Raw genomic sequence first — 48,568 nt, 5'->3', positions numbered from 1 at the left:
CAAGTGTCACAATTGGTGGTTGGTGCGTGACGCTATAAGTCTGATTCTTACGTTCAGGTATTTTTACAGCGTCACACACCCTACAGGAAAAATATGCCAGTTGCGTAAGTCCTAATTTAAAAGAAGTGTGTCAGGATGATAACCATAACACACTCAAATATATTATTTAATATTGAAGAAACTTTAAACTTAACTCAAATCAAATAAAAGGCAATAAACTTAAAAAAATAAATTTTCAACTAGACTAAAATACAATAGTAAGAGAAGAAATATAAGTCCCATAAGTAACGCCCATTTCTCTTCCCAATATTCTTAACTTGCCAAGTACCATTCGTTGTTTTAAATTCTATAACAGGATTACCTTTCTTTATTTCCCGACGTAGATTTTTTCCTTCCAGAATGTGAATATCTGATTCATTTAAAAATGGAGTAAGTCGATTCTTGATCCCTGCTGTCGAGCATTCTGAATCTATAAGCACACGACATTTATGAATTATAAAAGGAGGTTTTCTAACTTTGCTTTTTTTAAACATAAATTTTATTAACAATATTTATATTATTTGTTGCATATAAATAATCTAATTCAAAATATAATTAATACAGATTCTTCTAAAAACTGTAATTCTTAACACTAATATTACAAGCATAGTTTTGATTTGTTATGAACGGTTTACAAAAAACATAAAAAATAGTATTATACTCATACAAATTGAAATTAGTTTTACATTAAAAATAGTTATATTATCCAGGTTAATAAATGCTTATTCATCTAATCTTATTACTAAAAAATGAATAATCAAGTTTAGTCTTATACTTACAATATTTTTCACGAACATAATATCGTAAGCATTGTCTTATTTGTCACAAAAATATTTGATTATTTATACTAATAAAGCTCTTATATTGTTATATGAATAGCTGTCACACCTTATGTGTTGATTTGTAAAATCAAACAAATTGCTACATATTTTATGTCATTACTGGATTCTAGCTCTCTACACTACAGAGGAACACAAAAATCATACCAATGTATCCACATGGATATCTGCAGCTGTTTTACTGATTGCGTAAGCCGAAATTTACTGATTATGTAAGCCGAAGTAGGGATGGTATCTTTTATACTTTTGGTCTCACAATCATTATAAACTAAAAAAAATAAACTTGCAGCCTTGAATTAATATTTTCTGCGAACCATATAGTATCAACATCGCCAAGAGTAAGAAAAAGCCAAAGTCTATGGGTTCAGAAATCTGTAATTCCGTAAGCTTATAGGTTTTAAGCTTATAGATTGATAAGCCTAGAAATTTATGAGTTGTTTCTTTGGAAATTAGATTAATTCATATGTATATATTTAATAGCTAAATTTTTGAGTTAAATCTAATAAAGAGAAAATTAATTTGATGAACATCAAAAAATCTATTCTTCCCCTATACTTGTAATCTTAAATTCATGTGGTAAAAAGCTAATCTTAAAATACATACAATAGAAAAACCTGGAACAAATCATCGCTCCAGGTTTTTATTATTTAATCTACAGTTGAGAACTCATATTCATCGGAATACTGTCTCTAAGTTCAAAATTCTCATTAAACGCTAAAGCTATCAATTGTGATCGTGATATCGTTAAAGTCTTGATCGCCACCGTTGGGTAAATCTTCAAAACCAAAGGTGCGATTGCTCAGTTTTGTAATGTGGTCGAAACCATCACCACCGACTGCTCCAGGGAAAGCGAAGTAAACGCTTGCATTTCCTTCTTTTGCTACTTCTAGAGTGTTATCAGCAATAATTAGAGGTGCGATAAAGGAACCAGCTTCAAGTTCAACACTTCCAATTTCTACACCATCGTCACTAGTGGAAAATGCTGGAGAAATAATGTTGTCTAACGCATTTTGCAGATATCCTGCATTACCAACACCAACACCACCAACACTACCAGTAATATCATCAATTTTGTAGAAATAAACTTCGTTATCGAAGTCTGCTTCTCTACTGATGATGTAATTAACTTTCACCTTACCGGTTAAACCACTGAGGTTAATTAGTTCAACTTCGGTATCACCATTATTTTGAGTTGCAATTGGTGTTTGGTTTAAATTGTTGATAATTTCGTTGGTGCTAGGTATCACATTATCTTCACGGAAATCAAGATTTTGAATCCGCACGTCTTCTACTGGTGACACATCAGCAACATCAAAAGGTTCAGTTGAGAAGTTCTCAAGTAAGTATTCAGCCAAAGCGTCTTGTTCGGAACCATCATCAGCAGCAGTTGCAAGACCAGTACGTTCCGCACCATCTACCACTAAGTCTACACGGTTTGCACTTTCTCCATCAGGAAAAGGATAACCATCACCACCATCAGCTAAGAAGTTTAAGGTAACAATACGGAAGGTGCGGTTAGCATCACCTACTAATTCACCATTTTCAGCAATGACGTCGAGTAAATTACCATTTTCATCCTTAACAGCTAAGGATTGTACGCGATCGCCAGCAGGTAAGTCATCATCAAAACTGAATGCTAAACCACTGACTTGGGGGAAACGTCCGGGGGTTTGTCCGTCTCCACTATCTGCTACACCGTGCTCAATAATATCAAGGAGTTGTTGAGCACTTACGGTTAATAGGGTTAAACCGTTGTTGAAGCGGAGAGAATTTTCCAGATCTAATTGAGAAATATCTCCTGCGTTCTTACCAGCTTTCAGATTTGCTAGAGTTGTTCCTAAGTCACCGGTGGTACCATCTACACTACCAATTTCAGATCTGATACCGCCACCATTTTTAATGGATATTACTACTGAATTATCAGCTTTCTTTGCTGCAGCTAAATTTGCATCAGCAGTCAAGTTACCCAAGTTAGTTTCTTGGGTGCGAACTTCCGAGCGTCTTCCCTCTAAGAAAACATCGGTTTTACCGAAAATAATGCCATCATTTGCAGTAACTACAGCTTCAACCGCCTCGGTCAAGGCTTTAACTTGTGCACCTTTGGAGCCTTCAGCGAATGCATTTGCAGCATCTTCACCATAGACATCAGCAACACCTTGGTCATCGGTAGCATAAGCACCACTGACATTTTCATCAATGCTGTCAAGAATAACTTTACCTTGAAGGTCAAAGTCAACTACCAAACGACCGACGTAGGAATATTCTCCATCGGTACTGACGATAACTGCAGGTTCGCCATCTTTATTAGTGGTTTTGACAGGATAACCTTCTGCTGCGGTATCTCCTTCCCGTAAGCTATCAGTACTATCTGCTTGGAGTGTATCCGAACCTCCAGCAATAATTACGTCTACTCCAGAAAGTAAACCAATTAATTCTTTTTCCAGAGCAATCTGTTGTAAGTGGCTGACTACAATAACCTTGTTAATACCATCAGCAATCAGCTTATCAATAGTAGGCTGAAGAATTTTTGCTAATTCAGCCATATCATTCGATTCTGGGTCAATGACATCAACACCACCAGTAGAAGAAATAGTTTCTACTAATTGGGTTGTCGCACCAACAACACCAATTTTTTCGCCATTTTCTTCAATGATTGTTGCAGGAGCAATTTTAGGTGCTTTTGCTGCAGCATCTAGATCGGTGGGGAGAGATTGGAAATCTGTGTTGGGTAATATTTCTTCAGTGTATAAATTAGCAAGATTGCTATCACCAGAGAAGTCTAAGTTAGCGCTGAGGTAAGGGAACTGAGCACCCAACCAACGAGCATCATCTAAAGTAGTTCCGCGAATATCAGTACCGATGATATCGCCAAAAGCATTAGTTCCTGCGTCAAATTCGTGGTTTCCAACTGCTGAAGCGTCAAAGCCAATTGCGTTCATAATTGACATATCAACGCGACCGACACCTTCACGAATATTGGTTAAACCATTTATATCAAAGAACTCTTTGTAAAACTCTTGTAAGGGAGTACGCAAAGAGCGATCGCCAGCAGCACCGAAGAATGGTCCGGGAATATAATTATCACCAGCAGAAAGGGTAATGCTGTTTTCAACTTCGTCTTCGAATTTATCAACTATCGCAGCGAAGTTTGCAGCACTGTCAATTGCATCTACACCACCCTCTAAATCAGAAGCGTGGAGAATTTGCAAAGTGTAGTTAGGAACTTCAATATCGTAAAGTGTAGTGGTTTTGCTTTCTTCATTAGCAACCGCTAACACAGGATTTCCATTTGGACTTTCAGAAGCGGGGATAAATTTCAATCCTTCGGGAGCAATATCGCCTTCGGTACGAACATACTGGACAAATTTAGGTGCAGTAGGATTGCTTAGGTCGTAAACTAGTACTCCACCACCAGCACGCTCTAAACCAACGAAACCATAAGGTTTACCGTTAATTTTACCGACAGTTACAGATTCGGGTTCAGCACCTTTATCATCAGAACGTTCGTCAAACTCTTCTGCAATTCCATCGTTAGCATTGAATAACTCTGGAGTTTGTTCCGCAGTAATTTTAGCGATTTGGTCGCCGCTATCAAATACTAAGTTACCAACTTCATCCCAGATAGAGAAGGAACGACCACCATAGCTGAATAATTTATCAAAGTCACCATCACTGTCTAGATCACCTAACCTATTGGTAATTTTCAGACGACCGAGATTTTCATTTTTTTTCAGTTCCTCAGCATTGGGGAAAACATCTGGATCGAGAGTTACTTCATCATCACCAATTCGTGCTTCTTCGTTGAAAATGTTTCCTTCTTTGTCATTCGGAGGAGGTAGAATATCATCTCCATCAGGACGGATACGAGCATCACCTTCGTTTGCAGTGATGTAGTAAGTCTTACCACCAACTTCAAAACTATCAATCGCATCGGGTTGATATAAACCGAAAACTGGGTGATTCTGGATGTTTATCTTACCACCAGCATCTTTACTACCATCTACATCCCGGTTACTAGCATCGAGTTTATTACCTTCAGGAAATTCAATTAATCCCAATATTGTTTTGGTGGGATTAGGATTGATTGCAACTGTTCCAGAACCATCTTCAGGAATAGTTTCATCAAGAAGTCCAAAGTCGTTATCGTTAATAACAGCTAAGCGACCATCTGGTAGTAATGCTAAACCTTCTGGCTTATCACCTGCTTGATAACCAATTGAAGGTAGGTTAGTTACCTTGGTTTTATGGACGGGATTAATACCTTGAGCAACTAATTCATCTGCTGTGTGTTGTTCCAGAGTCTTATCAGCTATTAAGCTGGGAGCATCATCAGCTAATAAATTAGTAGCACCTTTGAGGTCAATCTCAAAAATAAACTTCTTAGCATTTTCACCAACTGCTGAATCACGTTCGATAACTTGGAATTTACCATCACCGACGTAAACAGCATCACCCATCTTATCAACTCGTCCACCAGAACGAACTGCTGAGTCTTCGAGTAAGCAAATATACTCAGCAACAGGTTCGCCGGTTACAGGATTAATTCCCAAAACGCGAATCACATCGGAAGCATCAGAAGCTGCACGATCTGGATTTGCTAAAGGAGTTTGGATAAATGAGTAGAGAATTTCTTCATCAGTATCCAGAGCTATAGCTTCAAAACCACGGTTGCGGCGACGATTAGCATATTCTGCAGGTAGGGTTTCTGTACCGAATGCACCTTCTGCTTGACCTGCTAATGCTGCTGTACCTTCAGGAATAAAGCGATTTAAAAGAACCCCATCAGAATCAAACTGGTAAATTGCAGGACGATATTCGTCAACCATCCAGTAGTTACCATCTCCATCGATGACAATACCTTCCAAGTCTCCACCAAAAGGATCCAGCTCAACAGGATTACCAGCAGCATCTACTGGAAACTCGTCAACTTGGTTACCATCAACATCAAAAACAAAGTTAGGAGCACCTGTAATAGGTTTGCTTACACCGTCTTCGTTACGAGTGAGAAAAATCTGATTGCTAACACTAGCAACACCAGTTGTGGTATCTAACTCGATTTCGACAATTCGAGCTTGGTAATCAGGTAATGCTAGGGGACGAACGGTATCCTCTGTACCATCACCATTCTTATCTTCCTTAAATGTATCTGGGTTAGGACCGCGATCGGGAACAGATACGAATTTGATTTTATCGTCCTCTTGACCTGCATAATATAGACCAGAAATACCACCCAAGTCGATTGTTTGACCAGCAGGAGTCTCTAAGGGTAGACCGTCAGCATTAGCGATTGGTCCCAAACCTTGAACTTCATAGTTAGTTACTGTGGGTTGACCTTTGCTGTGGTCTTTAACACCCAAAGGTAAAACATCAACTACATTAGCAGTTGCAATATCTACTACTGCAACGGCGTTGTTTTCTTGAAGAGTAACAAGCGCTGTTGAACCATCGGGAGAAATTGCAATGTATTCTGGCTCTAAATCTTCGGCTACTTTAGAAGGAGTTTTATCTGCTCTTTGACCAAAAATTTTGACGCCTTTATTGATTAACTCTTGCTTGCGATCGTTAAAGGCTGTGAAATCAGCGGTCTTTACATTTCCATCAGTTAAACTACCAACTTCACCAGAAATATCAATAATGCTGATGGAACCTTCTGGGTCGTTATCATATGTATCGTTCGGTTCGCCCTCATTAGCTACAATTACCTTCATCCCATCAGGAGTAAAGGTAAGCATATCGGGAAGAGGACCAACTGTAACGGAACTTTGAAGTTCACCATTTGTATTGTAAAAAACAACTTTACCGTTATCTTGTTTGGTATTTCCTTCAACAGCTACAGCAACGATACCGTTTTTAACCGCAACACTATTAGCACCACCACCAATAGAAGTGACATCAATATCGCTTACTTTTTTTGGTTTCGCAGGATCTGTGATATCTATGACTTCAATGGTATCCCCAGTGGTAACAAATAAACGCTGGGTTTCCGGATCGTGGGCGACGATTTCTGCACCCTCTTTGCTGGTAAATGTACCAATTTGACTTAATTTAATTTGATTAGAATCCATATTTTCTGGTGGAATTGATAAACGTGTAACTAAAGGATCGCGATCGCTTGCTCTTTGATTCGTGTTTGCAAACTCAGAATTGACATGTAAAATCTCAAACTATTTTTTCATTGCTAAATGATTGCGAACTAAAATACGAAGCAAGGGCTGTGAATTACCTTGGAAGATAAAAATATAATGTTCATCCCCTGGTATGCTTTCTTTCAACCTCAGAGTTATAGAAGCCCAAAACATTAATAATGTTTTCAGGGTAGCTTTCCCATTCCAAATATATGGAAATGACAAAATCTGGCATCAAATTCATACTGTTTGGAAGAGCAAAAACCTGCTAATCAAAGGCTGCAATAACTAATTCAAGGATTTACAAGTAGAATTTTGCAATCCATTTGCTGATATTTTTGGGCAAATTTTTGGATTTTAACTATGCCTATTAATCCCAAAAAGTTATGATTAACCCTCTGAGAATAATAATTATTGAACGGATTTCACTAAAAGCTTACGGTTCGTTGTAAACTTTTTAACTTGCATCCAAATAGTAGAAAATAATGATTAATAAATGTTTGATTTCTAATTAAACTTAGTTTAATTTTAATAATTAGTATAAGTATAAAATATTTGCAAAATCCTGATTTATTCGATCAAAAATCTATCATAACCCAATTTCAATGGATACTTTCGCTATACTTTTTGACGATTTTGTGTTTCATAAGCAACATTTAGCAAATCTTAATAAATGTATATGAAACCTAAATCATTTATAAAAATAATACAATGAATCAGGTTGATTGTTATAAACTGTGTACCATTTAACATATAATTGTAACTAACTCTTACTTAGGACATAGGTAATTCCCGTGTTAGAAGCATGTGTATTTGCAATTACAAATATTGTGCGAATTTTTTGGCGTTATCCTGAAAAAGAGCCCGTTCATGACGATTACTTCTATGAATTTTGTAAGTCAAAAGCTGCTTAGCTGATACCTATTGATTGCATTACCATAGGGTTTGTTCGCGCTACTCATTTTAGGTGATGAAAAGTCAGATGTTCAAAATCCCAGTAATGCTGATTTAATTCTTCAGGTAGTCATTTATTATCCTTATGATGGTAGCGAACTCGACTCCCTTGGCTTTTATAGCGAAGCTCTGAGTTTTGTTGATGCTATGAAGTTATTCAACTATGAAGCAATAGCACCACACAATCATCATTTGATGAAATCAACAGGTAATGAATCGTTCGCACAATAAAATTGTCATGTCATGAAATTGACACGGGATAATCCAAGATTGGAAACTAAGGAACTCGAAAATAACAATACCCCATGAATAATATTACAATTACATGGATTGCCCTACCTTTGTTTGTGGGGTTTGTCATTTATCTGATCCCGAAAATCGACAGATTTTTAGCGTTAGGAATGACACTTGTCTCTGGCGCATATGCTTTGCAGATACTCATCAACCAAGAATCACTGAGATTACAACTGCTCGATAATTTTGGCGTCACCTTAGCTGTCGACCGATTAAGTGGTTACTTTATATTGACAAATGCTCTGGTAACTGCGGCGGTTATTATTTACTGTTGGAACACGGGTAGATCGGCTTTCTTTTACATGCAGGCTATATTTCTCCATGGTAGCCTTAACTCCGCCTTTATATGTGCGGATTTTCTCAGTTTATACGTGGCTCTAGAAGTTATAGGTATTGCTGCATTTCTATTGATAACCTACCCTCGTTCGGATAGATCCATTTGGGTTGGCTTGCGCTATCTATTTATTAGCAACACAGCCATGCTGTTTTATCTCGTAGGTGCTTTACTTGTATATCAAGCAAATAATTCATTTGTTTTTGAAGGTTTAGGTAACGCGCCAATCGAAGCCCAGGCTTTGATCTTAATGGGACTGTTAACAAAAGGAGGAATCTTCGTTTCGGGATTATGGTTACCACTGACCCATTCTGAATCAGAATCGCCTGTATCAGCTTTACTATCAGGAGTTGTAGTCAAAGCAGGCGTTTACCCTCTGCTGCGTTGCGCACTCCTTGTAGAAGAGATAGACCCCATCATTAGAATATTTGGAGTCGGAACAGCATTATTAGGAGCATTATATGCAATCTTTGAAAAAGATACTAAACGCACCCTAGCCCTAAGCACTATTTCCCAATTGGGTTTTATCCTATCTGCACCTGCTGTAGGTGGTTTGTATGCATTAGCCCACGGATTGGTAAAAGCGACGATTTTCTTAATTGCTGGTATTTTGCCCAGTCGAAGCTTCACAGAACTCCAGGAAAAGCCAACAAATAGATGGCTTTGGATTACTTTAGTTATTGCTAGCCTTTCTGTATCTGGTTTTCCCTTCCTAGTCGGCTTTGGAGCCAAGATGCTGACCATGAAGAATCTACAGTACTGGCAAGAAATTGTAATGAATATTGCAGCAGTGGGAACAGCAGTTGTGTATGCCAAATTTATCTTTTTGCCCAGTAATGGGGAAGATAAGGTTAGACCCAGTTTTTGGTTTGCCGCGGCTCTATTGATTAGTGGAATGTTGGCTGCAAATATCGGAACCTTTCAGGCGTATACAGTCACTAATATAGCTAAAGCCCTTGCTACTATTGGTGGAGGCTGGCTGACATACTTTTTCATTTTTCGGCGCATTGAATTCAAGGTACCCTCTGTGGTCGAACAGTTTGAGCATCTTGTAGGTGGTATGAGTTTGATGTTAGTTCTACTCTTCTGGATGATATTGGCATGATCGAAAAACTAAATTTAGGATTTCGACCCAATAAAATACTGTAGTACTCTATCGGATTAACTCGACTTGGTTTATAGTTAAGTATTAACCATTAAACACCAAAGAAAAAAGATAATACTTTTCTCAAAACCAGCACATCCTTTAAGAGGTCGTACTACCACAAACCTTATCTTATGTCATTCTTTATCTTTGAGTTGATAGATTAGTACTACTAGTAAGTCTGAATTTAAGCTGGTATCTAGAGACGTTACACGTAACGTCTCTACAAATATTTTGAGAGAAAATAAATGTAAATCATTAGATTTGATACATTAGCCCCATACCCACAGGTCAAAAACCTATATCTCCAAACACATTATTGTTCGAGTCTAATATTACATGCTTGGAGGATTCATGATTGGTATTTCACTGTTTATTTGCTGGCAATTATTGCACGAGATTGTTCGTGTAAGTCGTCTATAAAGCTTGAAAAAACTATAATTAATTTTATGGCAATCTAACACTTAATTAGAATTAGACAAGGTATTTTGGATTATTCGTAAAATTTCTGACAGAATTTCAATTAGTAAAAAATAATTGCAAATAAACAAGCATGTTTTTCATCAAAACTAATTTAATAATAACACCAATAAAAATCATTTTTTCAGTTAAAAATATGTTTTCATTTTTCGTGTTCTCATTGTTATCTAAGTTAATGGATGATTTCGATAGACATTTTCATTAATTTTTGTTTTATAAGCGACATTTGAAAAAAAGTCATAAATATATATAAATCCCAAATAATTTGTAAAAACTCACACAATAAATCAAGTAACTTGTCGGAAATTGTGTACTATTTCACGTATAATTGTAACTAACTCTTACTTAGCCAATAGGTAATTCCCGTGTTGGAAGCATGTGTATTTGCAACTATATTGTGCGGTTTTTTTGGCATCATCCTGAAAAAAAATCTGGTGATGAAAATCATCTCTATGGATGTCATGAGTACAGGAGTGATTAGCTATTACGTGATGGTCGCATCACGAGAAGGTTTATTCACGCCCGTACTGTCATCAAGTAAAGATGTCCCTTATGCGGACCCAGTTCCCCAAGCAGTGATATTGACAGCGATTGTGATTGGCTTTTCTATTCAAGCCTTAATCCTAGTTGGTGTCATGAAGCTAGCACGGGATAATCCAACATTGGAAAGCAAGGAGATCGAAAAGAACAATACCCCATGACTACTATTACAATTACGTGGATCGCCTTACCATTCTGTCTGGGGTTTGTCATTTATCTACTCCCCAAACTAGACCGATATCTTGCATTATTCACTGCTCTTGCTTCAGGAGCATATGCATTGCAATTATTTGTCAATGGTTCTCTAAGATTTGGTTATAACCAATCGTTAATGACGCTAAATTTACTAGATAATTTCGGTGTCACATTAGCGATCGATCAATTGAGTGGTTATTTCATTTTGACCAATGCTCTGGTGAGCGCGGCAGTCATTATATATTGCTGGAACACAGGTAGAACGTCCTTTTTTTATATGCAGAGTACCATTCTGCATGGCAGCGTTAATTCTGCGTTTATCTGTGCTGATTTCATGAGTTTGTATGTAGCACTAGAGGTAATCGGTGTTGCTGCGTTTCTCTTGATTGCCTATCCCAGAACCGGACGCTCAATTTGGGTTGGTTTGCGCTATCTCTTTGTCAGTAACACAGCTATGCTGTTTTATCTGGTAGGTGCAGTGTTGGTCTATCAAGCAAATAATTCCTTTGCTTTTGATGGTCTGAGCAGATCGCCAATTGAGGCCCAGGCTCTAATATTTATGGGGCTACTAACAAAGGGGGGAATCTTTGTTTCCGGGTTGTGGTTACCCTTGACTCACTCTGAATCAGAGTCGCCAGTGTCAGCCTTACTATCGGGAGTTGTGGTCAAAGCAGGTGTATATCCCTTGGTACGTTGTGCTTTGATGCTCGAGCAGGTAGACCCCATTGTCCGCATATTCGGAGTTGGTACAGCAGTTCTTGGGGTTTGCTATGCTGTTTTTGAAAAAGACACCAAACGGATGTTGGCGTTCCATACTGTTTCCCAGTTGGGCTTTGTTCTTGCAGCACCACAGGTTGGTGGTTTTTATGCCCTAACCCATGGTCTGGTGAAATCAGCCCTTTTCCTCACAGCAGGTTCTTTACCTAGCAGAAACCTGAAAGAACTTAGAAGTTTGCCAATTCTTACACCAGTCTGGATTGCTTTAGTAATAGCCAGTTTCTCCATATCGGGTTTTCCTTTACTATCTGGTTTTGGAGCAAAGGTATTAACAATGAAGAATTTAGTACCTTGGCAAGTTATTGGTATGAATATTGCAGCCCTTGGAACAGCGATATCATTTGCCAAATTTATATTTTTGCCCCATGCTCGGGGAGAGAATAGTACGGGAGAAATGCCAAAACTTGGTTATTGGGTAGCAATGGTCATCTTGCTTGGCGGTCTCTTTGTGGCTAATGTGGCATATTACGACGCATACACCGTGAAGAATATCATCAAGCCCTTGGTAACAATTGCCCTTGGCTGGTTAGCATATTTCTTGATTTTCCGACGTTCAGCGATCAAACTTCCCCGCATACAGGAAGAATTCGATCACCTCATTGGTGGCATGAGTTTGATGTTACTCCTAGTCTTTTGGATGGTATTTGCATGATTGGATATTTAAATCTGATATTGCGACTAGTTATTTGGTTTCTGCTCACCGCCAATCTGAGTGTAGCAAATATTATCATTGGTGTTAGTGTCGCCCTTTTATTACCGGGACGTCTTAAAAGCCCGGGACCATTGAAAGATTGGTTCAGAGCTCTTTATGAGGCTCTAGTAGCAGTTCCCCAAGCATATCTTGAGGCACTACAGATCATGTTCTTTCCCCATCAACATGAGGATGTAACTCTAGAGCGAGTTCGACCAGGAAGGACACCAGGTTTAATCTTCTTAGATGTATTTATAATCACATTTACACCTAAGACTATCGTTTTGAAATATCACGAAAAAGGTTGGTATGAAGTACATTGGGTAAAACGGAGGAAAGCTTCATGAACCTACATATAGTACTAATGGTGATGATTCTGGCTCTTCTCATCCCCATGTACGAAGCTTGGAAAGATGATGATATTTGGCAAACAACCTTGGCGTTTTCAAGTATTGCCAGTAAAACATCAATTATGATTTTGGTTGTATCTGTCTTACGAGATGATTGGATGATCGGTCTTGGTGGCGTCATCATCTTGAGTGTAGGAAATGCAGCTCTAATGTTGTTAGCACATGTCATAAGAAGATTAAACTGATGATTTTGGACATTCTAAGTTATACCTGCATCGGCATTGGAATAGTTTTCTGGTTCTGGGGAACATTTCCGCTGCTTGGTAAGCGTTCTGTACTATTCAAATTGCATAGTCTTTCGGTCGCAGATACGCTTGGCTCTATGAGTATCACAGTCGGATTGCTAATCAAAATACCTAATGAATGGCCACTACTTGTTCTTGCCATAATTTCTCTGGCAATATGGAATACAGTATTGGGGTATGTATTGGCATATTGTTCTACTACTGGGGGTAAATAATGAATAACAGTATCGACCTTTACATTTATGTCATTATTGCCCTGCTACCATTGTCTGCATGTATGCTTGTGTTTCAAGTTAACCCATACCATGCTTTGCTTTTGAGAGGGGTATTAGGAGCAATAGCAGCTTTAGTTTATGCAGTGTTGGGAGCGCCAGATGTAGCTTTAACCGAAGCGTTAGTAGGTACCTTGTTGGCAATTACTCTCTATGCGGTGGCTGTGCGTTCATCCTTAGTAATGCGTCTGGGAGTGCTCGAAGGTGATTCAATTGATGCAGGGGGTGATTCAGAGCACTTGGGAGAACTAGTAGCTGACTTGAGAAATATTTTTGGTAAACACCATATGCGGGTGGAAGTAGTCCACTATAACAATCCAAAGGCTTTGCAGCGAGCGCTGATGGATAAAGATGTCCATACAACCTTTGCTCCCCAGTGTTTGCCAGAATACAGTGGTCAAGACCATGGAGCGCTGATTACCGCAACGCAATATTGCACCGCAACAAGGGTTCAACGTCTATATGAAATCATGAAAGCAGAGCTTTCATCATCAGAAATAAACCTTACCTATGTCAGCCCGACTGAGGAGAAGCACTAATGAAATGGATCTACATTTTAGCGGGTATAGCGCTATTCATCAAAATGTTAGTGATGCCAGATCCGACAACTGAGCCATTGCAAACATCAATTGCTCAATTAGTTGTACAAGACAGTGGGGTTCCGAATGCTGTATCAGGTATTATTTTCCGCAATAGACTATACGATACAATTTTCGAAGTAGTAGTTTTTACGATCGCAATTTTGGGTGCAAAGTACTTGCTCGCCAATGAAAAGCCATCTTGTACTATCTATCAATTCACTGATGAACCTTCCATAGTTCTGGCTCGTTTGGGAGCTATCATTGCTGCATTAGTGGGTATTGAATTGGCAATTAGGGGACATTTGAGTCCCGGTGGTGGGTTTTCTGCTGGGGTAGCAGGTGGAACAGCAATTGGACTAGTTGCAATCACTTCTAGTTCCGAGTGGATGCAGAATATCTACCAGCGCTGGCGTGCTGCAACCTGGGAAAAACTTTCGGTATTGCTTTTCATTGTTCTATCAGTCGTTACTTTGTGTGGGATAGAATTACCACATGGAGAGTTAGGTGCACTTATCAGTGGCGGTCTTCTTCCCCTTTTCAACATCTTGGTTGCAATTAAGGTGGCTTTGGGAAGCTGGGCAGTGATTTTGGTCTTTATTCGCTATCGTGGCTTACTCTGAGACAAATACAACGGTTTATTTTTTGGTTTTTGAATTAGGGGACAACTAAGTCGTAGATATATCATAGATTTCAAGTAAGTTAAGTACACTTAAAACGCTGTGAAGCGCTTGCAAAGCGTATTCCACTTCTGCCTCCTATCTTCTAACTCCTGTTATTGCAAGGAAATATGACAGAGCATAATGAATGATGCTATGAAGTGTGATTCCTTAAGTAATGATTTAGGAGTGTTTTAGCCGCTATCGCTCTTCCATCATCGGGCGGGAAATAAGAAATTATAGGTATTCAGTTCCGTATTCATGTGGAATCATGTTGACCTTGACCATTCTATGTCGGGGATTTTACAGTTTGAAAGTTTCATCTCATGTGAATAATGGAAGAGCGATATTTGATTTACTTTGTCTTGGTGGATTTGATTTAGTGAGTTTTAATTTATAAAGGTCTCCTGACAACAAAGCGCCTAAGAAGGGCTGAAAATCTTGAAAAACTCCCAATAATTCATATTTTACTAAATTCCCCCAGGTTTTAGGTTCACCCTTTCGGTTGATAATTGAACAATTTAATCAAATAATATATATGTGACGCCAATGGTTACTACATGATATATCTATCATACTTTTAATTGAGTATTAAATTGTGTATTTTTTAAGTCTTGTATGACTTAAGATTCTATATTCATTAGGCTCAAACAATTCAAGTTAAATAATTCAAATTAAATAATTCAAATAATAAATCACTAGAGGAGCTACACCCTGATATAAGACATAGAATTTTCACTTTGCTCCTAATTAACCGAAGCGTCCTTCAACATAGTCACGGGTACGTTTATCAAGAGGATTGTTGAAAATTTGCTCTGTAGAACCGAATTCGATCATTTGACCGATACGACTTTCATCGGTGCTAAAGAAAGCAGTGAAATCAGAGACACGTCTTGCTTGCTGCATATTGTGGGTAACAATAACAATTGTGAAATCGTCACGCAAGCTGTGAATGAGTTCTTCTACTTTCATTGTTGAGAGAGGATCGAGAGCAGAACAAGGTTCATCCATTAAGAGAACTCTGGGTTTAACCGCTAAAGCTCTGGCGATACAGAGACGCTGTTGTTGTCCTCCAGACAGACCTAAAGCTGATTGGTGTAGTTTATCCTTGACTTCATTCCATAAAGCTGCACCTCTAATGGCAGACTCTACGATCTCATCTAACTCAGATTTGGGACGCCATGATTCTATTCTTAAACCATAAGCAACATTGTCATAAATGCTCATAGGAAAAAGATTCGGCTTTTGGAATACCATCCCGATTTGGCGACGAAGCCGATTTAAGTTAACGCGCCGACTGTAGATATTTTGACCAAAAAATTCTACACTTCCTTCGATTGTGACATCAGCTTCTAATTCGCTAATTCGATTCAAAGATTTGATAAAAGTGGATTTACCGCAACCGCTAGAACCGATTAATGCCGTAACTTTATTTCGGTAAATATCCATTGAAACACCTTCAAGCGCTTTGAAAGTGCCGTAGAAAAAGCTGAGGTTTTTGACTCTGATAGCTGGAACTAAGTTATTCATGCTTGGGGAATATGTAGGAAAATCAACTATCTGGCTTAATATTCGGGTTTTATTTGCGGCGCGTAACGATACGAGAAAGGAGGTTAAAGAATAAGACTAATCCAACAAGAACGATAGAAGCTGTCCAGACTAGTTCAACAATTTTTGGATCGTCATCGGTAAAGAAGTTAAAAATCAATACCGGTAATGATGCTGTTTCTTTGAATATTCCTTCTGACCAATAAAAGCTAAATAGAGCTGTAAAAATTAGTGGTGCTGTTTCACCTGCTGCACGGGCGACCGCGAGTAAAATACCGGTAGTAATTCCAGGTATTCCTGCAGGAAGTAAAACTCGAGATGTGGTTTGAAAAGTAGTTCCACCTAAAGCTGCAGATGCTAGGCGTAGAGGTTTAGGAATTAGTTTCAATACTTCCTCTGTTGTCAGAGTAATAACCGGTAGCATAATTACCCCTAGAGCAAAACCACCGGCAAAGGCGCTAAAACTATATTGTCCGTTTGTCCATTGAGTTGTGGTTAAAACAACTGCACCGTAAGCAAAAACACCGACAACGATTGAAGGAACGCCAGTCAAAATAGTTGCAATAAAGCGAACTAAGCGAGCAGCAGAACTTTGTTGACCGAATTCAGCTAAGAATATTCCTGTCATAACTCCACAAGGAACACTCAATACTGACGCGATCGCAACCATTGTGATGGTACCAATAATGGCGTTAGCAAATCCACCATCAATAAATGATGAGTAGAATAACTCTAGCTTGAGATTGGGTAAGCCCCTGAGTAAAATTTCCCACACTAGTGAGATGAGAGGAAGTAATGCTAGGAGGGAAAAAATCAAAGCTACGGAGTTCATCCCATTACTGAACAACTGACGCCGATGGGGTAGTGGGGTACATAACTCTGCAGCTACGGACTCATTTTCATTTGATTTTTGGTAAGAACTCATTTGTTCTTCATCCTTGTTTTTTGTCATTTATCATTTGTTTGATGACCAGTACTAATGTTTAGCGATTCATGACCAATTATTTCTTGTTTCGGTCAAGTACCTGCACTAATATCACAGCACCAATATTTACAGCTAGGGTCAAAGCAAACAAAATCAAAGCTAAATATGTTAAAGCGCCAACATGTAACCTATTTTCTGCTTCAGCAAATTCATTAGCAAGGACAGCAGGAATTGTATAGGCTGCTTCAAGTAACGAAGGTTTGATCTGATTAAAGTTACCTATTACCATCGTCACAGCCATAGTTTCCCCTAAAGCCCTTCCCAAAGCAAGCATGGTTGCACCAACGATACCGGAGAAGCCAGCAGGTAACAGTACTCGAAAAATAGTTTCCCAACGGGTAGAGCCCAAAGCCATTGCACCAGTACGTAGCTGTTTGGGAATTACTAGAAGTACATCACGACTAATAGCTGCCATTGTTGGCAAAATCATAATTGCCAGAACAATTGCTGCTGTCATCATGTTATTACCAGATGTATCCTCTGTATCAAACAGTGGGATCCAACTCAGATTGTTGTATAACCACTCCTGTACAGGTATTAAAAAGGGAATTAAGACATAAATTGCCCACAAACCGATAATTACACTGGGTATTGCAGCAATTAACTCTACAATAAAAGCGATTGGTGACTTTACCCAGTCTGGCAAAAAGTCTTCACTGGTAACCAGTGCTACTGCTAAGCCTACAGGGATAGCGATTAAAATAGCAAGTCCACTACTTACTAAGGTTCCATAAATATATGGTAATGCTCCATACAAACCTTGAAGAGTATCCCAGTCTTGACTCCAAATAAAATCCAGACCAAATTTATTGATCGCAGGTTTTGCTTCTCTGTAGACAACTGCAATCATCCAAAGCAGTATATTAACTGTAATTAGGGCAAAACAATGAACCAGTACATTAAAACTTCGATCTATCCAAAAACTGCGTCCTGTGCTACTTGTTATATTCAAGGAATCGTCAACCTGTTGCACTGATGAATTTTCCATTGCTCATCAATAAATAAATTTTTGGTACAAGAATAGGGCGGGTATTACCCACCCTACAAGAATCAAGCCATTAAGCGGTCACGCTATTAATTAGTTAAGTAACAAACTAAATAAATTTATTTACTTAACTTTGGTATTTACATCCTTAAGTACGCGATTAACTACGCTCTTAGGAATACGTGTATATTGCAATCCAGCATTGTACTTTTGACCTTCGGTCATAACCCAGTTGACCCACTTCTTAACAGCAGCAGCCTTAGCTTTGGAAGGATAATTCTTGTAGACCATCATCCAGGTTAATCCAACGATGGGATAACCTTTGTTGGAGTCACCTACAAATATGCGGTAATTTTTGGGGAATTTAACACTTCCTAAAGCTTGATTTGCAGCCTTCAAAGAAGGAGCGACAAACTGCTTGCTCTTATTTTGTACTCTTGCAGACTTAAGTCTGTTCTTAACAGCAAAAGAGTAGTTTACGTAACCGATTCCACCACGGGTACGTCTAACTAGGTTAGCAACACCTGCATTACCCTTACCCTTAAGAACTCTTCTTAAAGTCCATCTGGGCTTCTTACCGCGACCAACTCTACCTCTGAAATAGCCATTGATTGTAGCTAAGTGGTTGGTAAAGATGAAAGTTGTACCACTACCATCTGCACGTACAACTGGGGTAATTCTTCTATTAGGTAGTTTTACACCAGGGTTATCTTTTTTAATTCTGGCGTCATTCCAACGTTTGATTCTACCAGCGAAGATTAGGGGTAGGGTAGTGCGGGAAAGTTTAAGGTTCTTTACACCAGGGAGATTGTAAACAACTGAAACAGCACCACCTGCGGTGGGAACTAGAATGACACCACGACGAACTTTTTTGATTTCGCTATTCTTCATAGCTGCATCGCTACCGCCAAAGTCAACGGTTCCTTTGATGGTTTGACGGATACCGCAGCTACTACCACAAGCTTGATAGTTAACTTTTAGGTTAGGATACTTTTTTCTAACTTCGCGAGCATAACGCTGATACAAAGGATTAGGGAAACTAGCACCTGCACCTTTGAGACTTTCTGCTTGAGCAACTGCAGTAAAAATAGGTCCCAATACTACAGCAGCAGCTACAACAGAACTGGTAACTACACGATTCAAAACGGTAGTCGAAAACTTCATATATCCTCACTATCAGGGAAGTACTTTCTGTTGATCCACAGACTGATATAACCCTACTACTTCAAGGTTTAATATGAGGTTAACGAAACTAAAAGTAACGCAGAAAATCTATTTAAAATTATGTTTTTTAAAGCCAAAATAATACTTTTATCCGAATCAAAAAAACGTATAATAATGGCTGCATATTCAATTAATATTAACAAGTTTAAATCTTACAATTACTGAATTAATTTTAACATTTTCACCTAGAAATTAATTATAGATATTAACTATCGAAAAAGACAACATTTTACAGAAAAACAAAAAAAGAAGATGTTTTTTGTATAATTAGTGGAAAAATAATTATTTATTACACATACAAGTAGTCATATCAAAATAAATTGTTTATATTGTAATAAAATATGAAATGTTTTTATTATCTAAATCAATATAAGTTCAATATTTCGATTTTGAATTACTTGTTAAGTATTTAGCGAACGACTGAAAGTTTGACCTCAGAGAATCTCAAAAAAGCATTTTTTTATATTACAAATTCCCTAGGCTAAACATGATTGCTGTAAGAAAAAGCTTTGTAAAGCTTATATATGATAAGGAAATAAACTTAGTTTCTAAAGCATAAACTAAATTTTTGTATCGACATATAACTTCTGTATGTGTGTTTACTTAAAAATCATGGCTAGTTTTTTCTGACTAATTCTCAATTTGCTGAATATAAGATTTATAGTACGAATGAAAAAGTAGCCTAACAATTAGTAAAAATTGGCTTATAAATGATAATTGAAGTATTGTAATTTACGTTATTAATAGTTGTAACTTCTCATTGAATTCTTTAGCAAATTATATTGTAAGTATTAGATACCTAAATTTATACTATTATTAACTATCTTTGTGAGTTAATCTTGTTAGCCTTATAAAATTGTCCTTTAATCTGCATTCTTCCCTTTCATTTCTGTAATTACTGACTGGTGAAATATTGCATCGAACTAAACAGTTAAGATTAATAGAGGCATATTCATGTTCAAGTCATTTTCTGTAAAAGAATTGTTTGTGAAGTTGCGGTCTTTCTTAAATGATTTTCTCTCGAAGTTGCGTAATCTTAAGGATACATCTGTTAAACACCCATTTGTTATTGCATTACTATTATCAGTCTTGGCTCATGTGATCGCGCTTGCAATTCCAGTTTTGTCAGGTAAGGATCCAGACATCGAAACTACCGAGCAAGTAACTTCAGATGAAGATTTTGACAATGAATTCGAAGATGATTTCGAAAATGATTTAGAAGAAAATGACCCAGAAAATGAAGGTTTAGAGGAAGGTGAAGAGTCTTTGGACGTAGAGAAACTTCCCCCCCTACCTGAAAATGAAGATTTTAGCGACGAGGATTCAGACTCTGGAGACGATGTAAGTGATGATTCGGATGCTGGAGATGATTCTGATGATGATACCTTGGATACTGATACTACAAATGAATTAGGTGATGATGCTTCAGATTCGGTGAGTGATTCTAGTGACGATATTGTAGATTCTGGAGATAATTCCTTTAGCGATGATGTTGTTGATCTACCTACACCTTCCGAACCGGAATCTGAACCAGAGATAGAGACTAGTAGTAATACTGTGGAAATATTAGAAGAAGATTCTGGTGATATACCTGATTCTACAACAGTAGCAGAAGATAACTTAGAAATAGAAAGTAATACTGAAGAGCTAGCAACCTCTAATGAAAATACTTCTGAAGAGTCAGTAGCAATACCCCAATCCAACATATTTACTGGAGTAACTGATTATAAAAATGCTCGACCACTGTTGTGTGGATTAAAAGTTGCTCAAGAGGATAAAGACAGTAGATTTACAACCGATCCTCTTGCTCAAGTCAGTGGCTATTTTGCCCAAAGCCTAGCCGAAAAAGGATATCAACCAAAACAAGTCGCAGATTCCCCAGATACAAAAGTCTATCAAATTTTCAAGGATGGTCAAGATAGATTTTTACATCTATTCAATCAAACTGATAAAGGTACTGTAATTTTACTTTCCCAAGAGCGAATAGATTGTTACCGTCTAAATATTCAATCCTTAAAACCTGAAGATTCTCAAGAAATTAATGAATTAGAGGAAATAAAAAGCTCACAAGAGTCTATGAATAGTCAGGAATCTGAAAAATCTGAAGGAGAGGAAAAAACAGAAGAACCCCAGCAATCTGAGGAAATAAAAAAATCCGAAGACTCAGAACAATTAGAAGAGCTTAAAAAATCTGAAGAAACTCAAGAATCAGAAGAAACAGAGAAAAAACCAGAACTAACTCCTGAAGAAAAAGCATTTGAAAATACTTTCGCGAAGCTTTATGAAGAACTTGGCTGGACAAAATATCTAGACACAACTGAAACGAATAAGAATCAAACCCCAACTCCAGGAACAGAAACAGCTTTTAATGCAGATGTTAATAAAAGTCCTGATGAATTGGGCTCGATAGTTACGAGTAAACTTGAAGAACAAGGCTTTGAAACATCTCAAGTTGAAGATTATACCAATGGTGTTCTATATGAAGTCAAGAAAGGTGAATTTACTAAATACATCACCTTTACATTTAATACTGATGAGACAAAAGTAATGATAGTCACTTGGAAAGAGAATCCAATAGATTCCCAGAAAGGATAAATATGATTTTAGCTTGACCCTAATCTAGTTATTTTGGGACGTAGCATTGCTACGTCTTTTTTGTGAGTTTACTAAGGATACTTGGAAACTAAAGGGGGAGAACTGGATGTTTTTTAGTACTAGTATTCATTTTTTCGGCGTGGTAGATGGGGAATGGAATAAACTACGATTGGAAACAACAGGATTTAAGGCTAGTGTTGTACGAGGACTCATCAGTTATTTTTTATTCCATTGGAAATTTGACCTCGTTTAGTATCACTCTATGATGGTTAGTAAAAGTCGCCAAAGGAAAAACAATCATTGAGTCCAGCAGCATTAAAAGAACAATTACAAACCATCCTGGAGAAGATTCAATCTAATAAGGATGATTCTCCTTTAACCAATTTAAAGCTAAACGAGAACTTAGTTGACGAAATCGAGCAATTAGTAAGGGATTTGGAAAAAGTTAATCCGAATCCTCAACCATTACTCCACGCAACTTCTCTCCTGGGTGGAAAATGGTTATTGCAATATTCGACAGCTAGGGAGATTCGTCGTTTATCTTCTCTACCATTGAATTTGAAAGTAGGTAAAGTTTATCAAGAAATTGATGTTGAAAATAAATCATTTTTTAATTTGGCTTTTGTTCGGCATCCTTTAGGGCTAATATCAGGAAGCGTCAAGGTCACAGCAAGTTTTGAACCTGCGCCAGAAGATACTGAAAAACGCATTAATGTTAATTTTGATAAGCGTTACCTATCAATTGAGAAAATTTTCGCCATTAATACTCCCAAATTAAATCCATTTAAGGTTATTTCGGCTAATAATCCCCAAGGTAGAATTCCCAGCCTTGAGATTACATATTTAGATGAAACCTTGAGAATTGGACGAGGAGGTGACGGGAGTTTATTTGTTCTGAAGCGCGTTTAATTAGGGTTTGCTGTTAAAAAGTTTTTTGGTTAAACTGAGGGGTCAGAAGTCAGGAGCCAGTAGTAGAAACAGTTTTTGAATTATACATCCCTTAATTACAGTCATCTATATTTTACAGTCATCTATATTTTTCAATTTTTGAGAGTTTGCTATTTTGAGAGTTTGTTACCTGTAAAGTAAGATGAAGTAAATTTAATCTAATTAATCTACTGTTACCAATTACTACTAAAGTTAAAGTTTAGTTTCAAAGACTAGCTAACCCCATCAAGTGATGATAACTTAATAATTGAAGCTAATAAAAAGCTTCCTGGGCAGAGAAAACAGCCTTGTTGTTAACAGTTAAAGTCAGAGTTAAGAGGTAAAAGCTGTTTGATTATCTGTCTTGCGGACCTAACAATAACACCCGACTTCGATACTTATATTTCCTCAAGTGGTTGGTAAAGGGGCAGCGTGAATGAGTGTAAAACCTCAAACAGTGTAAGCCTGTATGTCATGAGATAAGAGAGGGAATAACTAAGTCAGTAGATGCTCGGGTGTTGTTGTTTTAGAATAAAAAAATTATTTAAACAATTATTTTCATAATCATAAATTTTACTACTTTAGTTGTAAAAAATAGCTTTGGTAAACACCAAAATTGGGCAGTTTGCCCAATTTTATACCTTTTAAGATTGCCGAGTGTGCAAAAGAAATCGAACACCATAACACTACTTTTGATCTGGGAAGCTCTAATTATAGAATTCCCTAAAAAATAACCTTAATAACGCGATCGCGAAATGACAAAATTTTAAATTTCAATTAATTGTTAATTTTGGCAAAGGTATTGTTATTTACACTCTACAATTTTTTCAGTACTTAGCTCAGATTCAATAGACTGAAAGCGATATAAATATACGTAATTTCTATCCTAAGAACAAATTTTTGGCGATAATTCCCATCACAAATTCCTCATATTCTTTTTCTATAAAGGTAGATGTAGAGAAAAATAAAAAATTATCCATAAAATCATCTTTCATAATGAGTAAAAAACCCAAACTAGCAGTCTGGAAATTTGCTTCCTGTGATGGTTGTCAGTTAAGTTTACTGGATTGCGAAGATGAATTACTTGCATTAGCAGGAGAAGTTGAAATCGCAAATTTTCTAGAAGCTTCTAGCGCTGTTGTTAAAGGACCTTATGATTTATCTCTAGTAGAAGGTTCAATTACTACACCCCATGATGAAGAACGAATTCACAAGGTACGACGAGTATCAAAATACTTGGTGACTATTGGTGCTTGTGCAACAGCAGGAGGTATTCAAGCACTGCGTAATTTTAAGAGCGTTAAAGAATTCACTTCTATTGTTTATGCATCGCCAGAATATATCGAAACCTTGAATAAATCTACCGCGATCGCTGACCATGTTTTTGTTGATTTTGAGTTGCGGGGTTGTCCAATTAACAAATATCAATTATTGGAGGTAATTAGCGCTTTTTTATCTCACCGTAAACCTAATGTTTCCCAATACAGCGTTTGTATGGAGTGCAAGCGTCGGGGAACTGTTTGCGTTATGGTTGCCCAAGGTATACCTTGCTTGGGACCTGTGACCCAGGCTGGCTGTGGAGCAATTTGTCCGGCGTACAACCGGGGTTGTTATGGTTGTTATGGACCTGCTGAGACTCCTAATACTACATCCTTAAGTAATTGGTGGAAAAATTTGGGCGTTAAGGAAGCCGATTTATTACGCAGTTACCGCACTTATAACGCTTACGCGGAAGCTTTTCGGAAAGAAAGCGAGTCTCATGACTCACAGCTTACTTAAATCCAACTTAAATCAAAAATATTCAGGGGAAAGCGATGAATAGGAGTACAAAGCGAGTTCTCTTCTGGGCTCCAAGGGTTTTGTGCATTCTTTTCGCAATATTTTTGAGTGTATTTGCTTTAGATGTATTCAGTGCAGGTTATGACTTTGGAGAAACAATTCTTGCCTTACTAATCCATCTAATTCCAACATGCATTGTTGTTATGGCGTTACTCATTGCATGGCGTTGGGAGGGGGTGGGAGTATTCCTGTTCATTGCTTTGGCTTTATTCTATATGTTTTCCAGCAGAGGTGGGAGTTGGGTAATTTCCGGACCACTGTTTCTTATAGGCGTTCTGTTTCTACTCAACTGGATATACAGAGCACAGTTGAAAAGGCGATAGTTGTCACCTATGGACAGGTTTAAAGTGATATTTTCCCAGCTTGAGCGCACATAAAAGTATCAAGAAGCATTATTCTGAGGAGGGAAAGAAGATGCAAAAGACTATCTTAGTCGTTGGCGGTACTGGAATGTTGGGACAACCTGTTTCACACCGTCTGCAAGAAGATGGATTTCGAGTGCGAATTATGACAAGGGATGGTCAAAAAGCGAAAAAGCTATTTGATGATTCTTTTGAGATTGTGGTTGGAAATCCAGTCGAAACTAATAGTTTGAAGGAAGCACTAGATGGCTGTCATGGGGTTCATATCAATCTTCCAACTGAAGTGGAACAGCAAGCAACTGAGATGATTGCGAAAGTCGCTTCCAAGACAGCAATTGAGCGAATTTCATATGTTTCAGGAGTAACTGTCACTGAGGAGAACAGATGGTTTTCCCTAGTAGATCGGAAGTTTCTAGCAGAAAAAGCGATCCGAGATAGTGGAATTTCCTACACCATTTTCTGTCCCAGTTGGTTTATGGAGGTTTTACCGAAATTCGTTACTCAAGGTCGAGCCTCTGTTTTTGGAAAGCAACCTCAAGCTTACCACTGGATCGCGGCAGACGATTTTGCCAGGATGGTTTCAACTGCTTATAGTTCTGAGGAAGCAGCAAATAGAAGATTCTTTATTTATGGTCCAGAACTGATTACTATGCATGAGGCGTTAAAACGCTATTGTTCTGTGTTTCATTCGGATATCAAAAAGATATCTATCATGCCTTTCTGGCTAGTTAAGGTGTTGTCATTTATCACGCGCAACCGAGAACTTGGGTTTGCGGGCAGATTAATGTCTTATTTCGAAAAGGTCAGTGAAATAGGCGATCCGGAAGAAGCTAACCATATCTTAGGTGCACCAACGACAACTTTAAATGAGTGGATTGAAAAGAGAAAGGCTAGACTTGGTGTATTTACCAGTTAATTCCATAGGCAACTGTAATCATTACATTCAAGATGCCACTCAACTTTTAAAACAAATACCACTGTAGAGACGCGGTCTTCTTAGGGTTCCCGCAGGGAAACATGTCGCGTCTCTACCAAGAAATTTAGGCTTATCTGTTAGCACGCACCTACGGTGTTAGCGGTAGCGTGACGTTAGTCATACACGTAGTGCAGATAACCGTATTGCAGTAAGTTAGGTTTTGCAAACTTGTTGGTTAGATGGTGGTGAACTATAGGAAAAATGAACAGATCGACGTAATCTTGGAGCAATATGAATGAAAGCAATTATATATACTCAATATGGATCGCCAGACGTTCTTCAGCTAAAAGAGATTCCTAAACCGTTTCCGGGTAACGATGAAGTATTGGTAAAAATCGATGCGGCAGCGGCAAATCCATTAGATTGGCATTTCATGCGAGCCTCACCATTCATTATCCGCTTTATCTCTGGGTTGTTAAAACCCAAAAATCAGATCCTCGGAGCAGATATTGCGGGGCAAATTGAAGCGATTGGCACAAACATTAAAAATTTTCAGGCAGGTGATAAAGTTTACGGCGAGATATCCAGAGGGGGTTTTGCCGAATATGTGTGTGTTACTGAAGATAAATTAGTCCTCAAACCGGTCAATTTATCGTTTGAGAAAGCAGCTGCCGTCCCTGTCGCAGGGCTTACCGCTTTACAGTGTCTTCGCGACCAAGGGCATGTTCAGCCAGAGCAAAAGGTTTTGATCAATGGTGCGTCTGGTGGTGTGGGGACGTTTGCAGTACAGATTGCTAAGTCTTTGGGGGCTAAAGTGACCGGTGTATGCAGCACACAAAATGTGGACATGGTGCGCTCGATTGGGGCAGATCGGGTTATTGATTACACAAGTGAAGACTTCACCCAAAACGATCAGCGTTACGACCTAATTTTAGATAATGTCGGTAATCGCTCAGTTTCAGAGATTAAGCGCATATTGGCTTCCAATGGAACCTATCTCTTAAATGCATATTCTCCGGCTTTGATGTTGCAATTAATCTTCCGTTCGGGGGGTTCAAAGACCGGAGGACAAATAATGCGCAACACGGATGTTACGAAAGCAAACCAAAAAGACCTGGAATTTTTGAAAGCGCTGCTTGAAGCTGGCAAAATCGTATCTGTGATCGATAGAGTTTACCCCTTGAGTGAGGTTGCGGAAGCTATCGGGTATCTTGAAGAAGGACACGCTCGAGGAAAAGTAGTCATAACTTTGGAAAATAGCAACAAAACCTAATAAAACACTGCTTGGAGATGTCTAATGAAAGCAATTATATACACTCAATATGGCTCGCCGGATGTTCTTCAGCTAAAAGAGGTAGAAAAACCAGTTCCCAGAGATGATGAAGTACTAATAAAAGTACACGCAACAACAGTCAATAGAACAGATTGCGCAACAATTAGAGCAAAACCATTTTTTATGAGAATAGTAACAGGACTATTCAAACCAAAAAAACAAATTCCTGGAACTGAATTTGCTGGAGAAATCGAAGTGGTTGGTAAAGATGTATCGTCTCTAAGAGTAGGCGATAAAGTTTTTGGATTTGACGACCAAGGCTCAGGTTCTCATGCCCAATATATGACAATAAAAGAAGATAAAGTTGTAATCATACCAAACAATATATCGTATGGGCAGGCGGCAGCAAGTTCTGAAGGTGCCCATTATGCATATAACTTTATTAATAAAGTGGATCTGAAAAAAAGACAAAATATTCTCGTTAATGGAGCAACAGGCGCGATTGGTTCGGCTGCAGTTCAGCTTTTAAAATATTTTGATGTTGATGTTACTGCAGTGTGCGCCACGAGAAATATTGAGTTAGTAAAATCACTAGGAGCAGATAAAGTCATAGATTATACAAAATCTGACTTCACAAAAGATGAACAAAAATATGACTTTGTTTTCGATACCGTTGGCAAAAGTTCATTTTTTAAGTGCAAACATCTACTCAAACCAGGAGGAGTTTATATTTCTTCAGACTTAGGCTACATGGCTCAAAATATTTTCTTACCGCTTATAACGCCCATTATTAAACCCATGATCGGAAACAAAAAAACTTTATTTCCAATGCCTACAAATATTAGAGGAAGTTTAATTTTAATCAAAAAGCTCATTGAACAAGATAAGTTCAAAGCAGTGATAGATAGAGAATTATTTCCGCTGGAACGAATAGTCGAGGCATATAGGTATGTTGAAAAAGGACAAAAAACAGGAAATGTAGTCATAACTGTAGACCATTAACAATAAAACCTAATAATTTGTTCGAGACAGATATTGCGATCGCAGTCATTTATAGCACTACGAAGTTAGGTTAGGACATGTATTAACCCTAAAAGCCATACGTCTTAGGCTTTTGACTTTTTACTTTTTACTTATGTCCTACGGACACGCTTTGCTAATGACTTGCGCGTAGCGCTATAGCATTTAGCTTGTGGAAATATGTATATGATGCTTGCCGAAAAGCGATTCAACAGCGTTAGGATTGTCAGAGAATATTTTATTTGAAGAAGCAATAGCCAGGGTATTATTCGATCGTAGAGAAGTATTAGTGCTAAAGATTTTATAAATAAACATTGTTAACCGAGCAGTGAGTCATGACAACTAAAACAATCAAAGTCAATTACCTGGCTCGCGTCGAAGGCGAAGGCGCGATGTATGTGAAAATTAAAAATGATAAAGTTAAAGAAGTTAAACTAAAAATTTTTGAACCACCCCGATTTTTTGAAGCTTTTTTACGGGGGCGTAAATATAGCGAAGCTCCAGATATTACTGCTCGTATCTGTGGTATTTGCCCGATCGCATATATGATGAGTGCTATTCATGCGATGGAAGATTGCTTTGGAGTTGAAGTTGCAGGTACTATTCGAGCAATGCGACGGCTAATTTACTGTGGTGAATGGATCGAAAGCCACAGTTTACACATATTTATGTTACACGCTCCCGATTTCCTTGGTTATAACAGTGCTGTTGAAATGGCAAAAGATTACCCAGATGTTGTTAAACGAGGACTGCGGTTAAAAAAAATTGGCAATCAGATCATGTCTTTGGTTGGTGGTAGAGAAGTTCACCCGATCAATGTTAGGGTGGGTGGTTTTTACAAAATGCCGACAAAACAAGAGTTACAGTCCCTGATTCCAGATCTAGAATGGGCAATTGAGGCTGCTGAATCAACAGCACGTTGGGTTGCTGGGTTTACTTTCCCTGAATTTGAACCAGACTACGAATTTGTGGCGCTGCAACATTCTGAAGAATATCCGATGAATGAAGGGCGTTTGGTTTCTAATAAAGGTTTGAACATTCCTATTAGTGAATTTTACGATCACATTGCAGAAATACATAAACCTCATTCTACGGCGTTACATTCAACTATCAAGGAGCGGGGAAATTACTTTGTTGGACCGTTAGCGCGCTACAATTTGAATTTCGAAAGACTAACACCCCAAATCCAAGCAGTTGCTCACGATATCGGCTTAGAATCATTTTGTAGCAATCCCTTTCAAAGCATTATCATCCGGAGTTTAGAAGTACTATATGCAGCCCAGGAAGCATTACGTATTATTGAATCCGAGGAAATGTCAAGTCAGCCTGTTGCAGAATATACAATTAAACCTGGTACTGGACATGGTTGTACCGAAGCACCTCGCGGCATTTGCTATCACCGCTATCAACTTGATGAGCAAGGAGATATTCTCGATGCCAAGATTGTACCTCCCACATCCCAAAACCAGTCAACTATTGAAAAAGACCTCTGGAAATTTGTCGAAGAGCACATAGATTTACCAGACGAACAATTACGGCAACAATCTGAACAAGTAATTCGCAATTACGACCCCTGTATATCGTGTTCAACCCATTTCCTAAAGCTTAATGTCGAAAGAGAACCATAATCATCAAATATTACTGATTGGTGTTGGTAATAAATTCCGCCAGGATGATGCGGTTGGGTTAGTAATTGCGGAAAAATTCCACAACCAAGTAGATCCAGATACCAAGACCCCAGAAATAAAAATTATTGAAGCATCAGGTGAAGGTGTTGCATTGATGGAATTATGGCAACATGCAACAACTGTTTATCTATTTGATGCTGTAATGTCTGGAAGTGAAGTTGGTAAAATTCATCGTATTGATGCCCAGATAGAAGTAGTACCCGCAAAGTTTTTTAACTACTCTACCCATGCTTTTAGTGTTGCTGAAGCAGTAGAACTAGCAAGAACTTTAAATCAACTCCCACCCAAGTTAATTATTTATGGGGTGGAAGGAAAGAATTTCTCCCATGGGATAGGACTTTCTCCAGAAGTTGAACAAGCCACAGAAAAAGTGTTACAAGAAGTATTAGTAGAATTATGCACGAAGCCAGTTTAGTTAATGACCTCATTAAAACAATTAATACTGTTGTTTTAGAGCAAGAAGGTACAAGAGCTATATCAGTTAAAGTAAGATTGGGAGCACTTTCCCATATTTCTAGCGAGCATTTACAGCAACATTTTCAGTTAGCATCTAAAGATACAGTTGCAGAGGGTGCTCATCTGGAGTGTCAGATATCAGAAGATTTGAAAGACCCTTTTGCACAGGAAATATTACTTGAAAGTGTAGAGTTTGAAGTTTAGTAAAACCTATAAGACATAAAAATCCTCACAATTCCAACATTTTTTTTGCTTAATCTAAAAATAAAGCTGACGTGAGGAAATTATTCCTCATCCTTTTTTAGCTCCCGATCTTAAAAAAATTGAGGAGAATATGCATTGAATAATAAATCCCCTACCTACGACCGAGTTGTTATTGCTAGACAAGATTTGCAGCAGCTACTAAATGTACTAGCTCAACAAGAGTATCAATTAATTGGACCTACTATTAGGGAAGGTGCTATTGTCTATGATCGGGTATCTAGGGTAGAAGACTTTCCCATTGGATGGACTGACGAGCAAGATGGTGGAACATATCGTTTACGAACGCGAAACGATAAAGCTGTTTTTGGCTATGTAGTTGGACCCCACTCCTGGAAGAAATATTTGTTTCCCCCCAAGGTTCGTTTATGGAAAGCGCAACGCCAAGGTCAGAATATTCAAGTTAATCCAGAAATTCCTGATTCCACCAAAAGAGCTTTTATTGGCGTCCGCTCTTGCGAATTAAATGCGATCGCAATTCAAGATAAAGTTTTTCTTTCAGGTGAAAGCGTAGATCCCCACTACCAAGCAAATCGGGATAATATTTTTATCGTTGCTGTCAACTGCGCTCAAGCTGGGGGAACATGTTTCTGCGCATCAATGCAGACAGGACCAAAAGCTATTAAGGGATTTGATTTGGCGTTAACTGAGGTTTTAAACTCCGAAAGTCACTATTTTGTGGTTGAAGTTGGTAGCGAACTTGGAGCACAAGTAATTGATAGAGTAGTCCATAAACCAGTCAGCACCGCCGAACAAGCCATAGCAGACGAGATTGTAACCCAAACAACACAACAAATGGGGCGCAAATTAGATACAGAAGGTATAAAAGAACTTTTATATGAAAATTTGGAGCATCCCCGGTGGGATGATGTCGCCTCCCGTTGTCTTGCTTGTGGTAACTGTACCCTAGTTTGTCCTACATGTTTTTGTTCCACAGTAGAAGATGTGACTGATTTAACAGGCGATCATGCCGAAAGATGGCGACAGTGGGATTCTTGTTTCACGACAGATTTTTCTTATCTTCATGGGGGAAGCGTGCGAACCAGTATTAAGTCCCGTTACCGCCAATGGATAACCCATAAACTAGCAAGTTGGATCGATCAGTTTGGAACATCAGGATGTGTTGGCTGTGGTCGTTGTATTACATGGTGTCCGGTAGGAATTGATATTACTAAAGAAGTGAAAGCAATAAAAGACAGCAGTTAACTAAATCGTGAACAATGATTTGTTAAAACTGGACAACGGGTATCAGAAGAAAACAGCTTTTAAGCCTTAATCTATGGTACTGTTTCTATTAGAATTTACGATTAAAAGATTACCGTAGCACTACGTAATAAGGTTAGAAGATTAGTAAATCCTGTTTGTCCTACGGACACGCGCTTAGGCTGAGACGCGCCTAAAGGCGTAAGCGCAGCCATATCGTCCGTAAGGTTTAACACCGACGCCGCAGGCTCTAGCTAGAGGCTCCGCCGTCGCCGTAGGCTCTAGCTGCGCTACCTACGGATCTGGATCTGGAGCCGCTACCTACGGATCCGCTAATGATTTCCGCGCAGCGGTACTAGTCCCCTATTCCCAATCCCCTCAATATCATGACAATATCTACTTTAGAACCACTTTTAAAAGAACATAGTTTTTTTCAAGGACTCAAACCAGAGTACATTCAGCTTGTGGTTGAATGTGCGTCAAATATCTGTTTTGAAGCAGGACAAATAATTTTCCATCGCGAAGAAGAGGCAAACAGATTTTACCTGCTCAGACATGGCAGAGTTTCGGTAGAAATTAGTTCTCCCGGTAAACAAGCAATAGTTATTAAAACCCTAGGAGACAATGATGTTCTGGGATGGTCTTGGCTTTTCCCACCCTACCAATGGCAATTTGATGCCCGAGCGCTAGAATTAACGCGGGCGATCGCACTAGATGGTCGCTGTTTGCGCGGTAAATGTGACAACGATCCGGAACTGGGTTACGAAATGATGAAACGCTTTTCCTTTATCATGTTAGAAAGCTTACAAGCAACTCGGTTACAACTTTTAGACCTCTACGGTTTACCAGAGAGGAAGTTATTATGACCACTTTTAAAAGGAAAGAGGATATATCTCCACACCTCTATCTTCCTTCTCACACCCCCGTTAACCCCATGCTCCCAAAAATTTACCGGGTAACACGAACACGTAAGGAAACTCATGATACTTTTACTTTGGAGTTAGAAGCTACTGACGGTAACAAAAATTTTAACTTTGTGCCTGGTCAATTTAACATGCTCTATGCTTTCGGCACTGGGGAATGTGCTATCTCTATCAGTGGTAATCCACAAGAACCAGATAAATTACAACATACAACTCGGATTGTGGGAACTGTTACCACTGCCCTAAGTAAACTTAGACCTGGTGACACAATGGGGATACGGGGACCCTTTGGTAGTTTTTGGCCTTTACGGATTGCTGAGGGTAATGATGTAGTTTTGGTTGCTGGAGGAATTGGTTTAGCTCCACTCAGACCGGCTGTATATCATATACTAGCAAATAGACAAAAATACGGTAAGGTTGTTTTGCTTTTCGGGACTCGTACGCCTCAAGATATACTCTTTCGTCACGATTTAAAAGCATGGAAATCGCACCTCGACCTGGAAGTATTTGTCACAGTTGATCGCGCCCAGGCTGGTTGGCAGGGTAATGTGGGAGTTGTGACACACTTGATACGTAGAGCACCTTTTGACCGACTCAATACCACAGCAATAATGTGCGGACCGGAAGTGATGATGCAGTTTACAATTGCAGAGTTATTAAAACGGGGCGTTAGTCCAGATAACATTTATATTTCAATGGAACGAAATATGAAGTGCGCTGTTGGTTTTTGCGGACATTGTCAACTTGGACCAACTTTTATTTGCAAGGATGGACCTGTGTTCAGGTATGACAAAATTAAGTTTTGGTTTGAACAAAGGGAGTTTTGAGAGTTTGGAATCGGTGATTGAGGATTAATATTGTAGAGAATAATCATTGGATTCAAAGACAAGACGAAAGCCGTCTTTATATTCGCGACTATCAGACGAGTATTGAAAACAACACGGGCACGCGCATTTATTCAATTCATGTGGGCGTGCCCGAACACAGATTATCAAACCTACACTTATGAGGTATTAAAAAGGGATGAGCATCATGCCCATCCCACAACATAACTTGTATCTTGAGTGAAATTGTGCAATCCGGAATCCCAAAAATCCCATAATTCTCTCCTCCTCCGATAGCCAACCAATGCAGCATCACAGAAATAACTAAATTCTTTACAGAAACCCAGAAGCAATATAAGCAAAGAATTTTGAGTTCTGCACAAGTTACACTAACCAGCTTCAGAGTGAGGTTGAGAAGCTTCAAGGCGTTGCATCTGTTCTTCAGCAAGTTCAGCTTTTGCTTCAGCCATGAGATCCTCTAGGGATTCACCTACTTCTGCAATTGCTCCTTTACCTTTTTCATAGAGGATTATTCCGCCTTTGATTGCTGCCTTAGCTATTGGTTTACTAACCCCTGCTACCACAGGAATAAATGCAGGTAAAAGGACTACTGCTGCAATACCTGGAATTCCAAGGTCTTCTACAAAATCTTCAATCTTAGGAATAAGTTTAGGTGCCATAGTATTGCCACCTCTCTGCTTATTTTACAATTTTATTGTATCACTATTAAGTAGTGAAAATAATAAAAATAACTTAATTTTTATTGCTGATTATACTAATCATTTTTGTCTAAATTGTTTGATATTTCCAATGGATTAATGAAGGCTTGGGTATATTAATTATTAACTTTTGTTGTTTATTTTGGATCGCGATCCAACTTAGTACTGGAATAAGTAACTGTGAGCTTGGTAAAATGATCGTACAAGTAACCAACAAGTATGGCATCGTGAATTCTAGAAAGTAACAAAGTCTTTATTTGGATAAGCAACAAATATAATCAATTATATTTACTAAACAGGAATCTCCCTATGGAGCAAGGGCTAAGGTTACTAATTCAACTAATAATAGAGTTTGCCCCAGTAATTGCAAATCTAGTACAAAAGGATAATAAAGCACCTGGAAATTTAAGTAATAAGCAAGAAAGCATACAGAATCAAGCTCTCATCCAATCTGGGAATAGTTATAAAAGTACTCTCAAAAACATTTCCAAAGACAATTACGAAAATAATTACAATCAACAAATAAGTTATATTCAGGGATTTGAACAAGAAAAAATAGATCGACAAAAATTAGCGGTTTATTACCACCAAATGCAATTAAAAATTGCAACTCAAGAGCAAACAACAATACTTCAATTACCAGAGTTACAAAAATTATTTGAAAGTTGGCCTTTACGTTTATATCCTTCACAAATTTTAGCCAACAGCACAAATGATACTCGCAAACCTTTAAAAATTTTTCTGGCACCACCTAAAGTAGAGTTCGATAAATTTGCTCACCGGCAAGAAGAAAATTTAGATATTGAGCTCATGTTAGCTGAAGGCTTGCGAGATTTTATTAATCATCATTATTCCCTACAAAATGCTACAAGACCTACAGAGTTTTTGGCAGGAGCATGGGATAGTAAACGATTTCATAGTGAATCGAGTATTAAGGCTCTATTTGGAATTTTAAAAACAGAGCCAATTTTGATTTTAGAATCAGAGATTGATGGTGATTATCTAAATTTTCGTATTGCCTATTGGGGGTTAGGACAAGATAATTACTACTATAAAACAATTTCTCGATTGCCTTACAAAAAAATTATTGATCAGTCGGCAAAAAACCGTGCTCTAGAATGGAAGAAAGTCAGAGATAAATTAATATCTTTAGGAGAAAAATTAGAAGAAATTGATGATTTAGGTGGAGATAATGTTACCAATCTGGCAATTTTAGAACGGACTGAAAAATGGAAAAATCAGGGAATAGATATTAGTAAATTATCCTTACAGTACCAAATTAATCGTCAGGATTTTGAACAATTATGCCAAGTTTTAATTACCTGTCATTGCTTGGTTGTTAGTTGGGTAGCAGATGCTTACCACCTTGTTTATCATGATGTATCTCCCCTGCTTCCGGATTTACTACCAAATTTGCTTAAGAGTGAATTAGACTTACCATCTCTACAAGCGATTATCGCAGGATATGAACAACTCTACCAAGCTCTAGAAACAGAGCGGCTTAGCTGGATCCCTGAGTTAGCATTGCAACTAGCACAGAGTTTATCTCACCTAAGTGATCGCTCTTTGGCTGAGAAACAGGTTGATTACTCGATAAATACATGGCTGCGACTACGTCAAGTATTACCAGAGGAATGGGATAATCCCCTAGGGAAAATGCGATCTGTAGTCACTTTAGAAGATGAAGAATATATTCAAAATTTAAAAGAATATTTTGTTGCGGTGGAGAATAGTAAAATTATTAATGAACTGGAAGAAGTTCTTAATGAAATCGCCAAGCTCAAACAGCAGCGACAAGAAGAATATGTTTCTTTGAGCCACACACTAACAGAACATTCAGTAGAAGTAACATCTATCGCTATTAGTCCTGATGGAGAGACTTTGATTGGTGGTTGTGCAGATAAACATATCAAGATGTGGAATATTAAAACAGGTATTTTTATCCGCAACTTGACAAAAAATTCTGGCGAAATTTCATCTATTGCTGTGAGTGACGATGGTAATTTACTCGCAGTCGGTAGTTATGAAACTCCTAAAAGTAATGTCAAAGTATGGCATCTAAAAACTGGTAAATTAATTCATACTCTTTTAGGACATCACAAACCAGTTAACGTTGTAGCAATCAGTCCTCTTGGTAATTCGGTCTCAGAAGGAACAGGACCAATTCTTGCCAGTGGCGGTAATAAAATTAAAATTTGGAATCTACATAAAGGCAATCGCATTTCTACTCTTTGGCATTCATCTGTAGTCAACACAATTGCCATTAACCCTGTTAGTTCTAAATCTTCCTTGGGGATTAGTACAATTCTTGTTAGCGGTACTAAGGAAAAAAAAATAAGACTGTGGAACCCGCAAACGGGAGAACTTTTACGCACCCTGAGTGGGCATTTTGGTGAAATAAACTCTGTTGCGATTAGTTCTATAGGTGTTGGAGAAATTCTTTTTAGTGGTAGTGCCGATAAAACCATCAAAATTTGGCAATTAGAGACTGGTAAAATTTTACATACATTGACAGGACACACAGATGAAGTAAAATCAGTTGCTATCAGTCCGAATGGAGAAGTTCTCGTTAGTGGTAGCGCTGATAAGACCATTAAGTTGTGGCGATGGAAAACTGGAGAATTACTACAAACGATAACTGCACATTCAGGAACTGTTAATCACCTTATTGTGAGCCCAGATGGTCAATACATCGCTAGTTGTAGTTCTGACAAAACAATTAAAATTTGGCAACTAAATCATTTATTTTAAAGAGTTACAAATATGGTAGAGCAAAGAACAACAGCAAACCCTCCACATTGTCTTACCTTAGAAGAAAAAGTTATTATTTTTACTCGAATTGCCAGTCATATTTACGATCTGTCGCTTTCCAGTTGTGGCGGTAAATCTCACTTCCTGGGACGTATTGAACAAAAAAGTGATAACCTTTGGGCTGTAACTTATATTGATGACCAATCTTGTATGCCTGAATATTTCGATAACTGGTACCAGGCGACCTTATTTTTGTCTAGCTCACAGGTGAAAAAATAGCTGATAGATAGTAACGGCAATGAAATGAATTGAATTGAGACAATAATCATTACTGATTCAAAATGGGACTTACCCAGCTGACATATTTTTTGTAGGGTGTGTGACACAAGCAAATTAACTTGGACGTATTAATAAGGTTTTTAGTGTTATTTAGCACACATTTACTGTAAGGATTACGTAAATATTGCAAAAATATAGTCATGTTTTCTATTCATAAAACCCTGGTAGAATAGCCCTAACCATAAACTCAAAAGCTTCTTGGTTATCTTCTTCTATCGCCGAGCTTAGGAGTATTTTATAACCAGTGTAATGCCCCGCCAAAAACTCATTTGTAAATCCTAAGGTATCTATCCAAGTTATTAAATCTAACTCGGTCAATTCTAAAAAACCATCACTATCTTTTTTGCAAAGGTAATTATTTTCATTAGTTGCATAGTCGAGTGTGCCATTAACAGTAACATGTCCAGGATTTATTTTGCATTTTGCAACTATGCTTAAGTTAGGCTTTTGTTCTTTTCCTAACTCAAATTCTAAGATAGCGTATTTAGAACCTAATAAGCAGACTTTTTTCGTTGTAGTCATGATGTTTTATTCTCGCTGTCATAATGACTTAAATTTTTAAATTTTTCACTGTGGAGTATTTTTACTGTGGAGTAATGTTGTTCTAGTCGCAATCGAACTTGAACAGGGTAATGCCAGACTAGATGTGCGATAATTCAGATCGCAATTCAGACCATCTAACCATTACTATATTGTCCCAAAAAAGCACTTGCCGTGACTGTTATTCTGGGAACAAGACTAAACCTAAAACCTGCTCATACAATTAAAACCTGCTCATACAATATTGTGTAACTCGATTATGGCAAGTACAATTGATCTGGAAGCTAGAGAGTTATCATCCAAATTTAATAGCATATAATTTAGTAGTTATTTTATAGCCTGAGTTTTATACTTAAAAATATTAAAATAAAGCATATAATTGCTCATTTTTTATATTTCTTTATAGTCATTCAAGCCAGAAAAACATAAGTGTTTATTGATTGTATAAAAAACATTAAATATAACAGTTATTTAGTAAATTAGTGTTACTGAATTATAAAAATAAAGACAATAACTTTTGTATAAAAATATTGACATAAATATAAATAATTATTTTCTATAGATATATGGAATCAAAAAAAATAATTAGTATGATTATTAGTAAGTTAAATAAAATTAGGACTTACGCAACCGACACATTTTTCTTGTAGGGTGCGTGACACAAGCGAGTTAACCTGAACGTATTAATAAGGCTTTGAGCGTCACGCACCACCGGTGTATTGTGACAACTGCGTAAGTCCTGAAAATGTAGTAATAATAGTTGAAAAATTATTCAACAATAAAAATTATTCAACAGATTTTTCTCGATTTGATGTTGACAAGAATCAATTTTTTTTAACACTAAGTTAAAATCAAGTCTAGCTATGAGTAATAAACATCATCTTAGTTTTACTTATTTATCTCAGGAAGATCTGCTTGATGCAGGTTGTTTTGATATTCGCATGGTTATGGACATTGCAGAAAAAGCCATGCTCGAATTTGAGAGACATCATGTGATTTTTCCCGAGAAAATCGTGCAGATTTTCAATCAGGCAACCCAAGAACGGATTAACTGTTTGCCTGCAACCCTTTTAGATGAAAAGGTGTGCGGGGTAAAGTGGGTTTCAGTATTTCCAATGAATCCGATCCAGCACGATCAACAAAATTTATCTGCTATTTTTATCCTGTCAGAAATTGAGACGGGTTTCCCCATTTGCGTTATGGAAGGTACTCTTGCATCGAATATGCGGGTAGCGGCTATGGGTGGTCTTGCTGCCAAATACTTAGCCCGCCAGGACTCTGAAGTAATTGGTTTTATTGGTGCTGGAGAACAGGCAAAGATGCATCTCATCGCTATGAAAGCAGTGTGTCCTAGCCTCAAGCAATGTCGGGTGGCAGCACATGTTGTAAAGCATGAAGAACAGTTCATTACTGAACTCTCACGCCTGTTCCCAGAAATGGAGTTTGTATCAACTAATACCAGTCTTCAAAAGGCAATGGAAGATGCCGATATTTTGGTGACCGCTACCAGTGCCCAAGCTCCCCTACTCAAAGCTGCATGGGTGAAGCCAGGTACTTTCTATAGCCACATCGGCGGCTGGGAGGATGAATTTGAGGTAGCATTACAAGCAGATAAAATAGTCTGTGACGATTGGGAAACAGTCACTCACCGCACCCAGACCTTAAGTAGAATGTATCAAGAAGGGCTGATTAATGCTAGCAATATCCATGCTGATTTACACGAATTGGTTTCAGGGAAAAAACCGGGTCGTGAATCCCAGACGGAACGGATTTATTTCAACGCCGTTGGTTTGGCGTATATTGATGTAGCGATCGCCATGGCTATGTTCAATCGAGCCAATGAAAAGCAAAAGGGGAAAAAGCTAGACTTACAGCAGAGTATGTTATTCGAGCATCTTGGTCTGGAATCGAAAGTTAAGCTCTGATTCTGGGGCAATACAAGGGGAAGAAAATTATAATGTTTAAGCGCCTGAGTGAATTAAATGGCAATACAGTCACAGTAAATATTGAAGGCGAAGATGTTCAAGTTGCTGTAGGTGAAACAGTAGCAGCCGCAGTTTTAGTTCATAATTTGGGCTATACCCGCACCACTCCTATATCGGGGTCAAATCGGGCACCTCTGTGTATGATGGGTGTGTGTTTTGAGTGCTTGATGGAAATCGACGGCTTACCCAACCGTCAAGCTTGTCAGGTACTGGTTGCAGAAGGTATGAGGATTCGTCGCCAGCAAGGAGTAGCTGGAGATGGATGAGTTATATCAAAAGTCATATCAACTTGTGGTGATTGGTGCTGGACCTGGGGGACTTTGTGCTGCAACCACAGCTGCGAGTTTGGGGATGGATGTGGTGGTACTGGATGAGCAGCCATCCCCTGGCGGACAAATTTACCGAGGGATTGCCAATACTCCGGGACGCAAATCGGAATTACTAGGTGCAGATTACCAGCGCGGTAAGGGTTTGGTAGAAGCATTTGGCGCTAGTGGAGCCAAGTATTTACCCCATACAATTGTTTGGTCTTTGAATTCCCATCGCCAGATTGGTATTCTAAGTGATGGTCAGGCATCTATAATTCAAGCTGAGCGAGTGATAGTTGCCAGTGGGGCAATGGAGCGTCCAGTTCCTTTTCCCGGTTGGACACTACCAGGGGTAATGAATGTCGGAGCCGCCCAAATATTGCTGAAAACTGCTGGGGTTGTTCCCGCTAATGGTACGGTAATTGCCGGAACAGGTCCTTTACCGTTACTGGTCGCTTGGCAATATCTCCGGGCTGGGGTATCGGTGAAAGCAGTACTGGAACTTTCTCCCGGAAGTAACTTGTGGCGTGCCGCTCCCCGCTTACCAAGGGCATTAGCAGCCGGTGATTATATTAAGCGTGGTTTGAAATACACGCTGGATTTACATAAAGGTGGGGTACCAATCTATTACGGAATTTCCAAACTGCAGGCTCAGGGTGACAACCAGATTGAAGCTGTAGAGTATGGTTGGGATTTTCTCGGATTTAGTAGGCGCGAGACCATTACTACAGACAGCCTTTTGGTACATTTTGGTGTCATTCCTAGAACAAACCTCACCAAAGCCGCTGGTTGCAATCATATCTGGGATTGCGGTCAACAGTGTTGGCGTCCCCAGGTAAATATATGGGGTAACACCAACGTACCTGGTATTGGGATAATCGGTGATAACGCTGGTATTGGTGGTGCTCGCAGTGCCGAACATAGCGGACGTTTAGCAGCCCTGGAAGCGGCTCGGAGTTTGGATATCATCAGCACCCAAGAACGCGATCGCCAAGGAAAGGATGACCTGAACTGGATGCGGAAAGACCGGAGAGTACGTCCTTTCCTAGAAGCTTTATACCGACTACCGGATTCACTACTCGTTCCCCAGGATGACAAGACTTTGGTATGTCGGTGTGAAGAAATTTCGGCGGGGCAAATCCGCCAAGCAGTAAAGGAAGGACACACCGATCCCAATCAAGTTAAATTTTATCTCCGTTGTGGTATGGGACCTTGCCAAGGACGGCAGTGCGCTCTAGCAGTTGCCCATATTGTTGCTGCAGAAAACAAATACCCGGTCTCAGAGTATACTCCATTTCGGGTGCGTCCACCGATAAGACCCCTAAATATTGCCCAACTGGCTAACTTGAGGAGGGCGGAAGATTGAAGTTTGATGTAGCGATAATTGGTGGTGGTTTGATGGGGTCTTCCACTGCTCTCCATCTAGCTATGACCGGTAAAAAGGTAATTGTCATCGAAAAAAACAGCCCAGGTCGCCACGCTTCTGGGGTCAACGCTGGTGGTTTACGTCGGCTAAATCGCCATCCAACGGAGATTCCCCTAGCAGTAGTTGCTGCCCAAATGTGGCGGGATATTCATTCCCTAGTTGGTAGTGACTGCGATGTTAAACTCAGTGGTCAGGTGCGGGTGGCAGAAAATGCAGCGGATTTACAGAAGCTGGAGGAGCGGGCTGCCCTAGTCCATTCCCTTGGCTTTGACCACGAGCAAATCATCGATCGCGATCGTCTTTACCAATTAGTGCCATCTCTTGCAACCCATTGCGTCGGTGGACTTTATACTGCAGGCGATGGCTTTGCCCGTCCCTATCATGCACTTACTGCCTTTCGTCGCAAAGCTGAGTCCATGGGAGTGAAGTATTGGACTGGCTGCCGGGTGAATGGCTTAGAAAGATTGAGAGATTATTGGCGGATAGTGACAGACAAAGCGAAGTTTGATGCACCAATACTAGTTAATTGTGCTGGTGCTTGGGCAGGAGAAATCTGTTCTTATTTAGATGAACCAGTGCCCATAAAAATAGGTGCCCCAATGATGATGGTAACTGAGCGTTTACCCCATTTTCTCGAGCCAGTAGTGGGTGTTGAGTCGCGCAAGTTGTCTTTTAAACAGATGCAGAATGGCACGGTACTGATTGGTGGGGCTCATCTTGCTGAATATGACATAGTCAAAGAGACTACAGAGATTGACTTTGTAAAACTCAGTGAAAGTAGCCGCACTGTCCTAGATTTATTCCCCATAATGGCTAAGGTGCGCATTGTCAGAACGTGGGCTGGATTGGAGGCATTTATGCCCGATCGCATTCCGGTTATTGGTCCCAGTGCTAAAACACCTAACGTTTATCATGCTTTCGGTTTTTCTGCTCATGGTTTCCAACTTTCACCTGTAGTTGGGAGAATTATTTCGGAGTTGATTTTGGATCGCAAGAGTTCTCTGCCAATTGAACCATTTTCTATTAAGCGGTTTCAGTCTGCAGATTAAGACACGGAATCGGTAAAGTTATTCTATATACTGAGGTATTAGGAATGTGGATTAAATAAAATACAAAAGTAGGGTGCTGTTAGCATCGCGTAACGCACCATTCCAAATTTCAGAATTACAGGTTATTAAATTCTCATTTCTTAGTGAGTTAGTTCTCACCCCAGGCAATGCTTCCTGCACGACGAGGATCGGCGGCAGCAGTTAAACCATTAGTAGGATGACTCAATGCAGCTTGAACTCCACCAAAATACATTGAAAGTCCCTCAAATTGACGACTGCTTAAGTTGAGTGTATCTACATTTAAACCAGTTTCAAAAGCAATCAAAGGAGTATCGTTAAAAACTTCAAAGTGTAATCTAGGATGGGATATTGCCTGTTCTAAAGGTAGATCTAAACTAATAAAATTAAATAATACTTGAGCGATCGCGGTAGTAATACGAGATGCTCCAGGAGAACCAATTGCTAAAACTGCCCCATCCTTATGCCGACAGACAGTAGGTGCCATATTAGAAATGAGGCGAGTACCTGGGGATAAATCACGTAAGCCTTGGGGATGTAACTCAATTTCTCCTAACGAATTATTCAACCATAACCCAGTACCTCCAGCCATTACCCCCGAACCATATCCAGATGAGGCAGAGATCGAACAAGCTAAACCATGACTATCTACTGCAGAAACGTGAATTGTAGAGGGAGATTTATTTAACTGCTGCCAATTATCTTTAGCTGCAATTTCCAGTAAACGAGTTGTTTCTTGCTCGATTATTGACTCATTTACTCCTTCTAAATGGTTGCTGCGATATTGCAATACTGCTTGTTGAATCTCAGCTATTTCTCTGACTGTTTCTACGTTCCATTCGTGCAGTTGTCGTTTATCCATTAATAAAAGCATTGCCGCCAAACAAGTCCCGCCTATTGCAGGAAGAGGATTAGTTGCTATTTCCCAATCTCCAAAATTAATTATAATTGGCGATCGCTCTATCGCTCGATAATTAACTAAATCTTCAAAGGTAAGCAATCCTTGGTTAGCTTGAATTTCTGCGGTAATTTTTTTTCCTAATTCTCCACGATATAAAACATCTATTCCGCCCTCGGCAATCAACTGCAAACTAGTAGCCAGTTCAGGAAGCCGAACCATATCTCCAAACTGCAAATAACTACCATCAGCTTTATGGATGACTCGATAACTATCGGGATGCCAACCAAAAATAATTTGATGGGTATAGGAAAGATATTCCGCTCCCACTTGAGAGAGAGGAAAGCCCCTTGCGACCTGTTGCTGTACTGGTGCAATTATTTCTGACCAAGGAAGATTACCATATTTTTCCGCAGCTAAACCCAAACCAGCAAATATTCCAGGGATAGCCACAGAACCATAGCCCACCATTGTACTCATGCCGCCACCGTAACCAAAAAATACCTCTTTCATGCCACTGCCAAACTCGACCAAATCCAGCCCTCGTCCAGGCATTGCAGCATAGGCATCGATTACAATCGGGGTTTCTCCTTTGGGCCAAATAGTAATAAACCCACTAGCACCAGGGGAAATAATTCCCAAGTTAGTACACATAGAACTCAGAGTAGCAGCAATAGCCGCATCAACCGCATTACCTCCACGATTAGCTACGGCAGCAGCAACATCGACTACAATTTGAGCATCGGAGGCAATAATAACTTTTCGTGGCATATAAAATTAGCGTCGTCACCGAGTAGTAGAAAGTGATATTACAGGAATATGTAAAGAGGAAAAAGTTATGAATAACACACAACCCCGCAATCGAATTGTAATTATGGGGGCAGCAGGCCGTGATTTTCATAATTTTAATCTGGTGTACCGGGATAATCCCGCAGATGAAGTAATTGCTTTTACCGCCACACAAATTTCTGGAATTGCCAATCGTCAGTATCCAGCTTCTTTAGCAGGTTCTCTGTATCCTGACGGCATTCCAATTATAGATCAGTCTGAGTTAGAAGAACTATGTCGCCAAAAACAGATTAATCAAGTGGTATTTGCTTATAGTGATGTCACTCATGCCGAGGTAATGCATATAGCTTCCCGAGCAATGGCCGCAGGAGCAGACTTTTTGTTACTGGGTCCAGAACGCACTATGTTGTCAGCACGGGTGCCAGTAATTGCTGTGTCTGCGGTACGCACTGGCTGTGGTAAGTCACAGACGGCTCGTTGGTTGTCTAAATTATTGCGCCCAAAAGGTTTCCAGGTAGCGGTGATTCGTCATCCCATGCCCTATGGAGATTTGGAAAGTCAGAGTGTCCAATGTTTTGCAACCAGAGCCGATTTGGACGCTGCGGCATGTACTGTAGAAGAGCGAGAGGAGTACGAAGCACACTTAGATAATGGTAATGTTGTTTACGCTGGAGTTGATTATACTCAGATAGTAAAATTGGCGGAATCAGAGTCAGATTTAATACTTTGGGATGGAGGTAATAATGATTTTCCATTTATTCGCCCTGACTTACACATTGTCCTAGTTGACCCGTTACGACCCGGACACGAAACCACACACCATCCGGGAGAAGTAGTGTTGCGGATGGCAGATATTGTAGTAGTTGGTAAGGTGAATGCCGCCGCGACAGCAGACGTGCAACAGGTGATTAATAACGTACGCACCGTTAACCCAACCGCTGCCTTAGTGCGTGCTGCCTCTCTCATCCGTCTGGAAAACCCAGATGCAGTTAAGGGAAAACGGGTACTAGTGGTGGAAGATGGACCTACAACAACCCACGGTGGTATGGCTTATGGTGCCGGTTATGTTGCTGCCACTAATGCCGAAGCTGCAGAAATAGTAAATCCACGTACCTTTGTAGTGCCAGAAATTGCAGATGTATATGCTCGGTATCCCCATATCCACTCAGTCTTGCCAGCAATGGGCTATTCGCCAAAACAACTGGAGGCACTGCGACAAACTATTAATAACACTGCCGCTGATGTGGTAGTTTCAGCCACACCAATTGATTTAGCTGCTTTAATTAAGGTGAATAAGCCAGTCATACGTGCTCGCTATGAGTTTGCAGAAGTCGGGGAACATAGTTTGGGAAACTTGGTAGAAAAATTTTTGCTGAGGGTTAATATTGGAGTGTAGGTGAATATGCAAGTGGTAATTGCTTTGGGAGGAAATGCACTGTTGCAGCGTGGACAACCTTTAGAGGCTGATGTGCAACTGCATAATATTACTGTAGCAGCCCAAGCGATCGCAGAAGTGGCAAAAGAAAATAGGGTTGTAGTCACCCACGGTAATGGGCCACAAGTTGGATTGTTGGCACTGCAATCCGCTGCTTACAAAAACGTCCAGCCCTATCCCCTGGATGTTCTTAATGCTGAGAGTGAAGGTATGATTGGTTATCTTCTTTCACAGCAGCTTTACAATTATTTACCAGGATGTGAGGTAGTAACTTTATTAACCCAGGTGGAAGTAGATATTGAAGATCCTGCCTTTGCTAATCCCACAAAACCGATTGGTCCACTTTATACCCAAGCTCAAGCGGAGAAATTGGCGGCAGAAAGTCATTGGCAAGTCGCACCTGATGGCAATCTTTACCGTCGTGTCGTCCCTTCTCCTACACCCCGAAGAATCATTGAGTTAGCAACGATAAAGTTACTGGTAAAAGCAGGGTCAATTGTGGTTTGTGTAGGTGGTGGAGGGATTCCAGTAGTAGTAACACCCTTAGGTGTGTTGCGTGGTGTCGAGGCGGTAATTGATAAGGATTTTGCAGCAGCATTATTGGCAGAAGAACTAGAAGCTGATGCCTTACTATTACTTACAGATGTAGATGCAGTTTATACTGAATGGGGCTCTCCAGATAAAAGACCACTACTTCAGGTTACGCCTCAGCAGCTAAAAAATTATACCTTTGATCCGGGTTCTATGGCTCCTAAGGTGGAAGCGGCTTGTAAATTTGTAGATGCTACAGGACACTTTGCTGCTATTGGTAAACTAGGAGATGCACGGAAAATTCTTGCCGGTGATGCCGGAACAACCATAATTAATAATTACTAGAGTTTAGGGCTACACCCTTTGAAAAGAGTTGCACCTAAAGCAATTACTTCCTCCTCTCACAAAATCCTCAACTTTGACTGGTAAAAAAAGAATCAGGAGACGAGTTCAACTTTAGAAGTTAATAATCAGACTTAGTTAGATTTCTCATATCTACTTCTAGTAGTTTGCAAATCTATTTTATTGGAAAATATAGAAGAGTTTAGGGGCACTACTATGAGTGAACCAATAGATAACATCAAGCAAACATTAGATGAACCCTTAGCGAATCTCGAAGAATCACTCATTCAATATTACGAAATACCTCAGCTAATTAGAAGCTCTCAGAATAAATTAGACGAGTTTCAAAGGCAAATTCAATCTTTAGAATCTCAAGTAAATATAAATGATGAAAATCATTATGAGATTAATGAATTACAAGAGAAAATTCAGGAATTCATTAAGAAAATTGAGATATTGAAAAATACAAGTACAAGAGATGATTTTGTTACGACTCAAGGATATGATATCCATGTCATACTAATGTACACAAATAAATATCATTACGGAGCTTATCTTTGTAAAGATATAACCTGGCGCGTTAGGGAACTAGTAGGTGAATTGCTTGATAAAGAAGTTACACAGAGAAAGCGTGACAATGTTTATATTGTCTTGGATACTGATGGTGGTGATGGACTAGCAGCAGTTCAAATTTATGACATCCTAAAAAAGATTTTTAAGCATGTTAATGTAATCGTAGCTGATTCCGCCTGGAGCGCTGGAACTATTTTTAGCCTTTGTTGCAATAAAATCTTAATGCTAGAAAATGCCCTATTAGGACCAATTGACAGTCAGATATATTTGAGAGATGAAGAGCTTTTTCAAAAATCTGCCCATTCATATATTGATGGAGTTGAGCATTATCTTGACTTACTAATGAGAAAAATTAGTAATGCTCCTGAAAAAGAAGCATACTTAAATGCTTTGAAAAAATTGATTAGCCCTATCAATATTCTAGATTATGGTCATTGCTCAAATGCTTTAAACCAAGTTGCTAACATAGTGGCTTTTAGACATAGATTACATCAAGATACTCCAAATGATTTCTATAAAGTAAAAAATCTAATATGGAATTATTTCGTATCTAGTGGAGAGCTTTTTGGGCATGGATATGGCTTAGATGCACAATTCCTTAGAGAGGATGTAGAAGCTTTTAAAAATTATATCTACGAGGTTAAATATGAGAATGTTTTATATAAACCAATTCTTGGTATACATAATATAATGTATAACTACATTTTTCAAAAAGTACTTCCGACTTATTTGTTAGCTCATAGAAGAGTTTATAAATTTTGAGGGGAGTAACGCAAAAAAGGGAGATGTTTCAAAAAAAATATTTGTTGAACAAATGTTCCCCACAATCCCTCAAGGAGCTAACCTTTGAATTTCCCAACCAGATTCGTCATCTAAGGGAGAATATAAAAATCGATCATGTAATCGATTAGGTCTCCCTTGCCAAAATTCAAAACTATGAGGTACAACTCGATAACCACCCCATGCCGAAGGTAAAGGGATTTCTTGCTTTTGAAACTTACGCTTCATCTCATCAAATTTCAGTTCTAGTATTTTACGGGAAGATATGGCTGTACTTTGTTGCGAACACCATGCTCCGATTTGACTACCTCTGGGACGAGTGACAAAATATTTTAGAGATTCGGCTGTAGAAATTTTGGCAGCATTACCGGATATTTGTACCTGACGTTCTAAGGCGATCCAAAAAAATAACAGTGATACTTGGGGATTTACTTCAATTTGATGGGCTTTTTTGCTTTCGTAATTAGTAAAAAAAACGAA

Annotated in this window: 41 protein-coding genes; 31 read left to right on the top strand and 10 right to left on the bottom strand. The window is 38.9% G+C overall.

Annotation, left to right across the window (positions count from 1 at the left end):
- Window positions 1-239 precede the first annotated feature (239 nt).
- Window positions 240-479 (bottom strand): hypothetical protein, encoded by a 240-nt coding sequence (locus QNJ50_RS09700; protein ID WP_300634700.1) that lies wholly within the window; start codon window positions 477-479, stop codon window positions 240-242.
- Window positions 480-1,585: 1,106 nt separating this feature from the next.
- A complete protein-coding gene (locus tag QNJ50_RS09695; protein ID WP_300634697.1) occupies window positions 1,586-6,943 on the bottom strand; it encodes an esterase-like activity of phytase family protein in 5,358 nt (1,785 codons plus the stop codon).
- Window positions 6,944-7,948: 1,005 nt separating this feature from the next.
- On the opposite strand from QNJ50_RS09695, the gene QNJ50_RS09690 reads away from it, so the two are divergent.
- From QNJ50_RS09690 to QNJ50_RS09650, 9 genes are all read left to right on the top strand, one after another.
- On the top strand, window positions 7,949-8,188 hold the full coding sequence (locus QNJ50_RS09690; protein WP_300634694.1) for a hypothetical protein: 240 nt from the start codon (window positions 7,949-7,951) through the stop codon (window positions 8,186-8,188).
- 74 nt (window positions 8,189-8,262) lie between these two features.
- On the top strand, window positions 8,263-9,690 hold the full coding sequence (locus tag QNJ50_RS09685) for a cation:proton antiporter (protein ID WP_300634691.1): 1,428 nt from the start codon (window positions 8,263-8,265) through the stop codon (window positions 9,688-9,690).
- Between the two features lie 884 nt (window positions 9,691-10,574).
- Entirely contained in the window at window positions 10,575-10,910 is a 336-nt protein-coding gene (locus tag QNJ50_RS09680) for a cation:proton antiporter subunit C (protein ID WP_027843210.1), read from the top strand.
- Window positions 10,907-12,373, top strand: a complete 1,467-nt coding sequence (locus QNJ50_RS09675) for a cation:proton antiporter (protein WP_300634684.1) — start codon at window positions 10,907-10,909, stop codon at window positions 12,371-12,373. The genes QNJ50_RS09680 and QNJ50_RS09675 overlap by 4 nt, the downstream gene beginning before the upstream one ends.
- The gene (locus tag QNJ50_RS09670; protein WP_300634681.1) at window positions 12,370-12,759 is read left to right on the top strand and encodes a Na+/H+ antiporter subunit E; all 390 of its coding nucleotides are present in this window, start codon (window positions 12,370-12,372) and stop codon (window positions 12,757-12,759) included. Before QNJ50_RS09675 ends, QNJ50_RS09670 begins: the two co-directional genes overlap by 4 nt.
- Window positions 12,756-13,007 carry a hypothetical protein gene (locus QNJ50_RS09665; protein WP_300634679.1) on the top strand — a complete coding sequence of 84 codons (252 nt, stop codon included), beginning with the start codon at window positions 12,756-12,758 and terminating at the stop codon, window positions 13,005-13,007. The genes QNJ50_RS09670 and QNJ50_RS09665 overlap by 4 nt, the downstream gene beginning before the upstream one ends.
- Window positions 13,008-13,009: 2 nt before the next feature.
- Complete coding sequence (locus tag QNJ50_RS09660) at window positions 13,010-13,282, top strand: monovalent cation/H(+) antiporter subunit G (protein ID WP_300634706.1); 273 nt, start codon at window positions 13,010-13,012, stop codon at window positions 13,280-13,282.
- Window positions 13,282-13,878, top strand: coding sequence for a DUF4040 domain-containing protein (locus QNJ50_RS09655; protein ID WP_300634677.1), 597 nt, complete (start codon window positions 13,282-13,284; stop codon window positions 13,876-13,878). The genes QNJ50_RS09660 and QNJ50_RS09655 overlap by 1 nt, the downstream gene beginning before the upstream one ends.
- On the top strand, window positions 13,878-14,540 hold the full coding sequence (locus QNJ50_RS09650; RefSeq protein WP_300634673.1) for a Na(+)/H(+) antiporter subunit B: 663 nt from the start codon (window positions 13,878-13,880) through the stop codon (window positions 14,538-14,540). The genes QNJ50_RS09655 and QNJ50_RS09650 overlap by 1 nt, the downstream gene beginning before the upstream one ends.
- Window positions 14,541-15,326: 786 nt before the next feature.
- Here QNJ50_RS09650 and pstB read toward each other — a convergent pair.
- The 4 genes from pstB to pstS form a co-directional block, all read right to left on the bottom strand.
- On the bottom strand, window positions 15,327-16,106 hold the full coding sequence (gene pstB, locus QNJ50_RS09645) for a phosphate ABC transporter ATP-binding protein PstB (RefSeq protein ID WP_300634670.1): 780 nt from the start codon (window positions 16,104-16,106) through the stop codon (window positions 15,327-15,329).
- A gap of 49 nt (window positions 16,107-16,155) precedes the next feature.
- Window positions 16,156-17,049, bottom strand: coding sequence for a phosphate ABC transporter permease PstA (pstA, locus tag QNJ50_RS09640; RefSeq protein ID WP_300634703.1), 894 nt, complete (start codon window positions 17,047-17,049; stop codon window positions 16,156-16,158).
- Between the two features lie 76 nt (window positions 17,050-17,125).
- Window positions 17,126-18,097, bottom strand: a complete 972-nt coding sequence (gene pstC, locus QNJ50_RS09635; RefSeq protein ID WP_300634667.1) for a phosphate ABC transporter permease subunit PstC — start codon at window positions 18,095-18,097, stop codon at window positions 17,126-17,128.
- 120 nt (window positions 18,098-18,217) lie between these two features.
- On the bottom strand, window positions 18,218-19,258 hold the full coding sequence (pstS, locus tag QNJ50_RS09630) for a phosphate ABC transporter substrate-binding protein PstS (RefSeq protein WP_300634664.1): 1,041 nt from the start codon (window positions 19,256-19,258) through the stop codon (window positions 18,218-18,220).
- Window positions 19,259-20,272: 1,014 nt separating this feature from the next.
- Between pstS and QNJ50_RS09625 the strand changes: the two genes are divergently transcribed.
- The 13 genes from QNJ50_RS09625 to QNJ50_RS09565 all read left to right on the top strand — a co-directional run bounded on the left by QNJ50_RS09625 (window position 20,273) and on the right by QNJ50_RS09565 (window position 33,608).
- Complete coding sequence (locus QNJ50_RS09625; RefSeq protein ID WP_300634661.1) at window positions 20,273-21,913, top strand: hypothetical protein; 1,641 nt, start codon at window positions 20,273-20,275, stop codon at window positions 21,911-21,913.
- Window positions 21,914-22,213: 300 nt separating this feature from the next.
- Window positions 22,214-22,822, top strand: coding sequence for a PAP/fibrillin family protein (locus QNJ50_RS09620; protein ID WP_300634659.1), 609 nt, complete (start codon window positions 22,214-22,216; stop codon window positions 22,820-22,822).
- Window positions 22,823-23,836: 1,014 nt separating this feature from the next.
- Window positions 23,837-24,619 carry a hypothetical protein gene (locus QNJ50_RS09615; RefSeq protein ID WP_300634657.1) on the top strand — a complete coding sequence of 261 codons (783 nt, stop codon included), beginning with the start codon at window positions 23,837-23,839 and terminating at the stop codon, window positions 24,617-24,619.
- A gap of 35 nt (window positions 24,620-24,654) precedes the next feature.
- Window positions 24,655-25,002, top strand: a complete 348-nt coding sequence (locus QNJ50_RS09610) for a hypothetical protein (RefSeq protein WP_300634655.1) — start codon at window positions 24,655-24,657, stop codon at window positions 25,000-25,002.
- Between the two features lie 91 nt (window positions 25,003-25,093).
- Window positions 25,094-25,957 (top strand): NmrA family NAD(P)-binding protein, encoded by an 864-nt coding sequence (locus tag QNJ50_RS09605; protein WP_300634653.1) that lies wholly within the window; start codon window positions 25,094-25,096, stop codon window positions 25,955-25,957.
- A 295-nt stretch (window positions 25,958-26,252) separates the two neighbouring features.
- A complete protein-coding gene (locus QNJ50_RS09600; RefSeq protein WP_300634651.1) occupies window positions 26,253-27,230 on the top strand; it encodes an NAD(P)-dependent alcohol dehydrogenase in 978 nt (325 codons plus the stop codon).
- Window positions 27,231-27,254: 24 nt separating this feature from the next.
- On the top strand, window positions 27,255-28,232 hold the full coding sequence (locus QNJ50_RS09595) for an NAD(P)-dependent alcohol dehydrogenase (RefSeq protein WP_300634648.1): 978 nt from the start codon (window positions 27,255-27,257) through the stop codon (window positions 28,230-28,232).
- A gap of 353 nt (window positions 28,233-28,585) precedes the next feature.
- Window positions 28,586-29,878 (top strand): Ni/Fe hydrogenase subunit alpha, encoded by a 1,293-nt coding sequence (locus tag QNJ50_RS09590; protein ID WP_300634645.1) that lies wholly within the window; start codon window positions 28,586-28,588, stop codon window positions 29,876-29,878.
- Window positions 29,859-30,353 carry a hydrogenase maturation protease gene (locus QNJ50_RS09585; protein ID WP_300634642.1) on the top strand — a complete coding sequence of 165 codons (495 nt, stop codon included), beginning with the start codon at window positions 29,859-29,861 and terminating at the stop codon, window positions 30,351-30,353. Before QNJ50_RS09590 ends, QNJ50_RS09585 begins: the two co-directional genes overlap by 20 nt.
- Entirely contained in the window at window positions 30,335-30,598 is a 264-nt protein-coding gene (locus tag QNJ50_RS09580; RefSeq protein WP_300634639.1) for a hydrogenase maturation nickel metallochaperone HypA, read from the top strand. The genes QNJ50_RS09585 and QNJ50_RS09580 overlap by 19 nt, the downstream gene beginning before the upstream one ends.
- Window positions 30,599-30,733: 135 nt before the next feature.
- The gene (locus QNJ50_RS09575) at window positions 30,734-31,861 is read left to right on the top strand and encodes a 4Fe-4S dicluster domain-containing protein (RefSeq protein ID WP_300634636.1); all 1,128 of its coding nucleotides are present in this window, start codon (window positions 30,734-30,736) and stop codon (window positions 31,859-31,861) included.
- Window positions 31,862-32,244: 383 nt separating this feature from the next.
- The gene (locus tag QNJ50_RS09570; protein WP_300634634.1) at window positions 32,245-32,724 is read left to right on the top strand and encodes a cyclic nucleotide-binding domain-containing protein; all 480 of its coding nucleotides are present in this window, start codon (window positions 32,245-32,247) and stop codon (window positions 32,722-32,724) included.
- Entirely contained in the window at window positions 32,721-33,608 is an 888-nt protein-coding gene (locus tag QNJ50_RS09565; protein WP_300634633.1) for an FAD/NAD(P)-binding protein, read from the top strand. Before QNJ50_RS09570 ends, QNJ50_RS09565 begins: the two co-directional genes overlap by 4 nt.
- A gap of 386 nt (window positions 33,609-33,994) precedes the next feature.
- On the opposite strand, the gene QNJ50_RS09560 is transcribed toward QNJ50_RS09565, so the two are convergent.
- Window positions 33,995-34,285 (bottom strand): DUF5132 domain-containing protein, encoded by a 291-nt coding sequence (locus QNJ50_RS09560; protein WP_300634631.1) that lies wholly within the window; start codon window positions 34,283-34,285, stop codon window positions 33,995-33,997.
- 348 nt (window positions 34,286-34,633) lie between these two features.
- On the opposite strand from QNJ50_RS09560, the gene QNJ50_RS09555 reads away from it, so the two are divergent.
- Window positions 34,634-37,075: a WD40 repeat domain-containing protein gene (locus QNJ50_RS09555; protein ID WP_300634628.1), complete on the top strand. Its 2,442-nt coding sequence runs from the start codon at window positions 34,634-34,636 to the stop codon at window positions 37,073-37,075.
- Between the two features lie 12 nt (window positions 37,076-37,087).
- On the top strand, window positions 37,088-37,354 hold the full coding sequence (locus tag QNJ50_RS09550) for a hypothetical protein (RefSeq protein WP_300634625.1): 267 nt from the start codon (window positions 37,088-37,090) through the stop codon (window positions 37,352-37,354).
- A 207-nt stretch (window positions 37,355-37,561) separates the two neighbouring features.
- On the opposite strand, the gene QNJ50_RS09545 is transcribed toward QNJ50_RS09550, so the two are convergent.
- The gene (locus tag QNJ50_RS09545) at window positions 37,562-37,936 is read right to left on the bottom strand and encodes a hypothetical protein (RefSeq protein WP_300634622.1); all 375 of its coding nucleotides are present in this window, start codon (window positions 37,934-37,936) and stop codon (window positions 37,562-37,564) included.
- 881 nt (window positions 37,937-38,817) lie between these two features.
- On the opposite strand from QNJ50_RS09545, the gene QNJ50_RS09540 reads away from it, so the two are divergent.
- The 4 genes from QNJ50_RS09540 to QNJ50_RS09525 are packed head-to-tail and all read left to right on the top strand — an operon-like array spanning window position 38,818 to window position 42,722.
- A complete protein-coding gene (locus QNJ50_RS09540) occupies window positions 38,818-39,879 on the top strand; it encodes an ornithine cyclodeaminase family protein (protein ID WP_300634619.1) in 1,062 nt (353 codons plus the stop codon).
- A gap of 32 nt (window positions 39,880-39,911) precedes the next feature.
- Window positions 39,912-40,205 carry a (2Fe-2S)-binding protein gene (locus QNJ50_RS09535; protein ID WP_300634616.1) on the top strand — a complete coding sequence of 98 codons (294 nt, stop codon included), beginning with the start codon at window positions 39,912-39,914 and terminating at the stop codon, window positions 40,203-40,205.
- Window positions 40,198-41,613 (top strand): FAD/NAD(P)-binding oxidoreductase, encoded by a 1,416-nt coding sequence (locus QNJ50_RS09530; RefSeq protein ID WP_300634613.1) that lies wholly within the window; start codon window positions 40,198-40,200, stop codon window positions 41,611-41,613. Before QNJ50_RS09535 ends, QNJ50_RS09530 begins: the two co-directional genes overlap by 8 nt.
- On the top strand, window positions 41,610-42,722 hold the full coding sequence (locus tag QNJ50_RS09525; protein WP_300634609.1) for an FAD-dependent oxidoreductase: 1,113 nt from the start codon (window positions 41,610-41,612) through the stop codon (window positions 42,720-42,722). Before QNJ50_RS09530 ends, QNJ50_RS09525 begins: the two co-directional genes overlap by 4 nt.
- Before the next feature lie 148 nt (window positions 42,723-42,870).
- Here QNJ50_RS09525 and QNJ50_RS09520 read toward each other — a convergent pair whose 3' ends face one another.
- Window positions 42,871-44,409 carry a gamma-glutamyltransferase gene (locus QNJ50_RS09520; RefSeq protein WP_300634606.1) on the bottom strand — a complete coding sequence of 513 codons (1,539 nt, stop codon included), beginning with the start codon at window positions 44,407-44,409 and terminating at the stop codon, window positions 42,871-42,873.
- 67 nt (window positions 44,410-44,476) lie between these two features.
- Between QNJ50_RS09520 and QNJ50_RS09515 the strand changes: the two genes are divergently transcribed.
- The 3 genes from QNJ50_RS09515 (at window position 44,477) to QNJ50_RS09505 (ending at window position 48,070) form a co-directional block, all read left to right on the top strand.
- Complete coding sequence (locus QNJ50_RS09515; RefSeq protein WP_300634603.1) at window positions 44,477-45,823, top strand: cyclic 2,3-diphosphoglycerate synthase; 1,347 nt, start codon at window positions 44,477-44,479, stop codon at window positions 45,821-45,823.
- 6 nt (window positions 45,824-45,829) lie between these two features.
- Complete coding sequence (gene arcC, locus QNJ50_RS09510) at window positions 45,830-46,738, top strand: carbamate kinase (RefSeq protein WP_300634600.1); 909 nt, start codon at window positions 45,830-45,832, stop codon at window positions 46,736-46,738.
- Window positions 46,739-46,951: 213 nt separating this feature from the next.
- Window positions 46,952-48,070: an ATP-dependent Clp protease proteolytic subunit gene (locus QNJ50_RS09505; protein ID WP_300634597.1), complete on the top strand. Its 1,119-nt coding sequence runs from the start codon at window positions 46,952-46,954 to the stop codon at window positions 48,068-48,070.
- A gap of 69 nt (window positions 48,071-48,139) precedes the next feature.
- On the opposite strand, the gene pdxH is transcribed toward QNJ50_RS09505, so the two are convergent.
- Window positions 48,140-48,568, bottom strand: a 429-nt coding sequence (gene pdxH, locus QNJ50_RS09500; protein WP_300634594.1) for a pyridoxamine 5'-phosphate oxidase, incomplete at its 5' end; no start/stop codon positions are given.

This window comes from Mastigocoleus sp. MO_188.B34 (assembly GCF_030065675.1).
Lineage (GTDB): Bacteria > Cyanobacteriota > Cyanobacteriia > Cyanobacteriales > Nostocaceae > Mastigocoleus.
This window is presented reverse-complemented; position numbering and strand designations above follow the sequence as displayed.

Coding starts and splice junctions, on each gene's coding strand:
- QNJ50_RS09695 (WP_300634697.1), bottom strand. CDS start 6,943: ATGGATTCTAATCAAATTAAATTAAGTCAAATTGGTACATTTACCAGC.
- QNJ50_RS09565 (WP_300634633.1), top strand. CDS start 32,721: ATGACCACTTTTAAAAGGAAAGAGGATATATCTCCACACCTCTATCTT.
- QNJ50_RS09505 (WP_300634597.1), top strand. CDS start 46,952: ATGAGTGAACCAATAGATAACATCAAGCAAACATTAGATGAACCCTTA.
- QNJ50_RS09665 (WP_300634679.1), top strand. CDS start 12,756: ATGAACCTACATATAGTACTAATGGTGATGATTCTGGCTCTTCTCATC.
- QNJ50_RS09685 (WP_300634691.1), top strand. CDS start 8,263: ATGAATAATATTACAATTACATGGATTGCCCTACCTTTGTTTGTGGGG.
- pstA (WP_300634703.1), bottom strand. CDS start 17,049: ATGAGTTCTTACCAAAAATCAAATGAAAATGAGTCCGTAGCTGCAGAG.
- pstC (WP_300634667.1), bottom strand. CDS start 18,097: ATGGAAAATTCATCAGTGCAACAGGTTGACGATTCCTTGAATATAACA.
- QNJ50_RS09615 (WP_300634657.1), top strand. CDS start 23,837: ATGAGTAAAAAACCCAAACTAGCAGTCTGGAAATTTGCTTCCTGTGAT.
- QNJ50_RS09595 (WP_300634648.1), top strand. CDS start 27,255: ATGAAAGCAATTATATACACTCAATATGGCTCGCCGGATGTTCTTCAG.
- QNJ50_RS09570 (WP_300634634.1), top strand. CDS start 32,245: ATGACAATATCTACTTTAGAACCACTTTTAAAAGAACATAGTTTTTTT.
- QNJ50_RS09655 (WP_300634677.1), top strand. CDS start 13,282: ATGAATAACAGTATCGACCTTTACATTTATGTCATTATTGCCCTGCTA.
- QNJ50_RS09625 (WP_300634661.1), top strand. CDS start 20,273: ATGTTCAAGTCATTTTCTGTAAAAGAATTGTTTGTGAAGTTGCGGTCT.
- QNJ50_RS09550 (WP_300634625.1), top strand. CDS start 37,088: ATGGTAGAGCAAAGAACAACAGCAAACCCTCCACATTGTCTTACCTTA.
- QNJ50_RS09605 (WP_300634653.1), top strand. CDS start 25,094: ATGCAAAAGACTATCTTAGTCGTTGGCGGTACTGGAATGTTGGGACAA.
- QNJ50_RS09585 (WP_300634642.1), top strand. CDS start 29,859: ATGTCGAAAGAGAACCATAATCATCAAATATTACTGATTGGTGTTGGT.
- QNJ50_RS09600 (WP_300634651.1), top strand. CDS start 26,253: ATGAAAGCAATTATATATACTCAATATGGATCGCCAGACGTTCTTCAG.
- QNJ50_RS09515 (WP_300634603.1), top strand. CDS start 44,477: ATGAATAACACACAACCCCGCAATCGAATTGTAATTATGGGGGCAGCA.
- arcC (WP_300634600.1), top strand. CDS start 45,830: ATGCAAGTGGTAATTGCTTTGGGAGGAAATGCACTGTTGCAGCGTGGA.
- QNJ50_RS09560 (WP_300634631.1), bottom strand. CDS start 34,285: ATGGCACCTAAACTTATTCCTAAGATTGAAGATTTTGTAGAAGACCTT.
- QNJ50_RS09650 (WP_300634673.1), top strand. CDS start 13,878: ATGAAATGGATCTACATTTTAGCGGGTATAGCGCTATTCATCAAAATG.
- QNJ50_RS09555 (WP_300634628.1), top strand. CDS start 34,634: ATGGAGCAAGGGCTAAGGTTACTAATTCAACTAATAATAGAGTTTGCC.
- QNJ50_RS09520 (WP_300634606.1), bottom strand. CDS start 44,409: ATGCCACGAAAAGTTATTATTGCCTCCGATGCTCAAATTGTAGTCGAT.
- QNJ50_RS09540 (WP_300634619.1), top strand. CDS start 38,818: ATGAGTAATAAACATCATCTTAGTTTTACTTATTTATCTCAGGAAGAT.
- QNJ50_RS09580 (WP_300634639.1), top strand. CDS start 30,335: ATGCACGAAGCCAGTTTAGTTAATGACCTCATTAAAACAATTAATACT.
- QNJ50_RS09675 (WP_300634684.1), top strand. CDS start 10,907: ATGACTACTATTACAATTACGTGGATCGCCTTACCATTCTGTCTGGGG.
- QNJ50_RS09610 (WP_300634655.1), top strand. CDS start 24,655: ATGAATAGGAGTACAAAGCGAGTTCTCTTCTGGGCTCCAAGGGTTTTG.
- QNJ50_RS09545 (WP_300634622.1), bottom strand. CDS start 37,936: ATGACTACAACGAAAAAAGTCTGCTTATTAGGTTCTAAATACGCTATC.
- QNJ50_RS09590 (WP_300634645.1), top strand. CDS start 28,586: ATGACAACTAAAACAATCAAAGTCAATTACCTGGCTCGCGTCGAAGGC.
- pstS (WP_300634664.1), bottom strand. CDS start 19,258: ATGAAGTTTTCGACTACCGTTTTGAATCGTGTAGTTACCAGTTCTGTT.
- QNJ50_RS09535 (WP_300634616.1), top strand. CDS start 39,912: ATGTTTAAGCGCCTGAGTGAATTAAATGGCAATACAGTCACAGTAAAT.
- pstB (WP_300634670.1), bottom strand. CDS start 16,106: ATGAATAACTTAGTTCCAGCTATCAGAGTCAAAAACCTCAGCTTTTTC.
- QNJ50_RS09670 (WP_300634681.1), top strand. CDS start 12,370: ATGATTGGATATTTAAATCTGATATTGCGACTAGTTATTTGGTTTCTG.
- QNJ50_RS09530 (WP_300634613.1), top strand. CDS start 40,198: ATGGATGAGTTATATCAAAAGTCATATCAACTTGTGGTGATTGGTGCT.